51 protein-coding genes and 3 pseudogenes (2 of these 54 cut by a window edge) are annotated in these 56,849 nt (G+C 62.0%); 18 read left to right on the forward strand and 36 right to left on the reverse strand.

Translation table 11 applies throughout. The features are described 5' to 3' along the window. The 4 genes in view from AC07W0_RS07260 to AC07W0_RS07275 are tightly spaced (at most 15 nt apart) and all read left to right on the forward strand, a layout consistent with a single transcriptional unit that may run on beyond the window. Window positions 1-263: the 3' portion of a MarR family winged helix-turn-helix transcriptional regulator gene (locus AC07W0_RS07260; protein ID WP_017848101.1), read on the forward strand. It extends 211 nt beyond the left edge of the window; the window shows 263 of its 474 coding nt (coding positions 212-474); its start codon lies off the left edge, out of view; the stop codon is at window positions 261-263. Then, window positions 260-1,711, forward strand: a complete 1,452-nt coding sequence (locus AC07W0_RS07265) for an efflux transporter outer membrane subunit (RefSeq protein ID WP_046484984.1) — start codon at window positions 260-262, stop codon at window positions 1,709-1,711. Before AC07W0_RS07260 ends, AC07W0_RS07265 begins: the two co-directional genes overlap by 4 nt. Window positions 1,712-1,726: 15 nt before the next feature. Continuing rightward, the gene (locus AC07W0_RS07270; protein ID WP_046484987.1) at window positions 1,727-2,923 is read left to right on the forward strand and encodes an HlyD family secretion protein; all 1,197 of its coding nucleotides are present in this window, start codon (window positions 1,727-1,729) and stop codon (window positions 2,921-2,923) included. Beyond that, window positions 2,923-4,452, forward strand: a complete 1,530-nt coding sequence (locus AC07W0_RS07275) for a DHA2 family efflux MFS transporter permease subunit (protein ID WP_102617248.1) — start codon at window positions 2,923-2,925, stop codon at window positions 4,450-4,452. The genes AC07W0_RS07270 and AC07W0_RS07275 overlap by 1 nt, the downstream gene beginning before the upstream one ends. A gap of 267 nt (window positions 4,453-4,719) precedes the next feature. Here AC07W0_RS07275 and AC07W0_RS07280 read toward each other — a convergent pair whose 3' ends face one another. Together AC07W0_RS07280 and AC07W0_RS07285 are read right to left on the reverse strand one after the other, a co-directional pair. Continuing rightward, window positions 4,720-5,469 (reverse strand): UDP-2,3-diacylglucosamine diphosphatase, encoded by a 750-nt coding sequence (locus tag AC07W0_RS07280; RefSeq protein WP_046484993.1) that lies wholly within the window; start codon window positions 5,467-5,469, stop codon window positions 4,720-4,722. After that, window positions 5,466-5,969 (reverse strand): peptidylprolyl isomerase, encoded by a 504-nt coding sequence (locus AC07W0_RS07285; RefSeq protein ID WP_017848096.1) that lies wholly within the window; start codon window positions 5,967-5,969, stop codon window positions 5,466-5,468. The genes AC07W0_RS07280 and AC07W0_RS07285 overlap by 4 nt, the downstream gene beginning before the upstream one ends. Window positions 5,970-6,217: 248 nt before the next feature. Between AC07W0_RS07285 and AC07W0_RS07290 the strand changes: the two genes are divergently transcribed. Continuing rightward, the gene (locus AC07W0_RS07290; protein WP_017848095.1) at window positions 6,218-7,915 is read left to right on the forward strand and encodes a glutamine--tRNA ligase/YqeY domain fusion protein; all 1,698 of its coding nucleotides are present in this window, start codon (window positions 6,218-6,220) and stop codon (window positions 7,913-7,915) included. A 14-nt stretch (window positions 7,916-7,929) separates the two neighbouring features. Next, window positions 7,930-9,318, forward strand: coding sequence for a cysteine--tRNA ligase (gene cysS, locus AC07W0_RS07295; protein ID WP_017848094.1), 1,389 nt, complete (start codon window positions 7,930-7,932; stop codon window positions 9,316-9,318). A 58-nt stretch (window positions 9,319-9,376) separates the two neighbouring features. Here cysS and AC07W0_RS07300 read toward each other — a convergent pair whose 3' ends face one another. Further along, window positions 9,377-9,619: a hypothetical protein gene (locus tag AC07W0_RS07300; RefSeq protein WP_173678060.1), complete on the reverse strand. Its 243-nt coding sequence runs from the start codon at window positions 9,617-9,619 to the stop codon at window positions 9,377-9,379. Between AC07W0_RS07300 and AC07W0_RS07305 the strand changes: the two genes are divergently transcribed. Continuing rightward, on the forward strand, window positions 9,548-10,006 hold the full coding sequence (locus AC07W0_RS07305) for an HIT family protein (protein ID WP_046385231.1): 459 nt from the start codon (window positions 9,548-9,550) through the stop codon (window positions 10,004-10,006). The two genes, AC07W0_RS07300 and AC07W0_RS07305, sit on opposite strands and share 72 nt — an antisense overlap. 127 nt (window positions 10,007-10,133) lie before the next feature. On the opposite strand, the gene AC07W0_RS07310 is transcribed toward AC07W0_RS07305, so the two are convergent. From AC07W0_RS07310 to AC07W0_RS07340, 7 genes are all read right to left on the reverse strand, one after another. Beyond that, entirely contained in the window at window positions 10,134-10,472 is a 339-nt protein-coding gene (locus tag AC07W0_RS07310; RefSeq protein WP_017848092.1) for a Na+/H+ antiporter subunit G, read from the reverse strand. Beyond that, window positions 10,469-10,747: a K+/H+ antiporter subunit F gene (locus AC07W0_RS07315; RefSeq protein ID WP_017848091.1), complete on the reverse strand. Its 279-nt coding sequence runs from the start codon at window positions 10,745-10,747 to the stop codon at window positions 10,469-10,471. The genes AC07W0_RS07310 and AC07W0_RS07315 overlap by 4 nt, the downstream gene beginning before the upstream one ends. Then, window positions 10,744-11,232: a Na+/H+ antiporter subunit E gene (locus tag AC07W0_RS07320; protein ID WP_102617247.1), complete on the reverse strand. Its 489-nt coding sequence runs from the start codon at window positions 11,230-11,232 to the stop codon at window positions 10,744-10,746. Before AC07W0_RS07320 ends, AC07W0_RS07315 begins: the two co-directional genes overlap by 4 nt. Beyond that, window positions 11,229-12,911, reverse strand: coding sequence for a monovalent cation/H+ antiporter subunit D (locus AC07W0_RS07325; RefSeq protein ID WP_046382882.1), 1,683 nt, complete (start codon window positions 12,909-12,911; stop codon window positions 11,229-11,231). Before AC07W0_RS07325 ends, AC07W0_RS07320 begins: the two co-directional genes overlap by 4 nt. Then, window positions 12,908-13,252 carry a Na+/H+ antiporter subunit C gene (locus tag AC07W0_RS07330; RefSeq protein WP_007986256.1) on the reverse strand — a complete coding sequence of 115 codons (345 nt, stop codon included), beginning with the start codon at window positions 13,250-13,252 and terminating at the stop codon, window positions 12,908-12,910. Before AC07W0_RS07330 ends, AC07W0_RS07325 begins: the two co-directional genes overlap by 4 nt. Beyond that, window positions 13,252-16,173: a monovalent cation/H+ antiporter subunit A gene (locus tag AC07W0_RS07335; RefSeq protein ID WP_017848088.1), complete on the reverse strand. Its 2,922-nt coding sequence runs from the start codon at window positions 16,171-16,173 to the stop codon at window positions 13,252-13,254. Before AC07W0_RS07335 ends, AC07W0_RS07330 begins: the two co-directional genes overlap by 1 nt. A gap of 211 nt (window positions 16,174-16,384) precedes the next feature. After that, the gene (locus AC07W0_RS07340) at window positions 16,385-17,314 is read right to left on the reverse strand and encodes a DMT family transporter (RefSeq protein ID WP_046485013.1); all 930 of its coding nucleotides are present in this window, start codon (window positions 17,312-17,314) and stop codon (window positions 16,385-16,387) included. 92 nt (window positions 17,315-17,406) lie between these two features. Between AC07W0_RS07340 and AC07W0_RS07345 the strand changes: the two genes are divergently transcribed. Both AC07W0_RS07345 and AC07W0_RS07350 read left to right on the forward strand, forming a co-directional pair. Further along, window positions 17,407-17,970, forward strand: coding sequence for a helix-turn-helix domain-containing protein (locus AC07W0_RS07345; RefSeq protein WP_017848086.1), 564 nt, complete (start codon window positions 17,407-17,409; stop codon window positions 17,968-17,970). Between the two features lie 94 nt (window positions 17,971-18,064). Beyond that, window positions 18,065-18,769: pseudogene (locus AC07W0_RS07350) on the forward strand (LLM class flavin-dependent oxidoreductase); the annotation flags it as partial. A gap of 71 nt (window positions 18,770-18,840) precedes the next feature. On the opposite strand, the gene AC07W0_RS07355 reads toward AC07W0_RS07350, so the two are convergent. Further along, window positions 18,841-19,740, reverse strand: coding sequence for a hypothetical protein (locus tag AC07W0_RS07355; protein ID WP_102617246.1), 900 nt, complete (start codon window positions 19,738-19,740; stop codon window positions 18,841-18,843). A 407-nt stretch (window positions 19,741-20,147) separates the two neighbouring features. Between AC07W0_RS07355 and AC07W0_RS07360 the strand changes: the two are divergent. From AC07W0_RS07360 to AC07W0_RS07370, 3 genes and pseudogenes are all read left to right on the forward strand, one after another. After that, window positions 20,148-20,291 (forward strand): annotated as a pseudogene (locus tag AC07W0_RS07360) (AMP-binding protein); the annotation flags it as partial. Continuing rightward, a pseudogene (locus AC07W0_RS07365) lies at window positions 20,288-20,873 on the forward strand (ABC transporter ATP-binding protein). The pseudogenes AC07W0_RS07360 and AC07W0_RS07365, both read left to right, overlap by 4 nt. A gap of 12 nt (window positions 20,874-20,885) precedes the next feature. Continuing rightward, the gene (locus tag AC07W0_RS07370; RefSeq protein ID WP_102617245.1) at window positions 20,886-22,280 is read left to right on the forward strand and encodes an FAD/NAD(P)-binding protein; all 1,395 of its coding nucleotides are present in this window, start codon (window positions 20,886-20,888) and stop codon (window positions 22,278-22,280) included. Window positions 22,281-22,302: 22 nt separating this feature from the next. Here the strand turns inward: AC07W0_RS07370 and AC07W0_RS07375 are convergent, their stop codons facing one another. From AC07W0_RS07375 to AC07W0_RS07390, 4 genes are read right to left on the reverse strand one after another with little or no spacing between them, the layout of a single operon-like run. Next, window positions 22,303-23,556: an efflux RND transporter periplasmic adaptor subunit gene (locus tag AC07W0_RS07375; protein ID WP_017848080.1), complete on the reverse strand. Its 1,254-nt coding sequence runs from the start codon at window positions 23,554-23,556 to the stop codon at window positions 22,303-22,305. Then, window positions 23,546-25,027 (reverse strand): TolC family protein, encoded by a 1,482-nt coding sequence (locus tag AC07W0_RS07380; protein WP_102617244.1) that lies wholly within the window; start codon window positions 25,025-25,027, stop codon window positions 23,546-23,548. The genes AC07W0_RS07375 and AC07W0_RS07380 overlap by 11 nt, the downstream gene beginning before the upstream one ends. Further along, entirely contained in the window at window positions 25,020-26,219 is a 1,200-nt protein-coding gene (locus AC07W0_RS07385; protein WP_102617243.1) for an ABC transporter permease, read from the reverse strand. The genes AC07W0_RS07380 and AC07W0_RS07385 overlap by 8 nt, the downstream gene beginning before the upstream one ends. Beyond that, window positions 26,216-26,923, reverse strand: coding sequence for an ABC transporter ATP-binding protein (locus AC07W0_RS07390; protein ID WP_017848077.1), 708 nt, complete (start codon window positions 26,921-26,923; stop codon window positions 26,216-26,218). Before AC07W0_RS07390 ends, AC07W0_RS07385 begins: the two co-directional genes overlap by 4 nt. Before the next feature lie 356 nt (window positions 26,924-27,279). Between AC07W0_RS07390 and AC07W0_RS07395 the strand changes: the two genes are divergently transcribed. Further along, window positions 27,280-28,032: a TetR/AcrR family transcriptional regulator gene (locus AC07W0_RS07395; protein WP_017848076.1), complete on the forward strand. Its 753-nt coding sequence runs from the start codon at window positions 27,280-27,282 to the stop codon at window positions 28,030-28,032. Between the two features lie 168 nt (window positions 28,033-28,200). Here the strand turns inward: AC07W0_RS07395 and AC07W0_RS07400 are convergent, their stop codons facing one another. Both AC07W0_RS07400 and AC07W0_RS07405 read right to left on the reverse strand, forming a co-directional pair. Then, on the reverse strand, window positions 28,201-29,262 hold the full coding sequence (locus tag AC07W0_RS07400) for an FUSC family protein (RefSeq protein WP_026140166.1): 1,062 nt from the start codon (window positions 29,260-29,262) through the stop codon (window positions 28,201-28,203). A 23-nt stretch (window positions 29,263-29,285) separates the two neighbouring features. Then, window positions 29,286-30,902 (reverse strand): NADP-dependent glyceraldehyde-3-phosphate dehydrogenase, encoded by a 1,617-nt coding sequence (locus AC07W0_RS07405; protein WP_102617242.1) that lies wholly within the window; start codon window positions 30,900-30,902, stop codon window positions 29,286-29,288. Window positions 30,903-31,040: 138 nt separating this feature from the next. Here AC07W0_RS07405 and AC07W0_RS07410 point away from each other — a divergent pair, with 138 nt between their 5' ends. From AC07W0_RS07410 to AC07W0_RS07425, 4 genes are all read left to right on the forward strand, one after another. Beyond that, complete coding sequence (locus tag AC07W0_RS07410; protein WP_102651088.1) at window positions 31,041-31,904, forward strand: Dyp-type peroxidase; 864 nt, start codon at window positions 31,041-31,043, stop codon at window positions 31,902-31,904. A gap of 176 nt (window positions 31,905-32,080) precedes the next feature. Continuing rightward, a complete protein-coding gene (locus tag AC07W0_RS07415; RefSeq protein WP_046485032.1) occupies window positions 32,081-33,445 on the forward strand; it encodes an MFS transporter in 1,365 nt (454 codons plus the stop codon). A gap of 70 nt (window positions 33,446-33,515) precedes the next feature. Next, the gene (locus tag AC07W0_RS07420) at window positions 33,516-34,646 is read left to right on the forward strand and encodes an MFS transporter (protein ID WP_102617241.1); all 1,131 of its coding nucleotides are present in this window, start codon (window positions 33,516-33,518) and stop codon (window positions 34,644-34,646) included. Window positions 34,647-34,689: 43 nt separating this feature from the next. Beyond that, window positions 34,690-35,130: an MEKHLA domain-containing protein gene (locus AC07W0_RS07425; RefSeq protein WP_017848070.1), complete on the forward strand. Its 441-nt coding sequence runs from the start codon at window positions 34,690-34,692 to the stop codon at window positions 35,128-35,130. Here AC07W0_RS07425 and AC07W0_RS07430 read toward each other — a convergent pair. Together AC07W0_RS07430 and AC07W0_RS07435 are read right to left on the reverse strand one after the other, a co-directional pair. Continuing rightward, window positions 35,127-35,648, reverse strand: a complete 522-nt coding sequence (locus AC07W0_RS07430; RefSeq protein ID WP_046382904.1) for a DUF3087 domain-containing protein — start codon at window positions 35,646-35,648, stop codon at window positions 35,127-35,129. The genes AC07W0_RS07425 and AC07W0_RS07430 overlap by 4 nt on opposite strands. Window positions 35,649-35,872: 224 nt before the next feature. After that, entirely contained in the window at window positions 35,873-36,109 is a 237-nt protein-coding gene (locus tag AC07W0_RS07435; RefSeq protein WP_046382905.1) for a DUF6555 family protein, read from the reverse strand. Between the two features lie 120 nt (window positions 36,110-36,229). On the opposite strand from AC07W0_RS07435, the gene AC07W0_RS07440 reads away from it, so the two are divergent. Beyond that, window positions 36,230-37,054 (forward strand): arylamine N-acetyltransferase family protein, encoded by an 825-nt coding sequence (locus AC07W0_RS07440; RefSeq protein WP_102617240.1) that lies wholly within the window; start codon window positions 36,230-36,232, stop codon window positions 37,052-37,054. 88 nt (window positions 37,055-37,142) lie between these two features. Here AC07W0_RS07440 and nuoN read toward each other — a convergent pair whose 3' ends face one another. The 17 genes from nuoN to AC07W0_RS07525 all read right to left on the reverse strand — a co-directional run. Next, window positions 37,143-38,606, reverse strand: a complete 1,464-nt coding sequence (gene nuoN / locus AC07W0_RS07445; RefSeq protein ID WP_017848066.1) for an NADH-quinone oxidoreductase subunit NuoN — start codon at window positions 38,604-38,606, stop codon at window positions 37,143-37,145. 7 nt (window positions 38,607-38,613) lie between these two features. Next, complete coding sequence (gene nuoM / locus AC07W0_RS07450; RefSeq protein ID WP_010566880.1) at window positions 38,614-40,146, reverse strand: NADH-quinone oxidoreductase subunit M; 1,533 nt, start codon at window positions 40,144-40,146, stop codon at window positions 38,614-38,616. 55 nt (window positions 40,147-40,201) lie between these two features. After that, window positions 40,202-42,055, reverse strand: coding sequence for an NADH-quinone oxidoreductase subunit L (gene nuoL, locus AC07W0_RS07455; RefSeq protein ID WP_017848065.1), 1,854 nt, complete (start codon window positions 42,053-42,055; stop codon window positions 40,202-40,204). Beyond that, complete coding sequence (gene nuoK / locus AC07W0_RS07460) at window positions 42,052-42,360, reverse strand: NADH-quinone oxidoreductase subunit NuoK (protein ID WP_026140165.1); 309 nt, start codon at window positions 42,358-42,360, stop codon at window positions 42,052-42,054. Before nuoK ends, nuoL begins: the two co-directional genes overlap by 4 nt. 2 nt (window positions 42,361-42,362) lie before the next feature. Next, window positions 42,363-42,866: an NADH-quinone oxidoreductase subunit J gene (gene nuoJ, locus AC07W0_RS07465; RefSeq protein WP_017848063.1), complete on the reverse strand. Its 504-nt coding sequence runs from the start codon at window positions 42,864-42,866 to the stop codon at window positions 42,363-42,365. A 9-nt stretch (window positions 42,867-42,875) separates the two neighbouring features. Beyond that, window positions 42,876-43,424: an NADH-quinone oxidoreductase subunit NuoI gene (gene nuoI, locus AC07W0_RS07470; protein ID WP_003174725.1), complete on the reverse strand. Its 549-nt coding sequence runs from the start codon at window positions 43,422-43,424 to the stop codon at window positions 42,876-42,878. Window positions 43,425-43,435: 11 nt separating this feature from the next. Further along, window positions 43,436-44,443 (reverse strand): NADH-quinone oxidoreductase subunit NuoH, encoded by a 1,008-nt coding sequence (gene nuoH, locus AC07W0_RS07475; RefSeq protein WP_017848062.1) that lies wholly within the window; start codon window positions 44,441-44,443, stop codon window positions 43,436-43,438. Next, a complete protein-coding gene (gene nuoG, locus AC07W0_RS07480) occupies window positions 44,440-47,154 on the reverse strand; it encodes an NADH-quinone oxidoreductase subunit NuoG (protein ID WP_102617239.1) in 2,715 nt (904 codons plus the stop codon). The genes nuoH and nuoG overlap by 4 nt, the downstream gene beginning before the upstream one ends. 135 nt (window positions 47,155-47,289) lie before the next feature. Continuing rightward, window positions 47,290-48,645, reverse strand: a complete 1,356-nt coding sequence (gene nuoF / locus AC07W0_RS07485) for an NADH-quinone oxidoreductase subunit NuoF (protein ID WP_017848060.1) — start codon at window positions 48,643-48,645, stop codon at window positions 47,290-47,292. Beyond that, window positions 48,642-49,139: an NADH-quinone oxidoreductase subunit NuoE gene (gene nuoE / locus AC07W0_RS07490; RefSeq protein ID WP_017848059.1), complete on the reverse strand. Its 498-nt coding sequence runs from the start codon at window positions 49,137-49,139 to the stop codon at window positions 48,642-48,644. The genes nuoF and nuoE overlap by 4 nt, the downstream gene beginning before the upstream one ends. Window positions 49,140-49,141: 2 nt before the next feature. Continuing rightward, window positions 49,142-50,926 carry an NADH-quinone oxidoreductase subunit C/D gene (gene nuoC / locus AC07W0_RS07495; RefSeq protein ID WP_017848058.1) on the reverse strand — a complete coding sequence of 595 codons (1,785 nt, stop codon included), beginning with the start codon at window positions 50,924-50,926 and terminating at the stop codon, window positions 49,142-49,144. Between the two features lie 72 nt (window positions 50,927-50,998). Further along, window positions 50,999-51,673 carry a NuoB/complex I 20 kDa subunit family protein gene (locus AC07W0_RS07500; RefSeq protein WP_003219572.1) on the reverse strand — a complete coding sequence of 225 codons (675 nt, stop codon included), beginning with the start codon at window positions 51,671-51,673 and terminating at the stop codon, window positions 50,999-51,001. Between the two features lie 10 nt (window positions 51,674-51,683). Beyond that, window positions 51,684-52,097, reverse strand: a complete 414-nt coding sequence (locus AC07W0_RS07505; RefSeq protein ID WP_003219575.1) for an NADH-quinone oxidoreductase subunit A — start codon at window positions 52,095-52,097, stop codon at window positions 51,684-51,686. A 657-nt stretch (window positions 52,098-52,754) separates the two neighbouring features. Continuing rightward, window positions 52,755-54,080, reverse strand: coding sequence for an isocitrate lyase (gene aceA / locus AC07W0_RS07510; RefSeq protein ID WP_024076175.1), 1,326 nt, complete (start codon window positions 54,078-54,080; stop codon window positions 52,755-52,757). A 492-nt stretch (window positions 54,081-54,572) separates the two neighbouring features. Beyond that, window positions 54,573-55,310 (reverse strand): secretin N-terminal domain-containing protein, encoded by a 738-nt coding sequence (locus tag AC07W0_RS07515; protein ID WP_017848056.1) that lies wholly within the window; start codon window positions 55,308-55,310, stop codon window positions 54,573-54,575. Window positions 55,311-55,738: 428 nt separating this feature from the next. Beyond that, a complete protein-coding gene (locus AC07W0_RS07520) occupies window positions 55,739-56,161 on the reverse strand; it encodes a GNAT family N-acetyltransferase (protein ID WP_017848055.1) in 423 nt (140 codons plus the stop codon). Beyond that, on the reverse strand, window positions 56,154-56,849 hold the 3' portion of the coding sequence (locus AC07W0_RS07525; protein WP_102617237.1) for a ribosomal protein uL16 3-hydroxylase. 474 nt of this gene lie beyond the right edge of the window; the window shows 696 of its 1,170 coding nt (coding positions 475-1,170); its start codon lies off the right edge, out of view — the gene reads right to left on this strand; its stop codon occupies window positions 56,154-56,156. The genes AC07W0_RS07520 and AC07W0_RS07525 overlap by 8 nt, the downstream gene beginning before the upstream one ends.

Below are 56,849 nucleotides of genomic sequence, written 5' to 3' on the forward strand. Positions count from 1 at the left end.
TGACCCGCATGCTCGATCGCCTGGAGCAAAAAGGCCTGCTTGATCGCAAGCGTTCGGCGCTGGACCGTCGCCAAGTGCAACTGGTGTTGACCGACGACGGCCAGCGCCTGGCGGACAGGCTGCCATATATCGGCGCCGAGGCGTTGAACCAGTTGGCCGGCGCACTGGAGCCGGATGAATTGCAAACCCTGGAAAAGCTCCTCAAGAAAATGCTGATAGCTGCCGGTGATCCGATCACCCTGCAGCGGGTAGGTAAAGCATGAATACACGTGCCCTTTGCCTGGTGCTGGCGGCCATGAGCATGGCCGGTTGCGCCAATTTCAGCGGCCTCGACACCCAGGGCCAACGCCTCGACGCGAACACCCTGCAGACCGGTAAGTCGTTGACCGGCGTGACCCTGTCGAGCGCCGCCTGGCCCAGCGCCGACTGGTGGAAAAGCCTCGGCGATCCGCAGCTCGACGGTTTGATCCAGGAAGCCCTGCAAAACAGTCCCGACATGCAAGTGGCCAGCGCCCGCGCCCACCAGGCCGAAGCCGCCGCCTATGCCGCCAACGCCGCACGCCTGCCGACCCTGGACGCCAGCGCCGGTGTGAGCCGTTCGCGCCTGGCCAGGGACAAGGACCCGCTGGGGCAGGGCGATGCCTACTCGACGGTGCGAAACATCGGCGCCAGCTTCAACTACAACTTCGACCTCTGGGGCGGCCAGCGTGCTGCCTGGGAAGCCGCGTTGGGCCAGGCCCGCGCCGCCGAAGTCGACCAGCAGGCCGCGCGCCTGACCCTGGCGGCCGATGTGGCCAAGGCCTATAGCGACCTGGGCCAGGCGCATATCGTGCGGGACCTGGCCAATGACGACCTCAAGCGCACCCGGCAAATGCTCAGCCTGAGCCAGCGCCGCCTGAACTCGGGCATCGACAGCCGGTACCAGTACCAGCAGACCGAAAGCCTGGAAGCCAGCTCCCAGTCGCAACTGATCGATGCGGAAAAACAACTGCAGAGCGCGAAAATCGCCCTGGCGGTATTGCTCGGCAAAGGCCCGGACCGCGGCAACGAACTGGCGCGCCCGGCGGTGCTCAAGCCCAGCGCCGTCGCCGTGCCCTCGGTGCTGCCCGCCGAACTGCTGGGCCGGCGCCCGGACCTGATCGCCGCACGTTGGCGGGTGGAAGCGGCGAGCAAGAATATCGCCGCCGGCAAGGCCAGCTTCTACCCCAACCTCAACCTGAGCGCGAGCGCCGGGGCCGAGTCGTTGCTGGGGGATGCGATGTTCGGTTCGGCCAGCCGCTTCTTCAACATTGCGCCGACGATTTCGCTGCCGATTTTCGATGGCGGCCGCCTGCGCGCCAACCTCGATGCGCGCGATGCCGACTATGACCTGGCCGTGGCCCAGTACAACAAAACCCTGGTGCAAGCCCTCGGCGATATTGGCAACAGCCTTTCACAACTGCGCGAAACCGGTCGGCAGATCCAGGCCCAGCAACACGCCGCGGACATTGCCCAGCAGTCCTACGACACCGCGATGCAGCGTTACAGCTCCGGGATCGGCAACTACCTGGACGTGCTCAGCATCGAGCAGCAATTGCTGCAGGCCCAGCGTCAGCTGGCGACCTTGAACGCCGCGCAAATCGATCTGTCGATCCAATTGATGCAAGCCCTGGGTGGCGGCTACGACGCCGCAAATGTGGCATCGACCACCCCAGCTACACGCACGGAATAATTTGAGGTAACTGACATGGCCACTGCCGAAAGCAACAACGCAACGGGAACGCCCGATAACAACCCGCGCAAACGCAAAGTCATGCTGGTCGGCCTGGTGCTGATCGTCATCCTCGGCGTGGTCGGCGTGTGGGGTTGGTATGAACTCTACGGCCGCTTCAATGAAAGCACCGACGACGCCTACGTGAACGGCAACGTGGTGGAAATCACCCCGCTGGTCACCGGCACCGTGGTCAGCATCGGCGCCGACGATGGCGACCTGGTCCACGAAGGCCAGGTGTTGATCAACTTCGACCCTAACGACGCCGCGGTCGGCCTGCAAAGTGCGCAGGCCAACCTGGCCCGCACGGTGCGCCAGGTGCGGGGCTTGTACAGCAACGTCGACGGCATGAAAGCCCAGGTCAATGCGCAGAAAGCCGACGTGCAAACTGCCCAGGACAACTACAACCGGCGTAAGACCCTGGCCCAGGGCGGGGCGATTTCCCAGGAAGAACTGTCCCACGCCCGCGACAGCCTGACCGCGGCCAAGAATGCCCTGACCAACCTTGAGCAGCAGCTCAAAAGCAGCAACGCCCTGGTCGACGACACGGTGATCTCGTCCCATCCGGACGTGCAAGCCGCCGCCGCGCAACTGCGCCAGGCCTACCTGGCCAATGCGCGCAGCACCCTGATCGCCCCCGTCACTGGCTATGTGGCCAAGCGCACCGTGCAACTGGGCCAGCGCGTGCAGCCGGGGACGGCGTTGATGGCGGTGATCCCGCTGAACCAGCTGTGGATCGATGCCAACTTCAAGGAAACCCAACTGCGCAATATGCGTATCGGCCAACCGGTGGACATCGAAGCGGACATTTACGGCAGCGATGTGAAGTTCAGCGGCACCATCGACAGCCTCGGCGCCGGCACCGGCAGCGCGTTTGCCTTGCTGCCTGCGCAGAACGCCACCGGCAACTGGATCAAGATCGTGCAACGGGTGCCGGTACGCATCCACGTCAATGCCGAAGAACTGGCCAAACACCCCCTGCGGGTGGGCTTGAGCACGGTGGTCAGCGTCGACCTGCATGACCAGAGCGGCCCGGTACTGGCGCAACAGGCGCCGCAAAAGGCCTCGTTCACCACCAACGTGTATGACCGCCAGTTGGCCGAAGCCGATGCCATGATCACCCAGTTGATTCATGACAACAGCCTCGCCGCGCCCAAGGCTGTGCAACGCTGATGAGCCAGAACGCGTCCTTCTCGCCACCCAGCTTGGTGATGGCCACGATTGGCCTGTCGCTGGCGACCTTCATGCAGGTGCTCGATACCACGATCGCCAACGTGGCGTTGCCGACCATTTCCGGCAACCTTGGCGTGAGTTCGGAGCAGGGCACCTGGGTGATCACCTCGTTTGCGGTGAGCAACGCCATTGCCCTGCCGCTGACCGGCTGGTTGAGCCGGCGCTTCGGCGAGGTGAAGCTGTTTCTCTGGGCCACCGTGCTGTTTGTGCTGGCCTCGTTTCTCTGCGGTATTTCCACGTCGATGCCCGAGCTGATCGGCTTTCGGGTGTTGCAAGGCCTGGTGGCGGGGCCGTTGTACCCGATGACCCAAACGTTGCTGATCGCGGTCTACCCGCCGGCGAGGCGCGGCATGGCCCTGGCACTGCTGGCGATGGTCACGGTGGTGGCGCCGATCGCCGGCCCCATCCTCGGCGGCTGGATCACCGACAGCTACAGCTGGCCGTGGATCTTCTTCATCAACGTGCCCATCGGCATCTTTGCGGTGATGGTGGTGCGTTCGCAGTTGAAGAAACGCCCGGTGGTCACCAGCTACCAGCCGATGGACTATGTGGGGTTGTTGAGCTTGATCGTCGGGGTCGGCGCGTTGCAGATCATCCTCGACAAGGGCAACGACCTGGACTGGTTCGAATCCAACTTCATCATCGTGGGGGCGGCGATTTCGGTGATTGCCCTGGCGGTGTTCATCATCTGGGAGATGACCGACAAACACCCGGTGGTCAACCTGCGGCTGTTTGCCTACCGCAACTTCCGCATCGGCACCATCGTGCTGGTCCTCGGCTACGCGGGCTTCTTCGGCATCAACCTGATCCTGCCGCAGTGGCTGCAAACCCAGATGGGCTACACCGCGACCTGGGCCGGGCTGGCCGTGGCGCCGATCGGTATTCTGCCGGTGCTGATGTCGCCGTTTGTCGGTAAGTACGCGCACCGATTCGACCTGCGCGTCCTGGCGGGCCTGGCGTTCCTGGCGATTGGCTTGAGCTGCTTCATGCGCGCCAGTTTCACCAATGAGGTGGACTTCCAGCACATCGCCCTGGTGCAGTTGTTCATGGGCATCGGCGTGGCGCTGTTCTTCATGCCGACCTTGAGCATCCTGATGTCCGACCTGCCGCCGCACCAGATCGCCGACGGCGCCGGCCTGGCGACGTTCCTGCGGACCCTGGGCGGCAGCTTCGCGGCCTCGCTGACCACCTGGATCTGGATTCGCCGCGCCGACCAGCACCATGCGTACATGAGCGAGAACATGACCACCTACGACGCGGCGACCCGCGATGCGTTGAATGCGTTGGGCGGCGCGGGGCAAAAGGCCTACGCCCAACTCGAGCAGATCCTCACCAGCCAGGCGTACATGATGTCCACCGTGGATTACTTCACGTTGCTGGGGTGGATGTTCATGGGCTTGATGCTGCTGGTGTGGCTGGCCAAACCGCCGTTTACCGCGAAGGCGGGCCCGGCTGCATCAGGACACTGATCGGCCAAGGCTGAAATGCAATCAACCAGGGCTGGAATGCAATCAACCAGGGCTGAAATGCAATCAACCAAGGTTGGAATGCAATCAACCAGGGCTGAAATGCAATCAACCAAGGTTGGAATGCAATCAACCAGGGTTGGAATGCAATCAACCAAGGTTGGAATGCAATCAACTGTGGGAGGGGGCTTGCCCCCGATAGCGGTGTATCAGTCAACCTATTTGAAGCTGACCCACTGCCATCGGGGGCAAGCCCCCTCCCACAGTTGATCAGGCGCCGGGCAGTGCCAGTTGCGGATTGACGAAGTCAAACGCCGCCAGCTGAAACCCTTGCTCATCCACCTGCAATGCCCAGCCTTGCTTGTCCCAATCCCCCAGCACAATACGCTTGGCCGCCTGCTCGCCGATCTGCAACTTATGAATGGCGGGGCGGTGCGTATGGCCGTGGACCAGGGTACGCACACCGAACTGCTGCATCACCCGCGGCACTTCTTCGGGGGTGACGTCGACAATGTCGTTGGCTTTCATCCGCGTCTGCGCCCGGCTTTCGTTGCGCAGCTTGCGCGCCAGTTTGTGGCGGGTGCGCAAGGGCAGGTGACGCAGGATAAACAGCACAATCGGGTTGCGCAGGATGCGCCGCAGCTTCATATAGCCGACGTCGCGGGTGCAGAGGCTGTCGCCGTGCATCAGCAGCACGGGCTCGCCGGCGAGTTGCACGACGCTCGGGTCCTTGAGCAGCTTGGCGCCTGCGGCTTTGCAGAACGTCTTGCCGAGCAGGAAGTCGCGGTTGCCGTGCATGATGAAAATCGCGGTGCCGCTGTCGCTCAGTTCGCGCAGGGCCGCGCAAATCGAGCGCTGGAAAGGGGTGATCCCATCGTCGCCAACCCAGGCTTCAAAGAAGTCCCCGAGGATGTACAACGCCTGGGCGCCACGGGCGCGGCCGTGGAGTAAATCCAGAAACGCCCGGGTAATGTCCGGGCGTTCCTCTTCCAGATGCAAGTCTGAAATCAGCAATATCACTCAATGATCTCGGCTTTCTCGATGATCACGTCGTCTGCTGGCACGTCTTGGTGGCCGGCTTTGCTGGTGGTGGCAACGCCTTTGATCTTGTCGACGACGTCAGTGCCTTCGGTGACTTTACCGAACACCGCGTAGCCCCAGCCCTGCACGTTCTTGCCGCTGTGGTTGAGGAAGGCGTTGTCGGCGACGTTGATGAAGAACTGCGCGGAGGCCGAATGCGGCTCCATGGTACGGGCCATGGCGACGGTGTATTTGTCGTTGGAAAGGCCGTTGTCCGCTTCGTTCTGGATGCTTGGGCGCTTGTCTTTCTTTTCTTTCATGCCAGGCTCGAAACCGCCGCCCTGGACCATGAAGTTGCCGATGACACGGTGGAAAACGGTGTTTTCGTAGTGGCCGGCTTTCACGTATTCAATGAAGTTGGCGACGGTGATCGGCGCTTTCTCGGCGTTCAGCTCGATGACGATGTCACCGTGGTTGGTGGTCAGTTTGACTTGAGTCATGTGTACTACTCTTTTCAGGGAATTCGTGGGTTCGGGCGCTGTGCGCCTGACCTGTTTGGCTAAACGTTGGCCAAGACGCGCAGTTTAGCGTGCCCTGCGGGAATTTCGAGGTGGTTTTTTACCGCCCGGGCAATTAAAGCAGCAGTTTTTGGCCGCACCCTGTCAGGCGGTTGACCGCTTCGGCTATGATAAGCCCTTTGTTTTATCTGGCCTGCCCAAGGCCACGTACTCGTCTGTTCAAGGATAATATGAGCAAGCCCACTGTCGACCCTACCTCGAACGCCAAGGCCGGTCCTGCCGCCACGGTCAATTTCCTGCGCCCGATCATCCAGGCGGACCTGGATTCGGGCAAGCACACGCAGATCGTCACGCGCTTTCCGCCGGAGCCCAACGGCTACCTGCACATCGGTCACGCCAAGTCGATCTGTGTGAACTTCGGTCTGGCCCAGGAGTTCGGTGGCGTCACGCACCTGCGTTTCGACGATACCAACCCGGCCAAGGAAGACCAGGAATACATCGACGCCATCGAAAGCGACATCAAGTGGCTGGGCTTCGAATGGTCCGGTGAAGTGCGCTATGCGTCCAAGTATTTTGACCAGTTGTTCGACTGGGCCATCGTGCTGATCAAGGCCGGCAAGGCCTACGTCGACGACCTCACCCCTGAACAGGCCAAGGAATACCGTGGCACGCTGACCGAGCCGGGCAAGAACAGCCCGTTCCGCGACCGTTCGGTGGAAGAGAACCTGGACTGGTTCGCCCGCATGCGCGCCGGTGAGTTCGCAGACGGTGCCCGTGTACTGCGTGCCAAGATCGACATGGCCTCGCCGAACATGAACCTGCGCGACCCGATCATGTACCGCATCCGCCATGCCCATCACCACCAGACCGGTGACAAGTGGTGCATCTACCCGAACTACGACTTCACTCACGGCCAGTCGGACGCCATCGAAGGCATCACCCACTCCATCTGCACCCTGGAGTTCGAAAGCCACCGTCCGCTGTACGAATGGTTCCTGGAGCACCTGCCGGTTCCGGCACACCCGCGCCAGTACGAATTCAGCCGCCTGAACCTGAACTACACCATCACCAGCAAGCGCAAGCTCAAGCAACTGGTGGATGAACAGCACGTCAACGGCTGGGACGACCCGCGCATGTCGACGCTGTCGGGCTTCCGCCGTCGCGGTTACACGCCCAAGTCCATCCGCAACTTCTGCGAAATGGTCGGCACCAACCGTTCCGACGGCGTGGTCGATTTCGGCATGCTCGAATTCAGCATCCGTGACGACCTCGACCACAGCGCCCCGCGCGCCATGTGCGTGCTGCGCCCGCTGAAAGTCGTGATCACCAACTACCCGGAAGGCCAGGTCGAGAACCTCGAACTGCCACGCCACCCGAAAGAAGACATGGGCGTGCGCGCACTGCCGTTTGCCCGTGAAATCTACATCGACCGTGACGACTTCATGGAAGAGCCGCCAAAAGGCTACAAGCGCCTGGAACCTACCGGCGAAGTGCGCCTGCGCGGCAGCTACGTGATCCGCGCCGACGAAGCGATCAAGGACGCCGCGGGCAACATCGTCGAACTGCGCTGCTCGTATGATCCAGAAACCCTGGGCAAAAACCCTGAAGGCCGCAAGGTCAAGGGCGTGATCCACTGGGTGCCGGCCGCCGCCAGCGTCGAGTGCGAAGTGCGTCTGTACGACCGTCTGTTCCGTTCGCCGAACCCTGAGAAAGCCGAAGACAGCGCGAGCTTCCTCGACAACATCAATCCGAACTCCCTGCAAGTACTCACGGGTTGTCGTGCCGAGCCATCCCTTGGCAATGCACAGCCGGAAGACCGTTTCCAGTTCGAGCGCGAAGGCTACTTCTGCGCGGATATCAAGGACTCGAAACCTGGCCATCCGGTATTCAACCGTACCGTGACCTTGCGTGATTCGTGGGGCCAGTGATTTAAGGAACCGTCGTGCTAACGATCTACAACACGCTCAGCAAGAGCAAAGAAGTCTTCAAGCCGTTGGATGGCAACAAGGTACGCATGTACGTGTGCGGCATGACCGTGTACGACTACTGCCACATCGGCCACGGCCGCAGCATGGTCGCCTTTGACCTGGTGACCCGCTGGTTGCGTTTCAGCGGCTACGACTTGACCTATGTGCGCAACATCACCGACATCGACGACAAGATCATCAACCGCGCCAAGGAAAACGGCGAGCCGTTCGACGTCCTGACCGCGCGCATGATCGCCGCCATGCACGAGGACGAGGCGCGCCTCAACATCCTCAAGCCGGACATGGAACCGCGTGCCACGGACCATATCCCGGGCATGCACGCGATGATCCAGACCTTGATCGACAAGGGCTACGCCTACGCTCCAGGCAATGGCGACGTGTACTACCGCGTCGCCAAGTTCATGGGCTACGGCAAGCTGTCGCGCAAGAAAATCGAAGACCTGCGCATCGGCGCGCGCATCGAAGTCGACGAAGCCAAGCAAGACCCGCTCGACTTCGTGCTGTGGAAAGGCACCAAGCCCGGCGAGCCAAGCTGGGAATCGCCTTGGGGCGCCGGGCGTCCGGGCTGGCACATCGAATGCTCGGTGATGTCCACCTGCTGCCTGGGCGAGACCTTCGACATTCATGGCGGCGGCAGCGACCTCGAGTTCCCGCACCACGAAAACGAAATCGCCCAAAGCGAAGCCGCCACCGGCAAGACCTACGCCAACGCCTGGATGCACTGCGGCATGATCCGCATCAATGGCGAGAAGATGTCCAAGTCCTTGAACAACTTCTTCACCATCCGTGACGTGCTGGAAAAGTACCACCCGGAGGTGGTCCGCTACCTGCTGGTGTCCAGCCACTACCGCAGCGCGATCAACTACTCGGAAGACAACCTCAAGGACGCCAAAGGCGCCCTGGAGCGTTTCTACCACGCGTTGAAAGGCCTGCCCTCTGTGGCGCCGGCCGGCGGCGAAGCGTTCGTGGCCCGCTTCACCGAAGTGATGAACGACGACTTCGGCACACCGGAAGCCTGCGCGGTGCTGTTCGAGATGGTGCGCGAGATCAACCGCCTGCGTGAGAGCGATCTCGACGCAGCGGCCGGTCTGGCTGCACGCCTGAAAGAACTGGCCAGCGTGCTGGGCGTGTTGCAGATGGAAGCCGACGACTTCCTGCAAGCCGGCGCCGAAGGGCGTGTGGATGCGGCTGAAGTGGACGCGCTGATCCAGGCGCGCTTGACGGCGCGGGCCAACAAGGACTGGGCGGAGTCCGACCGGATCCGTGACCAACTGACCGCGATGGGTGTGGTGTTGGAAGACGGCAAGGGTGGGACGACGTGGCGCTTGGCTGATCAGGCTTGATCAGTAAACGCTGAATGAAAAACGCCCCGACTGGTTCGGGGCGTTTTTCATTTTGGGCTCAGCGAAACATGCGCGAAGGGCCGGTCTTCGCAACGCTGTCGGAACACGGCTTCGAGCCGTAGCCAACCTGCGACGTTCTGGAAAAAGCCCATTTGTTTTGACGCCCGCCCAATCCTGGCTTTAGATGGTCGACCAGACCAAGCCCATGATGAAACTGACGGTGATTCAAATGGATTGTATTTTCTGCAGCATTGTCCGAAAAACCTCCCCGGCCCATATTCTGTGGGAAGACCAACAGCATATGGCCTTCCTGTCTATTTTCCCCAACACGCCCGGTTTCAGCGTGGTGATCCCCAAGCAGCACTACGGAAGCTATGCCTTCGCCCAGTCGGATGAAGTGCTGGCAGGTCTGGTGGTGGCGGCGAAGAAAACCGCGCAGCAGATCGACCGGGCGTTTCCCGATGTGGCGCGCACGGGGATGATTCTGGAAGGCTACGGGGTGGATCACCTGCATGCGAAGCTGTTTCCCATGCATGGGACCGGGCAGGACAGTGACTTCAAGCCCATCAGTTCCAGGGTCGACAAGTTCTTTGATCGCTACGAGGGGTACATCTCGTCCCACGATTTTGTGCGGGCGGATGATGCCGAATTGGCGGAGTTGGCGGCGCACATCCGATCCTTCGCCTAGCCTCGATCCAAATGTGGGAGGGGGCTTGCCCCCGATAGCGGTGTGTCAGCGACAGCTGCATTCACTGACACCCTGCTATCGGGGGCAAGCCCCCTCCCACATTTTTTTGACCGTGTCGCATCAGAACTCAGCGACGGCTGCTGACCTCGGCGGGCACATCGTCACCGGCCATGCGCTTGCGGAACAGCGCGGTGCGCGCCAGCAGCAGCGTCGTCACCGGCACGGTGATCGACAACAAGATCGGGATCAACCAGCCATGCAACACCGGCCCGGACTTGAGCACCGAAAAATAGATGATCGACGCCAACGCCACGCTCCACGCGCCCAGCGTCGAGGCCAGTGCCGGCGGGTGCATGCGCTGGAAGAAATCCTTCATGCGCAGCAACCCGATTGCGCCAATCAGGGCAAACACGCTGCTCAGCACCAGCAACACGGCCACGCACACTTCAACCCATAACGGCATCATTCGATCACCTCGCCACGCAGCAGGAATTTGGCCAGGGCAAATGACCCAACAAAGCCAAACAGCGCAATCAACAGCGCCGCTTCGAAGTAGGTATCACTGGCATACCGAATGCCCAGCACCAGCATCATCAGCATCGCCAGGATGTACAGGTAGTCCAGCGCCAGGACCCGGTCCTGGGCCGATGGGCCTTTGAACAGGCGGACCAGTGTCAGCGCCATGGCCAGCGAGAACAGGAACAGGCTGAACAGGATCGCATTGGAGAGCAGGGCGCTCATTCGAAGATCTCCATCAAGGGCCGTTCGTAGTCGTGTTTGAAGTGCTGGATAAACTGCGCTTCATCGTCCAGGTCGAAGACGTGCAGCAGCAGGATGCTGCGGTCCAGGGCGAGTTCCGACCAGACGGTGCCGGGGGTCACGCTGGTGATCATCGACAACACGGCCAGGCCGTTGGCGTCGCGCAGGTCCAGGGGGATTTTGATAAAGCGCGAACGCGGTGGCCGCGAGCCGCACACCAGCACGCCCCAGGCGACTTGCAGGTTGGAGATGATCACGTCACGCCCCACCCGTAAGAACAGGCGGATGATCACCCCGGGGCGGCGGATGCGGATCGGCAGCGGGCGCAGCGGCGCCATCAGCAGCGGCGCGAGCAAACCCAGTAGCGCGCCCAGTAACAGGTTGCCGGGGCTGATCGACAGGTTCAGCAGCAGCCACAACACCCACAACGCCAGCGATAACCACGGGGCCGGGAACAGGCGCTTCATGGCTGCACCTCCAGCGCCGCGGTCTTGGCTTCAGGGCTGGGCACCGGGCGCGTGGCCATGACCGCCATCACATACTGTTCCGGGTTGTTCAGGCTCTTGGCGGTGTCCAGGGTGTAGCGCATCAGCGGCTCGGCCTTGAAGGTCAGCAGGATGCTCAGGCCGAGCAGGAAGAAGATCGGCACGCACTCATAACGGCGCAGCAGCGGTGACGGGCGTTCTTCCGGGGTCCAGAAGCGCTGGATGCCCAGGCGGGCGAAGGCGATCAGCGAGGCCAGGCCGGACAGGATCAGCAACGTCACCAGGCCCCACGCGGCAGGGCGGACAGGCTCATCCAGCGCATGGCCCAAGCCCGGCGGATTGACCAGCGCGCTCAACAGGCTGAGTTTGCCGATAAACCCCGACAGCGGCGGCATGCCGATGATCAGCAGGGCGCAGGCGACAAAGCTCAAGCCGAGGAAGGCCATGGTCCAGGGAATCACCTGGCCGACCACGGCTTTCTGTTCGTCATCGAGGTTGACGCCGGGGCGCGGATGCAGGGATTCCATGGCTTTGGGCAGCGCATCGATCTCTTCATCCAGCGGCAGGTCGTTGGCCGAGCGTGAGCGTTCGATCAATTCGGCCAGCAGGAACAGCGCACTCAACGCCAGCGTGGAACTGACCAGATAGAACAGTGCTCCGGCTGTCAGGCTCGGCTGGGCGAACCCCACCGACGAGAGCAGGATGCCGGCCGAGACCAGGATGCTCAAACTGGCCATGCGCTCCAGGCGCTGCGCCGCCAGCATCGCCAGCGCCGCGCAGATGATGGTCGCCATGCCGCCGTACACCAGCCAGTCGCCGCCGAACAGCGCCGACGCCCCGGCCTGGCCGGAGAACAGCAGGGTCCACAGGCGCAGCACGGTGTACACGCCGACCTTGGTCATGATCGCGAACATCGCTGCCACCGGCGCGCTGGCCGATGAGTACGCCGGCGCCAGCCAGAAGTTCAGCGGCCACATGCCGGCCTTGGCCAGGAATGCGGTGGCGAGGATCGCCGCACCCGCATGCAACAGGCCGCGATCGGCTTCTGGCACCAGCGGGATTTTCAGCGCCAGGTCCGCGAAGTTCAGTGTGCCGGTGACGCCATAGATCATTGCCGCGCCAATCAGGAACAGCGACGAGGCCAGCAGGTTGATCGCGATGTAATGCAGCCCCGACGACACCCGCGCCCGGCCGGAACCGTGCAGCATCAAGCCATAGGAGGCCGCCAGCAACACCTCGAAGAACACGAACAGGTTGAACAGGTCGGCGGTGAGAAAGGCGCCGTAGAGGCCCATCATCTGGATCTGGAACAACGCATGGAAACTGGTGCCCGCACGGTCCCAGCGCGCCATCGCGAACAGCAACGCACTCACGCCGATGATCCCGGTGAGCACCAGCATCAGCGCCGACAGTTGGTCCACCACCAGCACGATGCCGAACGGCACTTGCCAGTTGCCGGGCAAGTACACGCCGATCGAACCGGGGCCGCCTTGTTGCGTCCAGTACAACAGCAGGATGGCGATAGCGAGGCCGAGCATGCTCGAGAACAGGTTGATACGCGCCTTGAGCGGACGGTGCTTCTCGCCGAGCATCAGCATCAGCGCGGCGGTCAGCAACGGCAGCAGGATCGGCGCGACGATCAGTTGGTTGACCCAGGTCATTCCTTGGGCTCCCGGCCGTCCACATGGTCGGTGCCGGTCAGGCCCCGCGACGCCAGCAGTACCACGAGGAACAGCGCGGTCATGGCGAAGCTGATCACGATCGCCGTCAGCACCAGGGCCTGGGGCAGGGGATCGGTGTAGTGCAACAGGTCTTGCGGCACGCCGTCCTTGATGATCGGCTCTTTACCGATAAACAGGCTGCCCATGCTGAAAATGAACAGGTTGACCCCATACGACAACAGGCACAGACCCATCACCACCTGGAACGTCCGTGGCCGCAGGATCAACCAGACGCCGGAGGCCGCCAGGACCCCAATGGCAATTGCGATGACTTCTTCCATCAGGCGGCTCCTTCCGGTGTGGCAACGGTTTTCGGCTGGTTGCTCGGTTTATGGGCCCGCACCGATTGGTGACCGAGGGCGGTGAGCATCAGCAGCGTCGAGCCGACGACCATGGCGTACACGCCGACATCGAAGAACAGGGCGCTGGCGATATGGATGTCGCCCAACACCGGCAAGCTGAGATGCCAGGTGTGGGTGGTGAGGAACGGGTAGCCGGCGAACAATGCGCCGAGCCCGGTGAGAGTCGCCGAGAACAGGCCGAAGCCCATCCAGCGCATCGGCCGCAGACTCATCTGCGCCTCGACCCACTGGGTGCCGGCGACCATGTATTGCAGGATAAACGCCACCGACATCACCAGGCCCGCGACGAAACCACCGCCCGGTTGGTTGTGGCCGCGCATGAACAGATAGAACGACACCACCAGCGCAATCGGCAGCAGCAGGCGCACCAGCACCGCCGGCACCATCATGTAGCCCAGGGCGGTGTCGCTGGCCTGGCGCGGGTTGATCAGGTCGGTGGCTACGTCCGGCGCGAGTTGGCGCTGTTGCGCGGGCAGTTGCATGCTTTCCTTGGAGGGGCGGAAGCGTCGCAGCAGGGCATACACGGTCAGCGCCACGGCGCCGAGCACGGTGATTTCGCCGAGGGTGTCGAAGCCACGGAAGTCCACCAGCATCACGTTCACCACATTGCTGCCGCCGCCTTCGGGGAGGGCGCGGCTCAAGTAGAACGAGGAAATGTCGTTAGGCGTCTGGCGGGTCAGCATCGCGTAGGACAGCAGCGCCATGCCGCCACCGACCACGGTGGACAACAGGAAGTCGCGCAAGCGACGAATGCGTGCCTTGCGCAGCGTACTGGGCAGTGGCGACACTTCTTCGATCCGCCGTGGCAGCCAGCGCAGGCCCAGCAGGATCAGCACGGTGGTCACCACTTCCACGACCAGTTGCGTCAGCGCCAGGTCCGGCGCCGAGAACCACACGAAGGTGATGCAGGTCATCATGCCGCACACGCTGACCATGGTCAGGGCCGCCAGCCGGTGGTACTTGGCCTGCCAGGCGGCGCCGAGGGCGCAGGCAATCGCCAGCAGCCACAGGGTGACGAACACGATGGAACCCGGGATCTTCGGCCGGTCGCCCCAACTGAGGCCGCTGTTGAGCAGCGGGATCAGCCCGCCGATCACGGCGACCAGCACCAGCAGGAACAACTGCGTCTGCAGGCGCTTGGTACTGATGCGTTTCTCGATTTTGCGCGCACCGCGCATCATCAGCACCAGGCAGCGCTCGAAGCCGCGCTTGCCGTTGAAGTAGCTGATCACCGGCGGGTACTTGAAGCGCCCGCGCTTGAGTTGCTTGCGCAGCAGCAGGTAGAGCAGCACCCCGCCGCACATCGCCACCAGGCTCATGATCATCGGCGCGTTCCAGCCGTGCCAGATGGCCAGGCTGTATTGCGGCAACACGCCGCCGACGACCGGCAGCGCGGCGGCGGCGAGGATCGAGCCGACCACCTGGGCCGGGAAGATCCCCACCAGCAGGCAGGTGAACACCAACAGCTCCACCGGCGCGCGCATCCAGCGGGGAGGCTCGTGCGGGGTGTGGGGCAGGTCCGTCGCAGGCGGGCCGAAGAACACATCCACGGTGAAACGCAGCGCGTAGGCCACGCTGAACGTGCCGGCGATGGTCGCGATCACCGGCAGGGCGATTTCCACCCAGGCGGTCGACGAGATGAATACGGTTTCAGCGAAGAACATCTCTTTGGACAGGAAGCCATTGAGCAACGGCACGCCGGCCATGGACGCACTGGCCACCATCGCCAGGGTTGCGGTAAACGGGATCAGGCGCACCAGGCCGCTGAGCTTGCGGATATCGCGGGTGCCGCTTTCGTGGTCGATGATGCCCGCCGCCATGAACAGCGAGGCCTTGAAGGTGGCGTGGTTGAGGATGTGGAACACTGCGGCGACGGCGGCCAGTGGGCTGTTGAGGCCGAGCAGCAGGGTGATCAGGCCAAGGTGGCTGATGGTGGAGTAGGCCAGCAGGCCCTTGAGATCGTTCTGGAACATGGCGCAGTAAGCGCCGAGCAGGAGGGTCAGGGCGCCGGCGCCGCCGACGAGCCAGAACCATTCTTCGCTGCCGGACAGCGACGGCCACAGGCGGGCCAGCAGGAACACGCCGGCCTTCACCATCGTCGCCGAATGCAGGTAGGCCGACACCGGTGTCGGTGCCGCCATGGCGTGGGGCAGCCAGAAGTGGAACGGGAACTGCGCGCTTTTGCTCAACGCGCCGATCAGCACCAGGGCCAGCATGACCGGGTACAGCGAGTGCGCGCGAATCTGATCGCCCGCCGCCAGGACCAAGTCCAGGTCATAGCTGCCGACGATATGCCCCAGCAGCATCACGCCGGCCAGCAGGCACAAACCGCCCGCGCCGGTGACCATCAACGCCATGTAGGCACCGCGTCGCGCATCGGCGCGGTGGTGCCAGTAACCGATCAGCAGGAACGAGAACAGGCTGGTCAGTTCCCAGAAGAACACGATCTGGATCAGGTTGCCGGAGATCACCAGGCCGAGCATGGCCCCCATGAATGCCAGGAAAAACGCAAAGAAGCGCGGCACCGGATCGTCCGGCGACATGTAGTAACGCGCATACAGCGACACCAGCGTGCCGATGCCGAGCACCAGCATCGAGAACAGCCAGGCGAAGCCGTCCATGCGCAAGACGAAATTCACGCCCAGGCTGGGCAACCACATGAATTCTTCGCGGATCACCCCGCCGTGGGCGATTTGAGGGTAGAGCAGGGCGACTTGAACAGTACCGATCAGGGCGATGAGGCCGGCCAGCAAGGATTCGGTGTTACGTGCGTTGTGCGGCAGCAAGGCCGCCAGACAGCTGCCGATAAAAGGCAGAAGCAGTAGAACTATCAGGGACATAGGCTTCTAATCTGCGGGAGTTTGGGATGCATCATACGTGCCGCTTTCTTGATCACCAAACGGCAACGTGTGGCAGGATCCTACAAGGTAGGCTGAAAACGCCTATTTGGCATTGTTTCAGCTAACCCCCCACCACGCGCACCAGCGCCTGATTGTGGACGCTGGGCGTGCCCGGGATGGCGATTTGACAGCCACCGCCCGGGCTCGGACCTTACCCCTGCTGTTCCTGTTCCCGCGCATTTTGCAATTCGATGGCCTTCTGCCCGCGCGTCTTCAACTCACTCACCACCACCGCCGCCACGATCAACGCCGCCCCGACCATGGCAATCGGCGGGAACCGCTCCCCGGCAATCCGCCCAACCACGCCGGCCCACACCGGTTCCCCGGCATAAATCAATGTGGCCCGCGTCGGCGAAACGCTTTGCTGCGCCCAGTTCATCGCCACCTGGATCACCGCGCTGGTCAAGCCCAGGCCCACCGCGCTGAACAACAGCAACCAGGAGAACCCCGGCAACGCCTCGCCCATCGGCACCACCATCAGGAACGACAACAACGACGCCGTGGCCAGTTGCACCACGGTCACCCGGCGCACGTCCACTTGCCCGGCAAATGCGCTGATCAGGATGATCTCGGCGGCAATCGCCACCGCACCGACCAGCGTGGCGATCTCGCCGGGGCTGAAATTCAGCGAAGCACCGGCCGGGCCGGTCAACAGCATCAACCCGGCGAACGCCAGCATGATGCCAATGCTCGGCATCAACCCTGGCCGACGACCCAGCACCAGCCATTGCAACAACGGCACGAACGGGACATAGAGCGCGGTAATGAACGCCGACTGGCTGCTCAGAATCGTCTGCAGGCCGATGGTCTGCAGCCCGTAACCAAACATGATCGCCACGCCGATAAATACGCCGGCTTTCAACTCGAACAGGGTCAGGTCGCGCAGGGTGCGCAAAGAGAAAAAACCAACCGCGATCGTCGCCGCGGCAAACCGCAGGCCCACGAAAAACATCGGCCCGCTGACAGTCATGGCGTGCTGCACCAGCAAAAAGGTGCCGCCCCAGATCATGGTGATGAACACCAGGATGCATTCGGCTTTGCTGAAGCGGTTGAAACGCGAGGGAGCATTCGGGGTGGTCATGGCGGCTCAGTCTTGCAAGGGAAGGGCGCGGAACGCACAATGCGCCGCACGCTGGGCAGTATACTGCGCACACCCACCCATTGAGCAATATAGTGCACAAAGAAAATCCGCAACGGGCCTCGGTCCTGCAGCATGTCAGCCAGAATGTTCGTCGCCTGCGTCATGCCGCCGACTTGAGCCAGACCGCGCTCTCGGAAAAGTCCGGGGTCAGCCGACGCATGCTGGTGGCCATCGAGGCTGGCGAGAAAAACGTCAGCCTGTCCACCCTCGACCGCGTCGCCGAAGCGCTGGACGTGGCTTTCAGCGACCTGATCCAGGCCCCGGATGCACCTGACCATAGCCGTATCAACGAACTGGCCTGGGCCGGTGACATCCCCGGCAGCAAAGCTGTATTGCTTGCCAAGGCCACGGCGCGGCGTGAAGTCGAGCTGTGGGAGATGCGCCTGGAGCCGGGCGATTGCTACAGCCCCGAGCCGGACCCGGATGGCTGGAGCGTGCAGTTGTTCGTGTTCGAAGGCCGCCTGACATTGGTGCTGGATGGTCAGGAAAAACCGGTCGGCGCCGGTGAGTTCTTCATGTTCGCCAGCCGCCAGGCCCACGCCTATCGCAATGACGGCGACGTGGCGGTGCGCTTTGTGCGCAATGTGGTGATCTAACTGTTGACCCGCCAACAGCGGATGGACACTTTGCTCGATCGCAGGCGGGTTCCCCTGCATTGAAATGACGGCAACCTACTGATCTTATTGAAGTGGCAAGCAGTTCGCTGCCGAGCAGGCCGAGTGCGTGTTTGTCGCCGCACCGTCCAAGACGCTGCTGAAAAACACCGTCGCCGACATTCGTCGCCGCGCGGCCGAGGCCGGGCGTGATCCGCGCAAGATCCTGATCTTTAACCTGCAGACGGTGATCGTCGGCGAGACCGACGCGAAGGCCAAGGCCAAGTTCGACGAGTACAAATCCTACGTCAGCTACGAAGGCGCCATGGCGCTGATCTCCGGCTGGACTGGCATCGACTTCAGCCAGTTCAAGCCCGACGAACCGCTCAAGCATGTGCATACCAATGCGATTCAGTCGGCGGTGGAAGCCTTCTCCACGGCGGACCCGAGCAAGGTCTGGACGCCCAAGGAACTGGCCGACTGGGTCGGTATCGGCGGCTTTAGCCCGCTGTTTGTCGGCAGCCCGGAGACGGTCGCGGACTTGTTGCAGGAGTGGGTGGAAGACACCGATGTGGACGGCTTCAACCTGGCCTATGCGCTGACCCACGAAACCTTTATCGACGCGGTGGAACTGCTGGTGCCGGAGTTGCAGAAGCGTGGGGTGTACAAGAAGGAATACGCCCAGGGCACGTTGCGCGAGAAGTTGTTTGGTGAAGGTGCAAGGTTGCCCGAGTCCCACCCAGGCAGCGGTTATCGCGTATTGGCAAATGTGCAGAAAGATAGAACTGCTGCGCGTGCCTGATTCAACCGAGCGAAAGGGCCCTCGGGTGTTGCGCATGACACGCAACACCCGAGGGAAGATGACAAATACGTTTATTGTTCCAGGTTGAAGCTTCCATTGTCAGCTCTTAAAACGAGTTGGCTGCCATCACCAAGTTCGGCGGTGCCGACAAAGTTGAATGTTCCAGAAAGTTTGCCTTTAATCGCCTCGAAATCTGGAATTGAATTGAATGTGACCGTACCGCTTTCAGCGCTCCAAACGAAACCTTCAAGGATATGGAAGAAAAACAGACGGACCTGTTTGCTTTCAGGACTAAAGCTGTAGGTGCCGCGTGAAAGGCCTTCGGCTATGTTGATGGATAATACATAGTCCTTAAAGTCGGGTTTCGATGTGAACTGTCGTGACCAGGCCTGTAGATAGGCAGGGAAACTACCCGTCTCTCCTCTTTTATTAAACCCTGTCTCATTAGACTCATAACGCTCATTAATCGACTCGCTGAGGTTACACGCCACCAAACCGCTGGCTCTGGCTTTCTTGTCCTCGGTAAATCCTTGGAGTTTCATCTCGCCCTGGGTAAGAGAGACTGTTTTTGAACCGCTTTGTGCTGCAAACTCGAAGGTTGACTCCACTGTCTGCAGGGTGCTGTTCAGCGTGACCGTCACACTTCCGCTGATGGCGGTGTAAGGGCGAAATGACGAGGAAGTTGCTTTTGTCCATGACGCATTGGCTTTCCCCTGCGCACCATGGTCGTCAACGATTGCGTAGGTTTTTTTTACAACGTCACCCTCGTTAGGCAACCACAGCGAAATATATTGATATTGACCAAGATGGTCTTCATCGCTTGCGCCTGAGATATACCATCTGTTTGTTTTTTCATCCAGATAGAAATAGAAGCGTGTGCCCTCGAAACTGTTAAAGTCCTCGTCGTCATTCACTATTGCACTGGCTGTGCCTGAAGTGGCTTTTGGCTTGGTTTTATTCGAGCTGCTCATAAGCGGCTCTCCTTTGTTGTGATGTGGGTTCGGCTTGAGTCTATTAAGCGGGCAATACAATATCTACTGTCAAAAATGACAGGTATAACGTGATCGTTTCTAATAGCGAAAATGGTTATTCGGAACACATGTTTGAATGCCGCTCACTTGTCAATTCCGACCCCGCTTGGCAGGGTATTCGCTGTTGCTCCAGCAACAGCGAAGAAGCACTTTGTGCTGTGTCAGCTTCATAACTGTTGATGAACGCCTGGGTTATGCGGCGTTTTATATCGGCATGGTTCCTGCTTAGTCTTTATATCAACGCTATCGACTTTCCGTTCAATCCTCATTCAGCCAGCGGACCACCGCACGCTTACCCACCCAATAGGAGCATCACCCCTATGAGCGTGCATGTACTCAAACCTCCGCCGGCTCTGCGCCGTCTGCTGAAAAACCGCGTGCGCAAACTGCTGGGCTTTCAACGCCTGGCCTCTATCTGGCAGCCACCCAGCACGGGCAAGTCCGTTGTCGAGCCGGTGTGGCTGGCTGAATTCAAACGGGACATCGCATGAGCCAAGCCATTCTCCAGGTGCGGGATATCTCGCTGACGGTCAACGACATCGAAGTGATCTACGACGGCGCGATCCTCGCCGTGGCGGGGGTGTCGCTGAGCGTGCCCAAGGGCGCGATCGTCGCCCTGCTCGGCGCCAATGGCGCCGGCAAGAGCACCACGCTCAAGGCGATCTCCGGGCTGGTGCGCGCCGAGCGTGCCGAAGTCAGCCGTGGCGTGATCGAATACGCCGGCCACGACCTGGCCGGCGTCGACCCCAGCCAACGGGTGCGCCAGGGCATGGTGCATGTACTCGAAGGTCGCCATCGGCCGGGCGTTGATGACCCGTCCTACTTTGGTACTGCTCGACGAGCCGTCCATGGGTTTGGCGCCTATGATCGTGCAGGAGATATTCGAGATCGTCGCGCAGCTCAACCGCGAGCAGCAGGTGAGCTTCCTGATCGCCGAGCAGAACATCAACGTCGCGCTCAACTATGCGTCCCATGGCTACGTGCTGGATACTGGCCGCGTGGCCTTGAGCGGCAGCGCCGCCGAACTGTTGGCGCGGGGCGATTTGCATGACATCTATCTGGGTAAACAGTAAAGGCGAACAGGCATGACTGAATCCATCCGCAACGCCGATGTCCTGATCATCGGCGGCGGCCTGAGCGGTACGATGCTGGCCGTGCAACTGCTGCGCCTGCCCGGCTCGCGGCAGATCCTGGTGATCGAACCGCGCACCGAACTTGGTCGCGGCGAGGCCTACAGTGCGGTCGAGCTGGGCCATACCTTGAACGGCAATGCGGCGCGCATGAGTGTCGACCCGGACAACGCCGACGACCTGACCCAATGGCTCACCGATTACATCGGCGCCGGCTGCTGGCCGGAGTCGGACCAGCAGCATGTGCCGATCAGCGAGCTGTTCCCGCCGCGCGGGATGTTCGGGTTGTACGCGCAGCAACGCTTGGCCGAGGCCAAGGCGCTGTCGACGTCTACCGTCGAGCATGTCCGCGCCGAAGTGGTCGACCTGCAAGTGGACCCCGCCTCGACGCTGCTGACCCTGGATAACGGCCAGCAACTGCGCGGTGCCCAGGCGGTGTTGGCGACCGGCATGTTCCCGGCGGCGCGCACGCCGCAGACCGAATCCAGCGGCTTGAACGCCGCCGCAGTCGACCCGTGGGACGTGCAGGCCATGAGCCAACTCGACCCGCGCGCGACGGTGCTGATCATCGGTTCCGGGCTGACCATGGTCGACGCCGTGGTGTCCCTGGAACAGGCTGGGCACCGGGGCCCGATCGAGGTGTTCTCGCGCCACGGCCTGCTGCCCCATGTGCGTCGACAGCCACCGGGCTGGGACGATTTTCTCGCCGCCGACCACCGCCTGCGCAGCCCTCGGCAGTTGCTGCGCGAGGTGCGTCGGCAGTGTCGTATCGCGACGGCGCAGGGCATCGATTGGCAGGCGCCGCTGGACACCGTGCGCGCGCATATCGGCCGTTTGTGGAGCCAGGCCAGCGAGCGCGAGAAGCGCCAGTTCGTGCGGCATGTGCGGCCGTGGTGGGAAAGTCATCACCACCGTTCGCCGCCGCTGAGTGCGCAGTTGGTGGCGCGCCTGCATGAGGAAGGGCGCCTGCGCATTCGCGCGGCGTCGTTCAAGGGCTTGGCGCCTGCGGTCAACGGCGTCAGCATCCGCTTGCGTTACCGTGGCGAGCAAGCGATCACCCAGGTTGCGGGCGCGGCGCTGATCAATTCCAGCGGCATCGAATACGACTGGCGCCGCGTAGCCCGGCCGTTGCCCCAGCAGTTGCTCAAACGCGGGTTGATCCAGCCCGGGCCGCTGGCGTTGGGGATCGCAGCGGATGCCTCGGGGGCGGTGCTGGATGCCCAGGGCCAGGCCAGCCGGCGCCTGTTCGCCATGGGCCCGCCGCTGCGCGGGATGTGGTGGGAGAGCACGGCGGTGACCGATGTGGCGCTTCAGGCCAAGGCGCTGGCGTTGAAGCTGACAACGATCTAAAGGTGGGAGGGGGCAACTTCCTCTACCTAGGGGTCTTCACAAAACCGGGTTTTAGGCCAAATACCTCGACACCCTGCGGCGTCGATTGCCCGGTGGTCACGGTCACGCGTTCCACCGGCTGGTCCATCGTCGGCCGATATTCGACGGTCATGTCCGGCTGGATCGCCTGGCTCGGAATCACGATCGCCTGCGCGTTGTTGTAAGTGACGATGGTCAGTCGCGCACTCATCCCCAGCCGTACCCGCTGCAATTGCTGCGGGGTCAGCCTGGGGATCGACAGGGTTACCGGGAACTGCGCGCTGCCCTGTGTATCGCCGGCAATCGCCAAACCGCTGACCACACTCACCGAGCCGCTCAACCGTTCGCCGTCGAAGCCATCGCCCATCACTTCCACCGCCTGGCCCTGGTGCAGTTGGTTGATGTCCAGCTCGGAGACCCTGGCGACGATTTTCAGCCGTTCGATATTGGCCAGACCGAACAGCACCTGGCCCTGGCTGACCTTGCTGCCGGCCTGCACCGGGGCGTTGGTGTTGCCCGCGCCTGCTGCCGCGTTGCTGCTTCCGGGGGCGGGCACCACGATGCCGGAGAAGGGCGCCTTGACCTCCTTGTCTTCGAGCTGTCGGTAGAGCGCGTCGTACTTCACCGTGGCATTGGTCAGCTCCATCTCGGCGATCTGTCGGTATTCGCCCTTGCCTTGCTCCAGTGCCTGTTGCAGTTCATCGCGTGCGGCGATCAGGTCCAGTTGTTGCTGCTGGGTCTGTTGCTTGAGGTCGTCCAGTTCGTTGCGCGGGATGATGCCGCGCTGAAACAGGTTTTCGCTTTCGGTGAGTTTGCGCTGGGTGTTGTCGGCGCTCATTTGCGCGGTGCGCAGGCTGCGACGCGCACGGCTGACGGTGGGACTGCTGTCCCAGTCTTGCATTTCCTGCACGGTGCGCCGGGCCTTGAGTTGCGCGGAGAGTGCATCGCGCAGTTGCACTTCGAGCAGGGCCGGGTCCATGCGCAGCAACACTTGCCCGGCGTCGACGCGTTGGCCTTGCTCCACCAGGTTGGCCTGCACATTGCCGTCGAACGGCGCGGTGAGGGTGAGGGTGGTGTCGGGCTCGATCTTGCCCACCAGGCCGATCTGATGCACCAGCGCGCCAGGCGTCACCGCCAGCCACTGTTCGGTCGGGAGGATCGGGTCGGCGGTGCTGCGATGGCTTTGCACCGCAACGCCGGCGGCCGCCAGCAGCACGATCAATCCAGCCGCCAGCAGGCGTTTTTGGTTAGTAGTCATTGAGGGCGATTTCCCAGCTTTCCAGCGTCATGCCCAGGGTCAGATCGAGCTGGGTCTGGGCGTTCAAATAAGCGATCAGCGCATTGAGCTGCGTGTTTTCGGCGTTGCGCAGGTCGGTCTCGAAACTCAGCACCTGGAAGTTGGTGGAGCGCCCGGCGCTGAGTTTTTCGCGTTCGATCTCGATCTTGCGCCGCGACAATTCCACGGCGCGTTGGGAGATTTCGTACTGGCGCCAGCGCGTGCCGAGGTCGCGCACCACGTTGTTCACGCTGCGTTCCAGTTCCTGGCGGGCGTCGGTGATGCGGATGGCCTGATCCTCCACATTCACCCGCGCGCGCACTTCGGCCTGGCGCGTGCTGATGTTGCCGATGGGGATTTGCACCTGCACCCCGGCGTAGCTGTCCCAACTGCGGTTGTTGCCGCTGCCGGTGTCGCTGTCGTAGTTGTTGCGTATCTGGTTCGCCCCGGCCACCAGGTCCACTTGCCAGCGCCCGGAGTCTTTGGCGATCACCAGGTTGAGGTCGGCCTGCTGGCTGCCGAGCAGGGTGGCGAGGTATTCCGGTTGCTGGTTCTGCGCCAGGTTGAAGGCCTCGCGTTTGTCGATCTGCATGGGCTTGGCCTCCAGGGCTTCGGTGGCGCGGATCGGCGTCGACAGGTCGAGGGCCAGCAGGCGCAGCAAGGCCAGGCGGCTGGTGTCGAGTTGGTTCTGCGCTTCTTCCACGCCCAGTTGCTGGGTGGCGATATCGGCTTCGGTCTGCACGATCTCGAACTCGGCCATGCGCCCGGCGCTGATCAGCGCCTTGTTGACCTCCAGCAAGGTGTTGGCGCGCTTCAGCGCGTCCTGGACGATGCTCAGTTGCTCCTGGGCGCGCAGCAACTCGCGGTAGGTGGCGATGATCTGGCTGATGGTTTGTGCCACGGTGGCCTTGAGGTTCAGGCGGTTGGCCTGCTCCGACAGGCGCGACAGGCGCAACGGCGCGGTGGTCGCGTCCCAGCCGGCGCCGCGCATCAGCGGTTGGATGAGCGCCAGGTCGAGGCCGTCGCTGCGGTAGCGACCGGCCCGGTTGGCGTTATTCAGTTGCTGGGTCCAAGCCATGCTCAGGCGCGTGCCGTACTCGCCCAGCAGGCTGGTGGCAGGGGCCACGTTGGTATTGCGTGCATTGTCGGCGGAGCCGCGGGAGCTGCGGTAATAGCTGTTGAGGGTGAGCTTGGGGTTGAACACGTCTTCGGCCACGCGCAGGTCGAATTTCTGCGCGACCCGCTGCAGGTAGGCGCTGCGAATCGCCGGATTGTTGCGCAGGCCCAGGTACACCGCGTCGCCCAGGGTAACGGCGGTGACCTGGGCATTCAGCGAGACGCCGCGATCATAGCCGCTGCGCGTGGTGCTGGGCGCCGTGGGCCGGATCAGCATATCGGCGGCGACACTCGGCAGGCTGATCAGCGCCAGGAGCAGCAGCAGGCGTTTATTCATCGCGCAACGCCTCCACCGGCTGCAACCGTGAGGCCGAGACCGCCGGGTAAATGCCGAAGAACAACCCCACCAGCAAGGTGCTGCCCACCCCCAGGGGCAGGGCGGCGACCGCCAGGGCGAAGGCCCAGCCCGACAGCCAGGCATAGAGCCACGCGGCGGTCATGCCGAGCACCGCGCCGCACAGCGCGCCGACGGCGGTGAGGGTGATGGCTTCGAGCAGGAACAGGTTGCGGATATCCCGCTGGCGCGCGCCGAGCGCCATGCGAATGCCGATCTCGCGGCGGCGTTCGGAGACGTTCATCAGCATCACGTTCATCACCCCGACACCGCCGCCCACCAGCGAGATCGCGCCCAGGGCCAGCAGCAGGTAGGCGAAGGTGCGGCTCTGCCGGGTCATGCCGTCGATCATTTGCTGGGGCACCGTGATGTCGACGCTGTGCTCGGTCAATTGGCGTTGCAGCGCGGCGGCGGCGTCCCGGGCGATGCGTTCCATGTCCTGGCCCGGTGCGGCGCGGATGATCACGTTGCCGATTTGCGGGCTGGCGTAGATGCGGCGCATGCCATCGGCGGGAATGAACAGCGATTCGTTGGCCTGCACCGGCATCAGCATCGCCCGGGGCTGGTGGTGCAGGATGCCGACCACCTGGAACAGGTAATCGTTGATACGCACGCGGTCGCCCAGCTTTAACGGCGCGCCGGGGGCGCCAAGGGCCTGGGCGATCTGGTCGCCGATCACGCCGTAGGTTTCGTTGGCATCGAACGCCGACAGGAAGCGCCCCTCGCGCAGCGCCAGGCGCAGGGCCGCGGGGATATCCGCTGTGCTGCCGACGAAGTTGGCGTTGACGCTGCGGCCCTGGAACACGATGGGGCCGCTGAACAGGCTCAGCGCGCCGATGTGCGCGATCCCGGGCACTGCCTGGCGCACGGCGTCGAGGTCTAGGCGGGTACGCATTGGTACGCTGCTGTCGGCTTTGGGCGGAAACTGCGCGACCAGGGTGTCGGTGCCCATGTCCTTGAAAATCAGCGCGGCATCCACCGCCGCGTTATGCCCGATATTGATCAGCGCCACCACCGACGAACTGCCGATCACGATGCCCAGCAGCGCGAGGATCGAGCGCTTGCCCAGGGTGCGCAGGCTGACGAACGCTTCATGCAGTAATTGGCTCAGGCTCTGCTCGACCCGCAGGCTCATGGGCGCCCGGCCTCATGCACCACGCCGTTGCGCACCAGGATCTTGCGCTCCAGGCGTTCGGCGATGTGTGCGTCGTGGGTGACGATGATCAGCGTGACCTGCTGCTCGCGGTTCAGCGCCAGGAGCAGGTCCATGATGTCCTGGGCGGTGCTGCTGTCGAGGTTGCCGGTGGGTTCGTCGGCCAGGATGACCGAGGGCTTGCCCACCAGCGCCCGCGCAATCGCCACACGTTGGCGCTGGCCGCCGGAGAGGTCGGCGGGGCGATGGTGCGCGCGCTCGGCCAGGCCGACTTGTTCGAGCATGCGCAGGGCCTGCTCCACCGACTCGTGGCGCGACACGCCGCGATAACTCAGGGGCAGGGCGACATTGTCCAATGCGCTGAGGCGCGGCAGCAGGTTGAAACTCTGGAACACGAAGCCGATCTGCTGGTTGCGGATCGCCGCCAGTTCATCCGGGCTGGCGCTGAAAATGTCGTGGCCGGCAAAGCGGTACTGGCCGCAGTTGGGCAGATCCAGCAGGCCAAGGATGTTGAGCAGGGTACTTTTGCCGGAGCCGGAGGCGCCGAGGATGCCGCAGCTGTCACCGCGGGCGATGGACAGGCACACATCATTGAGGATGGACAGGTGCTGTCCGGCGAGCTGATAGCGTTTGCCGATGCCTTGCAGGGAGATCAAGCCTGGGTGCGCGGGGGTATCTGTCATCATGACTACGCCTGCAGTCTCGACGCTGCCGTGCTGCCCCGGTAAAAATTTGTAACAAGTTCGGGAGCTGCCTGGGACACGTCACGGACTGGTTTGATTTCTTGTTTTTAAAATATTCTTTGAATACTAACCGCGTTCAACCGGCTCCGCCAGCCATCGTTGTAGAGGGTTTTTACCCTTTGAAATAAATGCACCGGGGGCAAAACCCACCGCGCAAAAATCCTTTGGTCAGCCTCGACGGGCCCGTCTGCCAAGGCTTGCGCTGATATGGCGCAGTGTCACTACTTGCTTTCGAGCGGTGGCCCCGGTATAAAAAATCAAATTTATTTTTAAAACAATATTTCCCGCGTGGAACTTTTATGGTCGTGAAGAAAGTCAGTTCTCCAAACGTTACCAAGACTCGATTGCTGGATGCGACAGAGGCTCTCTTCATCAAATACGGGTATGACGCTGTTCTGTTACGGCAGATTACCGAGCGTGCCCAGGTGAATCTGGCTGCGGTGAACTATCACTTCGGGGACAAGGATGCCCTGATGAAAACCCTGCTGATGCAGCGCCTGGAGCCGCTCAACGAGCAGCGCCTGGAACTGCTGGCACGCTGCGAAGCCGAATCTGACGGCCCCCTCGATTGCGACACGCTGCTCGGTGTGCTGTTCGCCCCGGCCATGGGCCTGGAGCGCAGCGACCCGGCGAGTGGGGAAGGGCGTTCGTTCATTCGTTTCCTGGGGCGGGTCTACAGCGACACCTCGCCGTTTATCCAGGAATACCTCAAGGTCCATTACCAGCCGGTGTTCCAGCGCTTCTTCGAAGCCTTCGCCCTGGCCTTGCCGGACTTGCCGCGCAACGAACTGGGGGTACGCCTGCAATTTGCCCTCAAGGCGATTTCCGGTGTGATGGCCGGCACCGAACTGCGCCTGCTGATGAACTCCATGAGCCTGGGCCGCCCGGCCACGGATGCCGAAGTAATGGCCAAGTTGATCACGCTGGTCTCGGCGGCGATTCGCGTGCCGCAGCAAAGCCCCGAGGCGCAAGTGGCGTTGGCCAAGGTGCTCGATACCCAGCGCGCCATTCGCGAGCAAGCGTCCGCGCCCGCCGGCAAGGTGGCGCGCTAGCTCGAATCCGGGACAAAAAAAAGCCCGCTGGGGCGGCGGGCTTGATGTACAACGTTTGTAACGGATGAGGCTTCACCCTACGTCCCGCGATGTGAATAAGTCGTGAAAAATATGTAAGAAAAAGTGTGAAAGTGTTGGCGCAGGTAAACGCGCTAAATGCCCTCAGGTTCAGATCTTCCAGCGGCCAGCACTTTTGGCCAACTGCTGGCGCATCTCATCCACATTTGCCGCCAATTGCACGGTCAGCAACCGATACCCATCCAATGCGCTGTAGACCGGCGTATCCAATGTCGGCTCGGTAGCGGTGGCCTGGCTCGGCCGCTCCAACCGTGGTGTCACGCCCGACCTCAGCGCGCGCGCCATGCCCACCAATTGCACGCGAATCTGCCGATGCTCGCCCTTCAACATTACCTGCATCCGCGCCATCGCCTGCTCGTCGCGAGGGTCCGGCCGGGTGTTGCCCAGAATCTCCAGGGTGCTGATGCACATGCGCAAATGCCGCTGGATCGTGTCCAACTGGGTCATGGAGATCCGTACCTCCTTGGACACCGAGGGCATCAACGAACGCAGTTGCAGCATCGCCGTATTCACGTGGCTGAGCAGTTTAAGGTGTTCGTCGTCGGTGACCGATTGACCGCTGATGATGCGGTTATAGATCGCGGCACAGTCGCGCAAGGCACTGGCCAGGTTGTAGCGCCAGGAGTACACGGCATACAGCGGCAAGGCGAAGGAAAACGCCAGGGCCAACGCAATACCGATCAGGATATCGACCGTGCGCCACAGCCCGTCCGACAGCGGATTGTCGCCATGCCCGGCGACGATAAACACGGTGATCGCCGACAACAAGGCGGTGTATCCGCCCTTGCCGATGGCGTGATACGAGAAGAACCCGCACACCACCGACATCAACAAGTAGGTCAGCAGCGGCTGCCCCACATACGTCTCCTGCACCACCAGCAGCAAACCGACGCTGGCGCCGATCAGTGTGCCGTAGGCGCGTTCCATGGCTTTCTTGCCGATATTGCCGTGGTGCTGCAGGCCGCCGATCACCACCAGCATGGTCACCGACGCCCACTCGCCGTGGGGCAGGTTGATGCCGGTGGTCAGCAGGATCGTCGCCAGCAAGCCGATGGACACGCGCACGGCGTGGATCAGCTTGGCATGGCGATAGCGGCGGTAAGGGTCGAGCAGCGGGCGCAGCAGGCGCCGGGCAAATACAGGCAAGTGCAGGTTAATCAACGGCGAGGCGTCCTCTAGAAAATGTAGTCAGTGGTCAAGAAGCTCGAGTTGCGGTTGTGCAGGATCTCGCTGAGCAGTGCCTTGTTACTGTCCTGGAACTTGGTCGCCACCAGGGTGCGGATCGAGAACACACGCAAGGCGTCATGTACCGACAGCGTGCCTTCGGCCGAGTTCTTGCGGCCGTTGAAGGGGAAGGTGTCCGGGCCGCGCTGGCACTGGGCGTTGATATTGATGCGGCCGACCTGATTGGCGAAGGTGTCCACCAGCCGTCCGATTTCGGCCGGGTCGGTGCCGAACAGGCTCAGTTGCTGGCCGAAATCCGATTCCAGTACGTAATCGATCACGGTCTCCAGGTCACGGTAGGGCACGATCGGCACCACCGGGCCGAACTGTTCCTCGTGGTACACGCGCATCTGCGGGTTGACCGGGTACAGCACCGCCGGGTAGAAGAACGAACCGCGACTGACGCCGCCATCGGCATTCATCACGCGGGCGCCGTGTTGGGCTGCATCGGCCACCAGTGCCTTGAGGTAATCGACCTTGCCCACTTCCGGCAGCGGCGTCAGCGACACGCCGTCGTCCCACGGCATGCCGGGCTTCAAGGTCGCCAACTTGGCGTTGAATTTCTGGATGAAACTGTCGACCACGTCTTCATGCACAAACAGGATTTTCAACGCGGTGCAGCGCTGGCCGTTGAACGACAGCGAGCCGGTGACCGCTTCGCTGACGGCATTGTCCAGGTCGACCTGGGGCAGCACGATGCCTGGGTTTTTCGCGTCCAGGCCCAGGGCTGCGCGCAGGCGGTGCGGGCGCGGGTGCAGTTTTTTCAGGTCGCTGGCGGCCTTGTTGGTGCCGATGAACGCGAAAATATCGATCTTGCCGCTGGCCATCAGCGCGCTGACGGTTTCGCGGCCGCTGCCATAGATCACGTTGATCACCCCGGCCGGGAAGCTGTCGCGGAATGCCTCCAGCAGCGGGCGGATCAACAGCACGCCGAGCTTGGCCGGCTTGAACACCACGGTGTTGCCCATGATCAGCGCCGGGATCAGTGTGGTAAACGTCTCGTTCAACGGGTAGTTGTACGGCCCCATGCACAGCGCCACGCCCATCGGTACGCGGCGGATCTGGCCGAGCGTGTCCTGTTCCAGCTCGAAGCGGCTGCTGCGGCGGTCGAGCTCCTTGAGGGCATTGATGGTGTCGGTGATGTAGTCGCAGGTGCGGTCGAACTCTTTCTGCGAGTCCTTGAGGTTCTTGCCGATTTCCCACATCAGCAGCTTGACCACCGCATCACGCTGTTCGCGCATGCGCCGCAAAAACGCTTCGACGTGGCGGATGCGGTCGACCACGCGCATCGTCGGCCATTCCCCCTGGCCGCGGTCATAGGCGCGCACGGCGGCGTCGAGGGCGCTGAGGGCGGTGTCGGCATCCAGCAGCGGCGTGCTGCCGATTTGTACGCGCTCGTCACCCAGTTGCACCGGGCTGAGGACTTGGGCCAAGGGGCCGTTCCATACCTGCAACTGGCCGTCGACCAGGTAATCGCGCTGTTCGATGGGCGCTCCCAGGCGGAATTGCTCGGGAATATCGGCGGCGCAGGAAGGAAACAGCTGGGCGAGCAGGTTATCGGTGGTCATGTCGCTACCCCTGAAATAGTTGCAAAACATGACTAGAGAGTCACCCAACAACGGGTTCTGTGGCAAGGCTTGCGCGCTTTCTTGTACGCACGGCTGCACATGGCGGGTAAACTGCGAGGCTTTCTTGAAGGAGTTCACATGAGTCAGTACCAGCCGGGCATTCTTGCCGCACCGGTGCCTTTACAGGCACGCCATCTGTTTTTTGCCGTGGACTCCCTGGCCGCTGTACCTGCTGCGTTGAACGCATTGGTGCAGTGGACGGATTCGGCCGCAGTGGTCGGTCTGGGTGAGCCGCTGGTCAACGCACTGGGCGCGCGGATCGAAGGGCTGCGCGCATTCCCCGCCGTCAGCGCGCCGGGCGCGCACAACCCCTCCACGCAGCAAGCATTGTGGGTGTGGCTGCATGGCGTGGATCGCGGCGAATTGCTCTTGCGCAGCCGTGCGCTGGAGAAAGCCCTGGCCCCGGCGTTCCGCCTGGTGCAGTCGACTGAAGGCTTCCGCTACAAGAGCGGTTTTGACCTGACCGATTACGAAGACGGCACCGAAAACCCCCACGACGATGCCGCCGTCGAAGCCGCGCTGACCGACAGCGGCGCCAGCTTCGCCGCGATCCAGCAATGGCAGCACGACCTCGATGGTTTTGCCGCGTTGCCTGCCCAGGAACGTGACCACATCATCGGTCGCCGCCACGGCGACAACGAAGAACTGGAAGACGCGCCCGAGTCCGCCCACACCAAACGCACCGCCCAGGAAAGCTTCACCCCGGAAGCGTTCGTGGTGCGCCGCTCGATGCCTTGGGCAGAAAACGGCCAGGCTGGCTTGATGTTCCTCGCGTTCGGGCATTCCTTCGATGCGTTTGAAGCGCAACTGCACCGCATGAGCGGGTTGGAAGACGGCATCGTCGACGGCCTGTACCGCATCAGCACACCGTTGACCGGCGGCTATTACTGGTGCCCGCCGCTCAAGGACGGGCGCCTGGACCTGAGTGCCGTGTTGATCTGACCAGGCGTTTGCCTGGGTCATTGCGTCAGCCCACGCGCCATCACCGATACGGAGTTGGCGCGTTTTTTTTACGGGTGCAGGCAACATGAAGATGTTGACAGCCAACGCATTGGCGACTGGAAAAAATCGTCGCAGCCCGTAATCTGGAGGCCTTTTGTCACCTGTGCGGATTGTGCATGTCTTCTGTTGCCGATGGGCTGCCCCTGAACAAACGCCTGCCGGCGGTGATCGCCATTTCCCTGGGCATCGGCATGGCGACCCTGGACACGGCCATCGTCAACACGGCGCTGCCGACCCTGGCCGACGGCATTGGCACCGACTCCGCGTCGGTGATCTGGGTGGTCAACGCCTACCAGTTGGCGATCATTGCCACGGTGTTGCCCTTCGCTTCGCTGAGCGATGTGCTCGGGCACCGTCGGGTGTACCTCGGTGGCTTGTTGCTGTTTATCGTATCGTCGCTGTTTTGCGGGATCGCCGGGTCGCTGGTGACGCTCACGGCGGCGCGGGTGGTGCAGGGGCTCGGTGCGGCCGCGATCATGAGCGTCAACACGGCGTTGCTGCGGCATATCTATCCGTCGCGCATGCTCGGGCGCGGCCTGGGCTATAACTCGCTGGTGGTGGGGCTGGCGTTCACGCTCGGGCCGACGGCGGCGTCGGCGATCCTGTCGGTGGCGAGTTGGCACTGGCTGTACCTGATCAACGTGCCGCTGGGCTTGCTGGCGCTGATGTTGGGCCTGCGCTCATTGCCGGTCATTCCCATGGCCGGGCATGCCTTCGATCGCCTCGCCGCGCTGTTGTGTGCCGGGCTGTTCGCCTTGCTGGTGCTTGGCCTGGGGACGGCGGTGCATGGCGCCCAAGGTGCGTTGACCCTGGGCCTGATCGCGCTGGCGCTGGTCTGCGGCGCGCTGCTGCTGCGCCGCCAGGCCGGGCACCCGGCGCCGATGCTGGCAGTGGACTTGTTCAAGCGCCCGGTGTTTGCGCTGTCTTCGCTCACGGCGATCTGCGCCTTCAGTGCCCAGGGCCTGGCCTTTGTGTCGCTGCCGTTTCTGCTGCAGGCAGTGCTCGGGCACAGCCAGGTGGAGACCGGCTTTCTGATGACGCCCTGGCCTGCGGTGGTGGCGGTGATGGCGTTGGTCGCCGGGCGCCTGGCCGACCGCGTGTCCCTCGGCCTGTTGTGTGGGATCGGCCTGTTGATGCTGAGCGTGGGCATGGCGGCCCTGGCGACGTTGCACAATGATGCGTCGGCGTTCGAGATCGGCTGGCGCATGGCCTTGTGCGGAGCCGGTTTCGGGTTCTTCCAGTCGCCCAACCTCAAGGCATTGATGACCAGCGCACCCTTGGCCCGCAGCGGCGGGGCCAGTGGCATTGTGGCGATCTCGCGGTTGTTGGGGCAGACGCTGGGAGCGTCGTTGGTGGCGTTGTGTTTTCACTGGTCCCTGGGCAGCGGCCCGCACTACGCGTTGTGGCTGGGCTGTGCGTTTGCGTTGGTGGGCAGTGTGGCCAGCGGCCTGCGGTTGTTGCCGTATGACAAAAAGGTTTAATCGAGCGTTGTAAAAAGCCGTTCGAGAAGGCTACGGTGGCGACCTGAATATTTCGGGATGTTTCAGATTTATGGCAAGCCAGGCCCAACGCACTGCCGACAGCACCTCCCGCCGCGCCGCGCTGACCTTGGCTTTATGCCTGCCCAGTGACGTGTTGCTTTATCTGCTGCTGCCCATGGAATCCCAGGCGTTCGGCATCACGCTGGCCCAGGCCGGGGTGCTGCTGGCGGCCAACCGACTGGTGCGGATTTTCGGTTACCGCCATGTGCTCAATTTCTATGCCCGCCACGGCGATCGTCTGACCTGCATGATCGCCGCCGGTGCCGCGACGCTGTGTGCCTTGGGTAACTCGATGCTGTCGGGCTTCGCTGCATTGCTGGGCTTGCGGCTGGTCTGGGGCTTGTGTTTTGCCGCGTTGAACTTGTCGACCCAAGTGCTGGCGACCGCCGAGCCGACGGGGGCCGCACGCCGGGCAGGGCGGTCGCGGGCCTTGATCGCCCTCGGACCGATGCTCGCATTGCCGCTCGGCGGCTGGCTGACCTTATGGGCCGGACCGCGTCCGATCTTTCTGATTCTCGCCGGATGCTGCCTGCTGGGCTTGTGGATGGCGCGGAGGTTGCCTACTGTCGGCCATGATTTGCACAGCAGTCCGGGGCGCCGTTTCAAGTGGCCCGACAGCGTGGCGCTGTGGTCGTTTATCGAAGGCGTGGCGCTGGATGGGCTGTTTATCTTTGGCCTGTCGATCCAGGCACAGAAGCTTCTCGGGGGCGACGCGGTGTTGATCGCCGGTGCCTTGATGGCCTTGCGTTATGTCTCGGAAATGCTCCTGAGCCCGCTGGGCGGTCGCGCCGCGCAACGCTTCGGCGCCACGTCGATGCTGTTGTTGTTTTCGTTCCTGAGCGCTTTGGCCCTGGCAGCATTCGGCAGTTATTGGGTGATCGTCGGCGCGGCGGCAGTGCTGGTGTTGCGGGCGTTGCAGTTGCCCCTGGTGACGACCTTGGTGGCCGAACGCAACCCCGGTTCGATGCGCGTGTCGGCATTGGCCTCCAACGCGGTATGGCGCGATATCGGCGCCGGCCTCGGGCCGCTGCTGGCGGGGTTGTTGCTGCCGGTCGCCGCGGCCCCTTGGGTGTTTGGCCTGGCGGGCGCCGCGATAGCCATCAGCGCCGTGTTCTGCTGGCGGGCAAAGCGTTCCAACTGACAATGTGAGGTAGTGTGTGACCCGACAAGAAGACTGTGTACGCGTGCTGGATGACGCCTATCGACACTGGACCGGCCAGGGCTTGCCGGCGCCCGAGCATCTGGACGCAGAGCAACGCCTGACCTGGCTGCATGCCCATGCGCCCTACAGCCTGCTGGCCCACGATGGCGCGGCGGACCCGCGGTTTAACTACGCCAATGCGTGCGCCTTGGCGTGCTTCAAATACCCGCGGGAGACCTTCATCGGCATGCCGTCACGCTTCAGCGCCTCGGAACTCGACCGCGCCGCGCGCCAGGTGTTATTGGAGCACGTCAGCGCCAACGGCATCGCCCATGGCTACAGCGGCTGGCGGGTGGATGCACATCAGCAGCCGTTCATGATCCATGCCGGTGTGGTGTGGACGTTGCTCGATGCCGCCGGCCTGCCGTGTGGGCAGGCGGCGCTGTTCTGGCCGGATGCGCAGCGTATCGGGGTGTTGGCTTAAGCGCCTTTGAAACTGTCCAGCCAGGACGGGTCGAAACGGGTTTGCTCGGTATCGAGCCCCAACGCTTGCATCTTCGCCCTATGTGCCTCGATCTCGCCGACCAACTGCACCTGGGCGCTGGAGTTGGCGTCCAGCTCATGCATCTGCGTCAGCCCCAGGTGATAGAACCGCAGCACCTTGAGCGCCGTCGGGTCATTGGCTTGCACGCGGTCGGTGACCTTGTGCATCACGTTGGTCACGCGCATCAGGTTGCGCTTGAGCTGCCAGCCATACACCGCCGGCGCCAGCCATGGCTGGGTCCAGAACGGGCCGCGCACCAGGGCGAGGGTGATCAACACCCCGGCAAACACCCCACCCACGTTGTAGCGAAAGTTGTCGCCGCCGGCTTCGCCAAACAGCATCACCGCCAGGCTCGACAACAGCATCGCCAGGGCCACGAACAACACGGCCACGATCAACGTACTGCGACGGGTCTGCTGGCGGTAGGTGATGGGGTCGCAGGGTTTGAGTTCGAACATCCGGGAAAAATCTCCTTGGCGTTTGTAGGGGATAGGGCAGGGCGGCATCTTCTCATGCTTGGCGATGGGGTGTGCGGTTAACACGTTGGGCGAAGGCGTGTGGGGCGTTCTCTATGATCGATTGCAAGCAGCCCCGGCCCGGATCGCACACGCAATGCCCCGAAAGAGCGTGAGCAACCAAATGCTGTCGAAAAAAAAGCCCCGTCGTTGAACGGGGCGTTTGTTTATTTGGGCGGTACCCAGTTGACGTCGGTGATGCCGTACTTCTCGGCCCAGGGCCGGGTGGTTTTTTTCACCTGTTCGTGGCCGACCCGACCGATGCGGCTGACATGCGCAATATCGGCATCAACGGCCGCCCAGTGCCAGGCCTCGGCGTTATTCATCACTTCGGCACGCACCACGAAAGACTTCGGTTGACCGTGCAGTTGATAGGTAATGGTGTAGATTTTTGCGCTACTCATGTTGCCTCCCTGTCTTGTTATAGATGGATAGGAAAGCATTTAAAAAGGTTCATTCGAAATGACAAATTGCCGGTCCGGGCGGCATAGTGGGGCCTTCGCCACGCGCCCAAGGATCGCGTCATGTCCCGCCTGACCCAAAGCCACCTGTACCTGCAACGCCTGGGCTACGCTGCGCCGCCACCGCCGACTCTGCAAACCTTGCGGGACCTGCAATTGCGGCATGTGTGTACGTTCGCCTTTGAAAGCCTGTCGACCCTGCTGCGCTTGCCGGTGCCGATCGACCTGCCCAGCGTCGAACAAAAAGTATTGCTCGATGGACGCGGCGGGTATTGCTATGAACTGAACCAACTGTTTCTGGAACTGCTGCAGGAGTTGGGCTTCGACGCACGCGGCATCACCGGACGGGTCGTGATGGGCGGGCCACCGGACGCACACACCGCGCGTACCCATCGCCTGAGCCTGGTGACGGTGGACGGTGTGCGCTATATCTGCGACGTCGGCTTTGGCGGCATGGTGCCGAGCAGCCCGTTACGCCTGGACAGCGAAGCGATCCAGGCCACCGCCCACGAACCCTTTCGGCTGACCGTTAAGCACGGCAGCTACACCCTGTGGGCCGAGGTCGGCGGGGAGTGGCGTGGCTTGTATGTGTTCGACCTGCAGGTGCAGGCAGACATCGATTATGAAATCGGCAACTGGTACGTCTCCACCCACGCGGACTCGCCGTTTCTCGGTCAGTTGAAAGTGGCACTGCTCGCGCCGGGTAAGCGTCACACCTTGAACAACGGCCACTACGCGATGCACTCCCTGGACGGTCCCAGCGAAAAACGCGCGATAGCCAGTGCCGATGAATTGCTTGATGTGCTGCGCGGCACCTTTGGCCTTCGTTTGCCGGTGCATCAGCGGCTTCGCGAAACGCTCGATGGTTTAGTGTCGGCCAATCTTTAGACGCATTGAGGCCGCATCTTCTCTGGCCCATAAACGCAAAAACGGCACCCGAAGGTGCCGTTTCTGTTTACTGCATACCGCTAAGCGATCAAACGCCCAGTACCGCGTGCTGCACCAAAGTGAGCAACGGTTGTGGGTACACGCCGAGGAAGAAGGCGAGCACGGCGATGGCCAGCAGCATCACGCCACCGGCTTTCTGTTCCCAGTGCAGCTCGGCATCCACACGACGCAGGTTTGGCTCGATCAGGTACAGGGTGACCATCACGCGCAGGTAGTAGAACACGCCGATGGCGCTACCCAGGATGAGCGAGGCAACCAGCCACCATTGATGCGCTTCAACGCCGGTCGCGATGATGTAGAACTTGCCGATAAAGCCCGCAGTCAGCGGGATACCGGCCAGGGACAGCATCATCAGGGTCAACACGGCGGTCAGGTACGGACGGCGCCAGAACAGGCCGCGGTATTCGTACAGGGCGTCGGCGTCACGGCCTTTGTAAGGCGAGGACATCAGGGTGATGACACCGAAGGCGCCGAGGCTGGTGATCACGTAGGTGACCAGATACACGCCGATCGCTTCCAGGGCCAGGCCTTTGCTCGCCACCAGGGCGATCAGCAGGTAGCCGAAGTGGGCGATGGACGAGTAACCCAGCAGACGCTTGAGGTTGTTCTGGGTCAGCGCCAGCAGGTTACCGAACAGGATCGAGGCAACGGCGATCACGCTCAGTACGTCGCTCAACACGCCGGTGTTGGCCGCCGGGGAGATCTGGAACAGACGCACTACCACCGCAAACACCGCAACTTTCGTCGCCGTGGCCAGGAACGCGGCCACCGGCGCCGGAGCGCCTTCGTACACGTCCGGTGTCCACAGGTGGAAGGGCACCAGCGACAGTTTGAAAGCCAGGCCGATCAGCATCATCGCCAGGCCCAGTTGGGCGATCGGCGCAGGCATGCTGGTGGCCGCCAGGGCGTGGCCGATACCGGTGAAGCTCAGGCTGCCGGCTTCGGCGTAGAGCAGGGCCATACCGAACAACAGGAACGCGGAACCGGCGGCCGACAGCACCATGTATTTGATGCCGGCTTCCAGGGAGCGCTTGTTGAAGAAGGCGTAGGCCACCAGGCCGTAGGTCGGGATCGACAGCAGTTCCAGACCGATGAACAAACCGGCCAGGTGCTGCGCGCTGACCAGCACGATACCGCCGGCCGCAGCCAGCAGGATCAGCAGGTACAGCTCTTCGCGGTTGCCCGGGTAGCCGGTGCCGCCTTCGCCGAGGTAGGCGTGGGCGAGGGTGACGCAGGCCAGGGTGGCGACGAGGATCAACGCGATATACAGCAGCGCGAAGTCATCGATCATCATCAGCGGGGTCACCGCCAGGGGCGCGACCTTGAGTGCCGGGATGATCGACAGCAAGGCCAGGTTCAAACCCGCACAGGACAGCAGGAAGGTTTGCGCATGATTGCGACGCCAGGCGATCGACAGCATCACCACCACAATGGTGAGGCTGGTGATCAGCAGCGGCGCAAGCGCGATAAAGTGTTGGATCGTGAATTCCATAGCGCTCTTACCGGGCCGAAGCGAGTTGAGAGAAGGCGGTGCCGAACCACTGCTGCACGCCATGCATCGTTGCGGCAGAAGTGTCCAGGAACGGTTGTGGGTACACGCCGATGTAGATCAGCAGGACCGCCATACCGAGCACCATGATCAGTTCGCGAGCATCCATCCCGCGCAGGACGGTGTCGGACTTGGCCGGACCGAAGTACGCACGGTGGATCATGATCAGCGAGTAGACCGAACCGAATACCAGGCCGGAAGTGGCGATGGCGCTGATCCACGGTGTCTGCACGAAGGTCCCCATCAGGATCAGGAACTCGCCGATGAAGTTACCGGTGCCCGGCAAGCCCAGGGACGCGGCGGCAAAGAACAGGCTGATCGCCGGCAGGTAGGCGATGCGCGACCACACGCCACCCATCTCACGCATGTCACGGGTGTGCAGGCGCTCGTACAACTGACCACTGAGGATAAACAGTGCGGCAGCTGAAACACCGTGCGCCAACATCTGGATCACGGCGCCTTGCAACGCCACCTGGCTGCCGGAGTAGATACCGATCAGTACGAAACCCATGTGGGAAACGGACGAGAAGGCAACCAGACGCTTGATGTCGGTTTGCGCGAAGGCCAGGAACGCACCGTAGAAGATCCCGATCAGACCCAGGGTCATGGCGATCGGCGCGAACTCGGCCGAGGCATTCGGGAACAGCGGCAGGGCGAAACGCAGCAGGCCGTAGGCCGCCGTCTTCAGCAGGATACCGGCCAAGTCCACGGAACCGGCGGTCGGCGCCTGGGCGTGGGCATCCGGCAGCCAGGAGTGGAACGGCACCACCGGCAGCTTCACCGCGAAGGCGATGAAGAAGCCCAGCATCAGGATGTACTCGGTGGTCAGGGACATCTTGGTTTTCAACAGATCGGCGTAGTTGAAGGTAATCACGCCCGTGCTGTTGAAGTTGACCAAGACCAGACCGAGGATCGCCACCAACATGATCAGGCCGGAAGCCTGGGTGAAGATGAAGAACTTGGTCGCCGCGTAGATCCGGGTTTTCTTGCCGTCCGAAGAACTATGACCCCAGAGCGCGATGAGGAAGTACATCGGCACCAGCATCATTTCCCAGAAGAAGAAGAACATGAACAGGTCGAGGGCGAGGAACACGCCGACCACGCCGCCCAGGATCCACATCAGGTTCAGGTGGAAGAAGCCCACGTGACGCTGGATCTCTTTCCAGGAGCAGAGTACCGAGAGGACACCCAGCAGGCCGGTCAGCAGGATCATCAGCAACGACAGGCCGTCGAGGGCCAGGTGTACGTTGATGCCGAAGCGCTGGATCCAGACGTGCTTGAACTCAAGCGCCCAGGTCGGATCGGCGCCAGGCGCCGGAGCAAATGAATAGTCGCCATGGGCCCACAGCCAGAGGCCGAGCGCGAGTTCCAGGGACATGGTCAGCAACGCAATCCAGCGGGGGAGGGTGGCGCCGAAGCGTTCACCCATCCAGCAGAGCAGGCCGCCGATAAAGGGGATCAGGATTAGCCAGGGCAGAATCATGACGGGCTCGTTTCCTTTCGCAAGTTCGCAAAGTTCGCAATGTACTTAGACATGGTCAGACCGCTACCACAACGATGGCGCCGATCACCAGAACGGCACCGGCCGCCATGGAAGCTGCATACCAACGTAATTGGCCAGTCTCGCTGCGGCTCAGGGCGGTGTGGCTAGCCTTGGCGGCACGCGGGATCAAACCGATGGTCTGGTCGAGCGGGTCTTTGCGCAGTACGTGGCTGATCGCAAGGTAAGGCTTGACGAACAGTTTGTCGTAGATCCAGTCGAAGCCCCAGGCGGCGAACCACCAGGCCGAAAGGAAACGGCCGATGCCACTGTTGGCGACGGCAGTGACGAAGCGACGCTTGCCGAGGAACAGCAGGGCCGCCAGCAGGATACCCGCGATGGCAATGGCGCCCGAGGCGATTTCCAGGCTGTGCTGGGCTTCGCCGCCGGCATGGCCGACGCTTTCCGGCAGTACGCCGGCCAGTGGCGGGGTGATCATGGCGCCGATGAAGGTCGACAGGATGATCAGCACCGACAGTGGCAGCCAATGGGAGATGCCGTGGCCTGCGTGTGCTTCGGTCTTGGCTTCACCGTGGAAGGTGATGAAGATCAGGCGGAAGGTGTACAGCGAGGTCATGAACGCACCCACCAGGCCTGCGTAGAGCAGGTTCTGGTTACCGCTGGCAAAGGCTTCCCAGAGGATTTCGTCTTTCGAGTAGAAACCGGCGGTCACCAATGGCAGGGCTGCGAGTGCGGCACCACCGACGATGAAGCTGGCGTAGGCCAGTGGCAGTTTCTTCCACAGGCCGCCCATCTTGAAGATGTTCTGCTCGTGGTGGCAGGCGACGATCACCGCACCGGAGGCGAGGAACAGCAGGGCCTTGAAGAACGCGTGGGTCATCAGGTGGAAGATCGCCGCGTCCCAGGCGCCGACGCCCAGGGCCAGGAACATGTAGCCGATCTGGCTCATGGTCGAGTAGGCGAGGATACGCTTGATGTCGGTCTGCACCAGCGCGGCGAAGCCGGCCAGTACCAGGGTCACGCCGCCGACCACGCCCACCAGGTGCAGGACGTCCGGCGCCAGGGTGAACAGGCCGTGGGTACGGGCGATCAGGTAGACACCCGCGGTCACCATCGTTGCGGCGTGGATCAGTGCCGAAACAGGCGTCGGGCCGGCCATCGCATCCGCCAGCCAGGTTTGCAGCGGCAGTTGCGCGGATTTACCCACGGCGCCGCCCAACAGCATCAGGGTCGCCAGGGTGATCCAGAAGTCGCCGACCTGGAATTTCTGCGGTGCCAGCACCAGCAGTTCCTGGATGTTCAGCGTGCCCACCTGTTGGAACAGGATGAACAGGCCGATGGCCATGAACACGTCGCCGATCCGGGTCACGATAAAGGCTTTGAGTGCCGCGTTACCGTTGTTGCGGTTGCTGTAGTAGAAACCGATCAACAGGTACGAGCACAGGCCCACGCCTTCCCAGCCGAAGTACAGGAACAACAGGTTATCGCCCAGCACCAGGAACAGCATGCTGGCGATAAACAGGTTGGTGTACGCGAAGAAGCGCGAGTAACCGGCTTCACCGCGCATGTACCAGGACGCGAACAGGTGGATCAGGAAACCTACACCCACCACCACGCCGAGCATGGTGATCGACAGGCCGTCGACGTAGAGGGCGAAGTTGGGCTTGAAGCCCTCCACCGACATCCACTGCCACAACACCAGGGTGTAGTGGCCGCCTTCCGGCGGCGCGACGTTGAATTGCCAGATGACGTAGGCGGCGACAATCGCCGACAGGCCGATGGAGCCCACGCCGACCAGGGCCGAGAGGTTTTCCGACCAGCGTCCGCGAGAGAACGACAGCAGCAGGAAACCGATCAGGGGAAATACGAAAGTCAGAAAGATCATGTTCATCCGCGCATCTCACTGGCAGCGTCGATATCAAGCGTGTGGAAGCGACGATACAGTTGCAGCAGGATCGCCAGGCCAATACTGGCCTCGGCGGCTGCCAGGCTGATCACCAGGATGAACATGACTTGTCCATCCGGCTGGCCCCAACGGCTACCTGCCACGATGAACGCCAGTGCCGCAGCGTTCATCATGACTTCCAGGCTCATCAACACGAACAAAATGTTACGGCGAACCATCAGGCCGACCAGGCCAAGGCAGAACAGGATGCCGGCGACCGCCAGACCATGCTCCAAAGGGATAGCAGGCATCATCATTGCTCCTTGGCTTCGTTACGGCCCAAGTGGAAGGCGGTGATGACTGCGGCGAGCAGCAGCATCGAAGCCAGTTCGACCACCAGCAGATACGGGCCGAACAGGCTGACGCCCACGGCCTTCGCGCCAACGGTGGTGTGGCCGATGGCCTGGCCGCTCTGGTGAGCGAACAGGACATACAGCAGTTCAGCCAGCAGCAGCGCGGCGAGGACCACCGGGCCGAGCCAGATGCCCGGCTTGAGCCAGACGCGTTCCTGGGCGACCGAGGCCGGCCCGAGGTTGAGCATCATCACCACAAACACGAACAGCACCATGATGGCGCCAGCGTAGGCGATCACTTCCAGTACACCGGCGAACGGTGCGCCGAGGCTGAAAAAGGTCATGGCCACGGCGATCAGCGAAATGATCAGGTAGAGCAGGGCGTGCACGGGGTTGGTGTTGGTGACCACGCGAAGCGTGGACACCACTGCAATACCCGATGCGAAATAGAAAGCGAATTCCATCTTTCTTCCTTAAGGCAGCAAGCTCTTCACGTTGATCGGCTCGGCTTCGTTTTGTGCGGCGCCTTTCGGCTTACCGGCAACGGCCATACCTGCAACACGATAGAAGTTGTAATCAGGGTTTTTACCGGGACCAGAGATCAGCAGATCTTCTTTCTCGTACACCAGGTCCTGACGTTTGAACTCGGCCATCTCGAAATCCGGTGTGAGCTGGATCGCGGTGGTCGGGCAAGCTTCCTCGCAGAGGCCGCAAAAAATGCAGCGCGAGAAGTTGATGCGGAAGAAGTCCGGGTACCAGCGACCGTCTTCGGTTTCAGCTTTCTGCAGGGAGATGCAACCCACCGGGCACGCCACGGCGCACAGGTTGCAGGCTACGCAACGCTCTTCGCCATCGGGGTCGCGGGTCAGTACGATGCGGCCGCGATAGCGCGGCGGCAGGTACACCGCTTCTTCCGGGTATTGCAGGGTGTCGCGTTTGCGAAAGCCGTGACCGAACACCATCACCAGGCTTCGCAACTGGGTACCGGTACCCTTAACGATGTCGCCAATATATTTGAACATGGGTCAAATCCTCACTGAACCGCGCCCGCGGGCGTGTTCAACAACACAACGGCAGCAGTCACCAGCAAATTGATCAGGGTCAGCGGCAGGCAGAAGCGCCAGCTGAAATCCATCACCTGGTCATACCGTGGACGCGGAATGGAAGCGCGCAGCAGGATAAACAGCATGATGAAGAACGCGGTCTTCAGTAAGAACCAGAAGATCGCCAGCTGCGGCAGGATGCCGAACGGACCGTGCCAGCCGCCGAAGAACAGCGTGACCAGCAGGGCCGAGATCAAGATGATGCCGATGTACTCACCGACGAAGAACATGCCCCATTTCATGCCGGCATATTCAATGTGGTAACCGTCGGCCAGTTCCTGTTCCGCTTCCGGTTGGTCGAACGGGTGACGGTGAGTCACGGCGACGCCAGCGATGAAGAACGTACAGAAGCCAAAGAACTGCGGAATGATGAACCACAGGTTCTGCGCCTGGTACTCGACGATGTCGCGCATGTTGAACGAGCCGACCTGCACCACGATGCCCATCAGCGCGAGGCCCATGAACACTTCGTAGGACACGGTCTGGGCCGAGGCCCGCAAGCTGCCCAGCAGGGCGAACTTGTTGTTACTGGCCCAACCGGCGAACAGTACCGCGTAGACCGACAAGCCGGCCATGGCGAAGAAGAACAGCAAGCCGATGTTCAGGTCCGCCACGCCCCAGGTCGGGGTGATCGGGATGATCGAGAAGGCGATCAGCAAGGCGCTCATGGCCACGACCGGTGCCAGGGTGAAGATCACCTTGTCGGCAAACGGCGGGGTCCAGTCTTCCTTGAAGAACATTTTCAGCATGTCGGCAGCGATCTGGAACATGCCGAACGGGCCAACGCGGTTCGGACCGTAACGGTCCTGCCACCAGCCCAGCAGGCGACGTTCGACGAAGCTGAGCAGGGCGCCCGCCACGACCACGGCCAACAGGATCACGATGGCCTTGACGACCGCAATGATCACATCGATGACTTCAGGGGTGAACCAGGTCATTGCGCTGCCTCCTGCAGACCGTCAACGGTTTGGCCAAAGATCGACGGTGGAATACCGGCGATGCCTTTTGGCAGTGCAACCAGGCCGGCACCCAACTCGTCGTTGATGCGCAGCGGCAGACGCAGGGTCTTGCCCGCGACGTTCAGACTGAGCAGGGCACCATCGTTGACGCCGAGACGGTCGGCTTCGGACTTGGCCAGGGACACGTAGGCAGCCGGGATGCGTTCTTGAACCGGTGCGGCTTTGGACGAGGTCTCGTCGCTGCCGAACAGGTGGAAGAACGGCACAACCTGCCAGGTGCCCTGGGCCGGGTTGAACGGACGCGGTACGGCGGCGAACCAGTTCAACGCATCGCCCTGGGGTTCGATCAGGCGGGTGCCCGGGTCGCCAGCGCGGATGTGACCACCGACTTCGTCCTGGAACTTGTTCCAGGCCTGCGGCGAGTTCCAGCCCGGCGACCAGGCAAATGGCACCTGCTGACGCGGCTCGACCGAACCCGAGTAACCTTCCATGGAGAAGGCGAACGCGGTGTCGTTGTCTTGCGGAGTACGCGGTTCATGCACGCTGATGTCGGCCCGCATGGCGGTACGACCGGAGTAGCGCAGCGGCTCACGGGCGAGTTTCATGCCCTTGATGCGGAACGCGGCGGACGGTGCAGCGTCGACGATACGCGCCAGTTGCGGGGCGCTCGCCGCGACGGCTGCAGTGACGTGGTCGAGTTGGGTCCAGTCGATCGGCTGATTGAGCAGAGTCGAGCGCAGGGCATGCAGCCAGCGCCAGCCTTCGTGAACCAGGATGCTGGCGTCCATGTACTTCGGATCGAACACCTGGAAGAAGCGCTGGGCGCGGCCTTCCTGGCTGACCAGGGTACCGTCGCCTTCGGCGAAGGTCGCGGCCGGCAATACCAGGTCGGCACGCTCGCTGGTGGCGGTCTTCTGGTGGTCGGCGACGATCAGCACTTTGGCAGCGTTCAGCGCGGCGTCGACCTTGGCCGAATCCGTGCGGGTGTACAGGTCGTTTTCCAGCACTACCAGGGTGTCGGCTTTGCCGTCGATCACGGCTTGCAGGGCGCTGTCGACGGACTCGCCACCGAGCATGGCCAGGCCGAGGCTGTTGGCTTCCGGCACGATCAGGCTGATGGAACCGTTCTTCTCGCGCAGCTTCAAGGCCTTGGCGATGTTGGCCGCCGCTTCGATCAGCGCTTTGGAACCCAGCGAGGTGCCGGCGATGATCAGTGGGCGCTTGGCCGCCAGCAGGGCGTCGGCGATGCGTTGGGCAAGTGCCATTGCTTCAGCGTCCAGGCCTTCGACGGCCGGCGCACTGGCGTCAAGGGCGTGGGCCACGGCGAAACCGAGGCGGGCCAGGTCATCTGGCGCTGCGTGTACGCATTCTTCGGCGATGTCGTCGAGCTTGGTTTCGGCCAGGCTGGCGATAAACAGCGGGTTCAGCGCGTGCTGGCCGATGTTTTTCACCGCGGCGTCGAGCCAAGGCTGTACGCGCATGGCGTCGGCCATGGCTTCGGCCTTGCCTTTGACCGACTGGCGCAGCGACAGGGCCATACGTGCGGCGGTCTGGGTGAGGTCTTCACCGAGCACGAAGATCGCATCGTGGTCTTCGATGTCGCGCATGTTCGGCACTGGCAGCGGGCTGTCGTTCAGCACTTGCAGGACCAGGCGGATGCGCTCCAGTTCAGCGGCTTCGATACCGCAGTAGAAGTGCTCGGCGCCGACCAGTTCGCGCAACGCGTAGTTGCTTTCGAGGCTGGCACGCGGCGAACCGATGCCGACGATGTTGCGACCGCGCAGCAGGTCGGCGGCTTTATCCAGCGCTTCGTCGGTGTTCAGCTTCGCGCCGCCGGCCAGCAGTGGCTGGCGTGGGCGGTCTTCGCGGTTGACGTAGCCATAGCCGAAACGGCCACGGTCGCACAGGAAGTACTGGTTGACCGAACCGTTGAAGCGGTTTTCGATGCGACGCAGTTCGCCGTAGCGCTCGCCCGGGGAGATGTTGCAACCGCTGGAGCAGCCATGGCAGATGCTCGGGGCGAACTGCATGTCCCACTTGCGGTTGTAGCGCTCGGAGTGCGTCTTGTCGGTGAACACACCGGTCGGGCAGACCTCGGTGAGGTTGCCGGAGAATTCGCTTTCCAGTACGCCGTCTTCAACGCGACCGAAGTACACGTTGTCGTGGGCGCCGAAGACGCCGAGGTCGGTGCCGCCCGCGTAGTCTTTATAGAAGCGCACGCAGCGGTAGCAGGCGATGCAGCGGTTCATTTCGTGGGAAATGAACGGGCCCAGTTCCTGGTTCTGGTGGGTGCGCTTGGTGAAGCGATAGCGGCGCTCGTTGTGGCCGGTCATCACCGTCATGTCTTGCAGGTGGCAGTGGCCGCCTTCCTCACAGACCGGGCAGTCGTGAGGGTGGTTGGTCATCAGCCATTCGACGACACTGGCGCGGAACGCCTTGGATTCTTCATCGTCGATGGAGATCCAGGTGTTGTCGGTGGCTGGGGTCATGCAGGACATGACGATGCGACCACGGGTGTCGTTCTCGTCGGTGTACTGCTTGACCGCACACTGGCGACAGGCACCGACGCTACCAAGAGCGGGGTGCCAGCAGAAATAAGGGATGTCGAGGCCTAGTGACAGACACGCCTGTAACAGGTTGTCTGCCCCATCGACTTCGAGCGCTTTGCCGTCTACGTGGATAGTGGCCATGGTTCAAAGATCTTCGTTGGCCCGTTGTCAGCGGGCGTGGCTAATGGAATCTTGTTATTCATGTGCATCAACACAGCCTTGACGGCGTCAGCACATGACGAGGCGAAGGGCACGGACCCTTCGCCTGTTTAAGCGTTACGCGCCGACTACGATCGGCCTCGCCAGAGGCGGGACGGCGGCGCTGGTAGGCGCGATGCCGGCTTCGAACTCCGAGCGGAAATATTTGATTGCGCTGCCCAATGGCTCCACGGCGCCCGGTGCGTGAGCACAGAAGGTCTTGCCTGGGCCGAGGAAACCGACCAGCCCCAGCAGGGTTTCGATGTCACCCTCGCGGCCTTCGCCTTTTTCCAGCGCCATCAGCAGCTTGACGCTCCACGGCAGACCGTCGCGGCACGGAGTGCAGAAACCGCAGGATTCGCGGGCGAAGAACTGCTCCATGTTGCGCAGCAGCGAGACCATGTTCACGGTGTTGTCCACCGCCATCGCCAGGCCAGTACCCATCCGGGTGCCCACCTTGCCGATGCCGCCGGCATACATCTGTGCGTCGAGGTGCTCGGGGAGCAGGAAGCCGGTACCGGCGCCGCCTGGCTGCCAGGCCTTGAGGGTGTAGCCGTCGCGCATGCCGCCGGCGTAGTCCTCGAACAGTTCGCGCGCGGTCACGCCGAACGGCAGTTCCCACAAGCCAGGGTTCTTGACCTTGCCGGAGAAGCCCATGAGCTTGGTGCCCATGTCTTCACTGCCTTCGCGGGCCAACGATTTGTACCAGTCCACGCCGTCGGCAATGATCGCCGGCACGTTGCACAGGGTTTCGACGTTGTTCACGCAGGTCGGCTTGCCCCACACGCCGACGGCGGCAGGGAAGGGCGGCTTGGAGCGCGGGTTGGCGCGGCGGCCTTCGAGGGAGTTGATCAGTGCGGTTTCTTCACCGCAGATATAACGCCCGGCGCCGGTGTGTACGAACAGTTCGAAGTCGAAACCCGAACCGAGGATGTTCTTGCCCAGCAGGCCCGCAGCCTTGGCTTCTTGCACGGCACGGTTGAGGTGCTTGGCGGCGGTGGTGTATTCGCCACGCAGGAAGATGTAGCCGCGGTAGGTTTTCAGCGCGCGGGCGCTGATCAGCATGCCTTCGATCAGCAGATGGGGCAGTTGCTCCATCAGCATGCGGTCTTTCCAGGTGTTTGGCTCCATTTCATCCGCGTTGCACAGCAGGTAGCGGATGTTGATGGATTCGTCTTTGGGCATCAGGCCCCACTTCACGCCAGTGGGGAAGCCTGCGCCGCCGCGGCCCTTGAGGCCGGCGTCCTTCACGGTCTGGACGATATCGTCCTGGGCCATGTCGGCGAAGGCTTTGCGCGCAGCGGCGTAACCGTTCTTGGCCTGGTACTCCTCGAGCCATACCGGCTCGGCATCGTCACGCAGGCGCCAGGTCAGCGGGTGAGTCTCGGGCGACCGCTTGATGCGGTTGGCCGGGCCGAAGGAAGTCAGGGTCATGGGTAGCCCTCGAGCAATTGGGTCACGCCAGCAGGCTGCACGTCACCGAATGTGTCGTCGTCGATCATCAACGCCGGCGCCTTGTCGCAGTTGCCCAGGCAGCACACCGGCAGCAGCGTGAAGCGGCCGTCCGGGGTGGTCTGGCCGAGGCCGATGCCAAGCTTGTTCTGGATCTCGCTGACCACCGACTCGTGACCACCGATGTAGCAGACCATGCTGTCGCATACGCGAATGATGTGGCGGCCCACCGGCTGGCGGAAGATCTGGCTGTAGAACGTGGCCACGCCTTCAACGTCGCTGGCGGGGATGCCGAGGATCTCGCCGATGGCGTAGAGAGCGCCGTCCGGCACCCAGCCACGTTCCTTCTGGACGATCTTCAAGGCTTCGATCGACGCCGCGCGCGGGTCTTCGTAGTGATGCAGCTCGTGCTCGATGGCCGAGCGCTCGGTTTCACTCAAGGTGAAACGGTCTGTCTGGATAAGCGTGTTATTCATGCTTAGCGGTCCACGTCGGCCATAACGAAATCGATACTACCCAGGTACGCAATCAAGTCCGCGACCATCTCGCCTTTGATCACCGAAGGGATCTGCTGCAAGTGCGGGAAGCTTGGAGTACGAATCCGGGTGCGGTAGCTCATGGTGCCGCCATCGCTCGTCAGGTAATAACTGTTGATACCCTTGGTCGCTTCGATCATCTGGAAGGATTCGTTGGCCGGCATCACCGGGCCCCACGAAACTTGCAGGAAGTGCGTGATCAGGGTTTCGATGTGCTGCAGCGTGCGCTCTTTCGGCGGCGGCGTGGTCAGCGGGTGATCCGCCTTGTACGGGCCGGCCGGCATGTTGCGCAGGCACTGGTCGATGATCTTGATGCTCTGGCGCATCTCTTCGACGCGGACCATGCAGCGGTCATAGGCATCGCCGTTCGCAGCCAGCGGTACTTCGAATTCGAAGTTCTCATAGCCGGAGTACGGACGGGCCTTGCGCAGGTCGAAATCGCAACCGGTGGAACGCAGGCCGGCACCGGTGACGCCCCATTCCAGGGCCTCTTTGGTGTTGTAGGCGGCGACGCCGATGGTCCGACCCTTGAGGATGCTGTTGTCCAGGGCGGCCTTGGTGTATTCGTCGAGACGCTTGGGCAGCCAGTCGACGAATTCCTTGACCAGCTTTTCCCAGCCGCGCGGCAGGTCGTGGGCCACACCGCCGATGCGGTACCAGGCCGGGTGCAGGCGGAAACCGGTGATGGCTTCGATGACTTTGTAGGCGCGCTGACGGTCGGTGAAGGTGAAGAACACCGGAGTCATGGCGCCGACGTCCTGGATGTAGGTCCCCAGGAACAGCAGGTGGCTGGTGATCCGGAAGAACTCGGCCATCATGACGCGGATGGTGTCGACGCGGTCGGGCACCTTGATGCCGGCCAGCTTCTCGACCGAGAGCACGTAAGGCAGGTTGTTCATCACGCCGCCGAGGTAGTCGATACGGTCGGTGTACGGGATGAAGCTGTGCCAGGACTGGCGCTCGGCCATCTTCTCGGCACCACGGTGGTGGTAGCCGATGTCCGGCACGCAGTCGACGATTTCTTCGCCGTCCAGCTGCAGGATGATACGGAAGGCACCGTGCGCCGAAGGGTGGTTCGGGCCCAGGTTGAGGAACATGTAGTCCTCGTTGGTGCCGGAACGCTTCATGCCCCAGTCTTCCGGACGGAAGCGTGCGGCTTCTTCTTCCAGTTGCTGTTTGGCCAGGGTCAGGCTGAACGGGTCGAATTCGGTGGCGCGGGCAGGGTAGTCCTTGCGCAGCGGGTGACCTTCCCAGGTCGGCGGCATCATGATGCGCGACAGGTGCGGGTGGCCCGGGAAGTCGATACCGAACATGTCCCAGACTTCACGCTCGTACCAGCTGGCGTTGGGCCAGATGCCGGTGACGGTCGGCACGCTCAGGTCGCTTTCGGAGAGGGCGACCTTGATCATCACGTCGCTGTTACGTTCGATCGACAGCAGGTGATAGAACACGGTGAAGTCGACGCCGCTCGGCAGCCCCTGGCGCTTGGTGCGCAGACGCTCGTCCACGCCATGCAGGTCATAGAGCATGACGTACGGCTTGGGCAGGTTGCGCAGGAAGGTCAGGACTTCGACGAGCTTGGCGCGCGCCACCCACAGCACCGGCATGCCGGTACGTGTGGCCTGGGCGGTGAAGGCGTCAGGGCCAAAACGGTTATTGAGTTCGACGACCACATCCTGGTCGTCTGCCTTATAAGGCGGGATGTACAGAGCACTGCCTGTAGTCATGGTTTTTTATCGCTTTCGGTCAACGTAAAGAATGAAGCCAGGTTTTCGTTCTATAAAAGAAGCGGCTCTGGATCAGACTTCGTCGGGGCTGCGCAGGTTGGTGACCTGAATACGCTGTTCGCGGCGCTGTTCCTTTTGTGACGGCATCTCGGCGCGGTAAACGCCTTGATCTCCGACAACCCAGGAAAGTGGGCGACGCTCCTTGCCAATCGATTCCTGCAACAGCATCAAGCCTTGCAGAAATGCTTCGGGGCGGGGCGGGCAGCCAGGCACGTAGACGTCCACGGGCAGGAACTTGTCCACCCCCTGAACAACGGAGTAGATGTCGTACATGCCACCGGAGTTGGCGCACGAACCCATGGAGATAACCCACTTCGGCTCGAGCATTTGCTCGTAGAGACGCTGAATGATCGGCGCCATCTTGATAAAGCAGGTACCGGCGATAACCATGAAATCCGCCTGACGCGGCGAGGCCCGGATCACTTCGGCGCCGAAGCGCGCGATGTCGTGGGGCGCCGTGAAGGCGGTGGTCATTTCCACGTAGCAGCAGGACAGACCGAAGTTGTACGGCCACAGGGAGTTTTTACGCCCCCAGTTGACCGCGCCGCTCAGCACGTCTTCCAGCTTGCCCATGTAGATGTTTTTGTGGACTTGGTCTTCTAACGGATCGGAAACGGTTTCCCGTTCGCCGATGGGGTACTGCTCGTTAGGAGCATCCGGGTCGATCCTGGTGAGATTGTATTGCATCGCCAAAGCCTCATTGTTTCAGCTTCGCTTGCCGCTTGCGACGAGCTTCCGGAGCCCAATCAAGGGCGCCCACTCGAAATAGGTAGACAAGGCCTGCCAACAGAATTGCTATGAAAACGAGGGCTTCGACGAATCCGGTCCAGCCGCTTTCGCGGACGGACACAGACCAGGCAAAGAGAAAGAGGGCTTCGATATCGAAGATCACGAAGAGCATCGCGACCAGATAGAATTTGGCTGAGAGCCGCAAGCGGGCGCCACCTGTGGGCAGCATGCCGGACTCGAACGGTTCGTTTTTGCTGCGGCCCCAGGCTTTTGACCCGAGTAGGCTGGAGACGCCGAGCATGAAGGCACAGAGGCCGACAACACCGAGGAGGAAAATGGCAAAGCCCCAGTTGTGGGCCATGAGTCCTGTCGCTTCGGTCATGCTGGTAATCCTTAGCAGAGAGCAAAGGTCTCTGAGCTCGAAAAAGTAACAATGCAGTGACGATATGTCGCAGCGCAATCAATCGCGGTGATTTTATGGCTAAACACCGGGCAAGTAAAATTCATATAGCGAAATTATTCGGTGGAATAAGCACATAGTACGCCTCCGTAGGGCTACAGCCCTTGAGTTACGGGCATTAGCCGGCTTTTTATCAAATATGTTTTGTTTAACCTGTAACGACGCTTTCATGGTCCAAATGATAATGAATGTTATTTGGGTGGGCGTTAAGCGGGTGGTTGCGGTGTGGTGCAGGAAGTTGTCGTTACTTGCTTGATTACCGCTAGTTGCCGGAGCGCATCTTTTAACTGATTTATCTGAACCAAATACCGCTTTGGATCAATGTTTCACACAAATTCTTCTGGTTGGCCCATTCCTCGATGTGGGAGGGGGCTTGCCCCCGATGGCGGTGGATCAGCAGCAGAGGTATTGACTGGCACACCGTAATCGGGGGCAAGCCCCCTCCCACATTTTTGAGCTTTGTGGTGTCAGGGGGATTTTCTTTGGGCAAAAAAACGCCCCGAACCAGTCGGGGCGTCAGGTCGTGCGGCATTGCGGTTAGCTGTTTACCGGGGCCGCAATGGCCGTTTGCTCAGTCACTCAGTGGAACTGTTCTTCTTCGGTCGAACCGGTCAGCGCGGTCACGGACGAGGTGCCGCCCTGGATCACGGTGGTCATGTCGTCGAAGTAGCCGGTGCCCACTTCCTGCTGGTGAGCCACGAAGGTGTAACCCTTGGCGGCGTCAGCGAATTCCTGCTCCTGCAGTTTCACGTAGGCGGTCATGTCGTTGCGGGCGTAGTCGTGCGCCAGGTTGAACATGCTGTGCCACATGTTGTGAATGCCGGCCAGGGTGATGAACTGGTGCTTGTAGCCCATGGCGGACAGTTCGCGCTGGAACTTGGCGATGGTCGCGTCGTCCAGGTTTTTCTTCCAGTTGAAGGAAGGCGAGCAGTTGTAGGACAGCAGTTGGTCCGGGTATTCCTTTTTGATCGCTTCGGCGAAGCGACGGGCTTCTGCCAGGTCCGGCTTGGCGGTTTCGCACCAGATCAGGTCGGCGTAAGGCGCATAGGCCAGGCCGCGAGCGATGGCCTGGTCGAGACCGGCGCGCACTTTGTAGAAGCCTTCCTGGGTACGTTCGCCAGTGACGAACGGTTGGTCATACGGGTCGCAGTCCGAAGTCAGCAAGTCGGCAGCGTTGGCGTCGGTACGGGCCAGGATGATGGTCGGTGTGCCGGCAACGTCAGCCGCCAGACGGGCAGCGGTCAGCTTCTGTACAGCTTCCTGGGTCGGTACCAGTACCTTGCCGCCCATGTGGCCGCATTTTTTCACCGAGGCCAGTTGGTCTTCGAAGTGAACGCCGGCGGCGCCTGCTTCGATCATGCTCTTCATCAGCTCGTAGGCGTTCAACACGCCGCCGAAACCGGCTTCGGCGTCAGCCACGATCGGTGCGAAGTAGTCGATGTAGCCTTCGTCGCCTGGGCCTTTACCGGCTTTCCACTGGATCTGGTCGGCGCGACGGAACGAGTTGTTGATGCGCTTGACCACGGTCGGTACGGAGTCCACCGGGTACAGCGATTGGTCGGGGTACATGGATTCAGCGGAGTTGTTGTCCGCTGCCACTTGCCAGCCGGACAGGTAGATCGCCTGGATACCGGCTTTTACCTGTTGGACTGCCTGGCCACCGGTCAGGGCGCCCATGCAGTTGACGAAATCTTTGTCGGGACGGAAGGATGGCTTGGCGCCCTGGGTGACCAGGTTCCACAGCTTCTCGGCGCCGAGTTTTGCAAAAGTGTGCTCAGGTTGAACCGAGCCACGCAGGCGGACGACGTCAGCAGCGGAATAAGCGCGGGTCACGCCTTTCCAGCGTGGGTTTTCAGCCCAGTCTTTTTCAAGGGCTGCAATTTGCTGTTCGCGTGTCAGTGCCATGGAGATAAACCTCGTCGCATAGGTCTGGGTGGAAAATTCCGTTTGCCAGCCACGTATACAGTGCGTGGGCTTGGCTGCTCGCTGACCAGAAGCACAGGTGTTCAAGTCAAGTCTGGCGGGGAAGCGACGGGATGAACGAATAACGAGGGGGGAGTGGGGCAGGTAGGGGCAAACTGCGAACGGTCTTCGGGCGTCGTGGGCCTTGGGGCGATTCATCAGTGTGTAGCCGGGTTACCTGGTTAGCTTCCGTCCCTCGGGACAACTTCGTTCCAGTCGCAACCTCGTCAAACACACCTTGTGGGCGGTACAGACACGAATCGGCTCAGTTGGGTAGCTTAGAGCGACGATCCGAAGGCCCTTGCCAGGGCCTCTGATTAGCGGGAGCGAGGCCATCATGCCCATGCTTTTTTGGATCGTCAAATGTTTTGTAGTGCTTTTTTTCAGGCACTACATCTTTAGTCTTATACGACTCATCAGTCAGTTATCGGTGCTTCAGTTCAAGGTGTCGACTTTAACCCGTAAAGTCAGGTCGTCGCGGCCCTGGGTAGCGTAAGTGCGGGTCGTAGAGGATTTGTCGGCCTGGGTTTCGCGATTGATGCCGGCCAGCGGAATCCACTCGCCCAGGCGGCCGCTGACGGTTGTGTCGGTACTTTGCACGTTCACTACATCGGGACGCTCCTGGCTCATGCGGTCACGGTTGGTACTGATCGCCAGGTGTACGGTGTCGCCGGTCACGCTGGCGGTCACGTAGAAACCCTGGGTGACGTTGCGGTATTGGGTCTGGTTCTGCGGGCGTCCGTAGGCATCGGGCTGGGTGGTGGTCAGTGGCACGCTCTGGCCTACCTGGATCAGTGCGGGCACGCCTTCACTGGCCTGGATCTGCTGGATGCCGCCGTCGCGGCTGGCGGTGCCGTAGCTGATGATGCGGGTCTGGCTGTCGCCGCTGCTTTGCTGGTTGTTTTCGTTGGTGTCGACGGTGATCAGCAGGCGCTTGGCCGGTATGTCCAGTTGCGAGAGCAGGGTGCGCAGGTCCTGGATCCTGACAGGGTCGGCATTGACGATCAGTTGATTGCCGTAGGCGCTGACGGTGCCGTCCTTGCCGAGGAAGTTCTGCGCCACGGGCAGCAGGTCGGCGCTGGTACGGTGGCTCAAATTGACGACTTCGGTGTCGGCCGCCGCTGTGAAGCTGGCGGTCAGGAGGAGGGCGGTGAGCAGGGTGCGTAGGGACATGTCCGTTATCTCTGCGAGTCATAAGGCTTGATAGTGCCAGTTTGTCGGCCTGGCGGGTCGCAAGTTGAATCGTAGACGGCAAAACACCCTGGCATCGGTGGATGGCAGGGTGTTTTGGGGTGCTGCTGGTAATGCTATCGGGGGCAAGCCCCCTCCCACACTTGACGGCATTCCAAGGGACGCTCTCGGTCAAAATGTGGGAGGGGCAAGCCCCCCTCCCACACTTGACGGCATTCCAAGGGACGCTCTCGGTCAAAATGTGGGAGGGGCAAGCCCCCTTCCACACTTGACGGCATTCCAAGGGATGCTCTCGGTCAAAATGTGGGAGGGGCAAGCCCCCCCTCCCACACTTGACGGCATTCCAAGGGATGCTCTCGGTCAAAATGTGGGAGGGGGCTTGCCCCCGATAGCAGCGACGCGGTCCCGGATCAGCCCTCGCGCACCATATCGACGTGCGGAATCCCGACTTCAAGGAATTCCTCGCTGACGATCTTGAAGCCCAGTCGCTCATAGAACGGCGCGGCATAGACCTGCGCACTGAGGAACTGTTTGTTCTGGCCGCGCTTCTCGGCTTCGCCAATCACGGCTTCCATCAGCTTGTCGCCGACTTTAAGCCCGCGCCAATCCTTGAGGACCGACACGCGGCCGATCTCGCCGCTGGGCAGCAGGCGAGCGGTGCCAATCGGAAAGTCGCCCTCGAACGCGAGGAAATGCACGGCGTCCGCGTCGTCTGCGTCCCATTCCAGTTCGGGTGGGACCGATTGTTCGGCGATAAATACCGCTTCACGAATGCGCCGAATCTCGGCGATATCCTTATGCCAGTTCGCGACATTGACGTGAATCTTATTCATCGGCAAACCCCAGGCTTCCCTGCTTGACCAGCTCGCACATCAGGTCGCGGGCATCGTCGTCCGCCAGCCATTCGCTCAGGTTGTCGATGTGCAGGGCGTCGGCTGCGCAGATCATTTTCAGCAGTTCGCGCAGCTTGCCCGGCAGGTAACGGCTCTGGCCGCTGGCGAACAGCAGCAGGTCGTCGTCGACTTCGGACCAGGCCATGCGCGCGCTTGGGTTGCGGATCAATACGCCGCCATCTTCCAGGCTGCCGACCACGTCTTCTTCCAGCAGTTCTTCCGGGCCGGCGACCAGTTCCGGGTAGCGCGGCTCGGTCATGAACTGGCCGAACCAGGTCAGCAGCATGCGCTCGTCGCTCATGTGCTCGGCCAGCAGGCTCTTGAGGCGGTCGAGGGCATCGCTCTGGATTTGGTGTGGGTCGCTGGTCGGCTGGATGTCGGCGTCGGTGTAACGCTCTTCGTCGGTCAGGTACTGGCTGAGGAAGTCGGTGAAGTGGGTCAGCACTTCGGCGGCGCTTGGCGCGCGGAAGCCGACCGAGTAGGTCATGCAGTCATCTTCGGCAATGCCATAGTGGGCCAGGCGTGGCGGCAGATAGAGCATGTCGCCCGGTTCCAGCACCCATTCGGCGATCTCTTCGAATTCGGCGAGGATGCGCAGGTCGGCGTGTTGCAGCATCGGGCTGTCAGA

Source organism: Pseudomonas sp. GW704-F2, assembly GCF_059423025.1.

Coding starts and splice junctions, on each gene's coding strand:
- AC07W0_RS07265 (WP_046484984.1), top strand. CDS start 260: ATGAATACACGTGCCCTTTGCCTGGTGCTGGCGGCCATGAGCATGGCC.
- AC07W0_RS07270 (WP_046484987.1), top strand. CDS start 1,727: ATGGCCACTGCCGAAAGCAACAACGCAACGGGAACGCCCGATAACAAC.
- AC07W0_RS07275 (WP_102617248.1), top strand. CDS start 2,923: ATGAGCCAGAACGCGTCCTTCTCGCCACCCAGCTTGGTGATGGCCACG.
- AC07W0_RS07285 (WP_017848096.1), bottom strand. CDS start 5,969: ATGACTCAAGTCAAACTGACCACCAACCACGGTGACATCGTCATCGAG.
- AC07W0_RS07290 (WP_017848095.1), top strand. CDS start 6,218: ATGAGCAAGCCCACTGTCGACCCTACCTCGAACGCCAAGGCCGGTCCT.
- AC07W0_RS07305 (WP_046385231.1), top strand. CDS start 9,548: ATGGATTGTATTTTCTGCAGCATTGTCCGAAAAACCTCCCCGGCCCAT.
- AC07W0_RS07300 (WP_173678060.1), bottom strand. CDS start 9,619: ATGCTGTTGGTCTTCCCACAGAATATGGGCCGGGGAGGTTTTTCGGAC.
- AC07W0_RS07310 (WP_017848092.1), bottom strand. CDS start 10,472: ATGATGCCGTTATGGGTTGAAGTGTGCGTGGCCGTGTTGCTGGTGCTG.
- AC07W0_RS07315 (WP_017848091.1), bottom strand. CDS start 10,747: ATGAGCGCCCTGCTCTCCAATGCGATCCTGTTCAGCCTGTTCCTGTTC.
- AC07W0_RS07320 (WP_102617247.1), bottom strand. CDS start 11,232: ATGAAGCGCCTGTTCCCGGCCCCGTGGTTATCGCTGGCGTTGTGGGTG.
- AC07W0_RS07325 (WP_046382882.1), bottom strand. CDS start 12,911: ATGACCTGGGTCAACCAACTGATCGTCGCGCCGATCCTGCTGCCGTTG.
- AC07W0_RS07330 (WP_007986256.1), bottom strand. CDS start 13,252: ATGGAAGAAGTCATCGCAATTGCCATTGGGGTCCTGGCGGCCTCCGGC.
- AC07W0_RS07335 (WP_017848088.1), bottom strand. CDS start 16,173: ATGTCCCTGATAGTTCTACTGCTTCTGCCTTTTATCGGCAGCTGTCTG.
- AC07W0_RS07340 (WP_046485013.1), bottom strand. CDS start 17,314: ATGACCACCCCGAATGCTCCCTCGCGTTTCAACCGCTTCAGCAAAGCC.
- AC07W0_RS07355 (WP_102617246.1), bottom strand. CDS start 19,740: ATGAGCAGCTCGAATAAAACCAAGCCAAAAGCCACTTCAGGCACAGCC.
- AC07W0_RS07370 (WP_102617245.1), top strand. CDS start 20,886: ATGACTGAATCCATCCGCAACGCCGATGTCCTGATCATCGGCGGCGGC.
- AC07W0_RS07375 (WP_017848080.1), bottom strand. CDS start 23,556: ATGACTACTAACCAAAAACGCCTGCTGGCGGCTGGATTGATCGTGCTG.
- AC07W0_RS07380 (WP_102617244.1), bottom strand. CDS start 25,027: ATGAATAAACGCCTGCTGCTGCTCCTGGCGCTGATCAGCCTGCCGAGT.
- AC07W0_RS07385 (WP_102617243.1), bottom strand. CDS start 26,219: ATGAGCCTGCGGGTCGAGCAGAGCCTGAGCCAATTACTGCATGAAGCG.
- AC07W0_RS07390 (WP_017848077.1), bottom strand. CDS start 26,923: ATGATGACAGATACCCCCGCGCACCCAGGCTTGATCTCCCTGCAAGGC.
- AC07W0_RS07395 (WP_017848076.1), top strand. CDS start 27,280: ATGGTCGTGAAGAAAGTCAGTTCTCCAAACGTTACCAAGACTCGATTG.
- AC07W0_RS07405 (WP_102617242.1), bottom strand. CDS start 30,902: ATGACCACCGATAACCTGCTCGCCCAGCTGTTTCCTTCCTGCGCCGCC.
- AC07W0_RS07410 (WP_102651088.1), top strand. CDS start 31,041: ATGAGTCAGTACCAGCCGGGCATTCTTGCCGCACCGGTGCCTTTACAG.
- AC07W0_RS07415 (WP_046485032.1), top strand. CDS start 32,081: ATGTCTTCTGTTGCCGATGGGCTGCCCCTGAACAAACGCCTGCCGGCG.
- AC07W0_RS07420 (WP_102617241.1), top strand. CDS start 33,516: ATGGCAAGCCAGGCCCAACGCACTGCCGACAGCACCTCCCGCCGCGCC.
- AC07W0_RS07430 (WP_046382904.1), bottom strand. CDS start 35,648: ATGTTCGAACTCAAACCCTGCGACCCCATCACCTACCGCCAGCAGACC.
- AC07W0_RS07435 (WP_046382905.1), bottom strand. CDS start 36,109: ATGAGTAGCGCAAAAATCTACACCATTACCTATCAACTGCACGGTCAA.
- AC07W0_RS07440 (WP_102617240.1), top strand. CDS start 36,230: ATGTCCCGCCTGACCCAAAGCCACCTGTACCTGCAACGCCTGGGCTAC.
- nuoN (WP_017848066.1), bottom strand. CDS start 38,606: ATGGAATTCACGATCCAACACTTTATCGCGCTTGCGCCGCTGCTGATC.
- nuoM (WP_010566880.1), bottom strand. CDS start 40,146: ATGATTCTGCCCTGGCTAATCCTGATCCCCTTTATCGGCGGCCTGCTC.
- nuoL (WP_017848065.1), bottom strand. CDS start 42,055: ATGAACATGATCTTTCTGACTTTCGTATTTCCCCTGATCGGTTTCCTG.
- nuoK (WP_026140165.1), bottom strand. CDS start 42,360: ATGCCTGCTATCCCTTTGGAGCATGGTCTGGCGGTCGCCGGCATCCTG.
- nuoJ (WP_017848063.1), bottom strand. CDS start 42,866: ATGGAATTCGCTTTCTATTTCGCATCGGGTATTGCAGTGGTGTCCACG.
- nuoI (WP_003174725.1), bottom strand. CDS start 43,424: ATGTTCAAATATATTGGCGACATCGTTAAGGGTACCGGTACCCAGTTG.
- nuoH (WP_017848062.1), bottom strand. CDS start 44,443: ATGACCTGGTTCACCCCTGAAGTCATCGATGTGATCATTGCGGTCGTC.
- nuoG (WP_102617239.1), bottom strand. CDS start 47,154: ATGGCCACTATCCACGTAGACGGCAAAGCGCTCGAAGTCGATGGGGCA.
- nuoF (WP_017848060.1), bottom strand. CDS start 48,645: ATGACCCTGACTTCCTTCGGCCCGGCCAACCGCATCAAGCGGTCGCCC.
- nuoE (WP_017848059.1), bottom strand. CDS start 49,139: ATGAATAACACGCTTATCCAGACAGACCGTTTCACCTTGAGTGAAACC.
- nuoC (WP_017848058.1), bottom strand. CDS start 50,926: ATGACTACAGGCAGTGCTCTGTACATCCCGCCTTATAAGGCAGACGAC.
- AC07W0_RS07500 (WP_003219572.1), bottom strand. CDS start 51,673: ATGCAATACAATCTCACCAGGATCGACCCGGATGCTCCTAACGAGCAG.
- AC07W0_RS07505 (WP_003219575.1), bottom strand. CDS start 52,097: ATGACCGAAGCGACAGGACTCATGGCCCACAACTGGGGCTTTGCCATT.
- aceA (WP_024076175.1), bottom strand. CDS start 54,080: ATGGCACTGACACGCGAACAGCAAATTGCAGCCCTTGAAAAAGACTGG.
- AC07W0_RS07515 (WP_017848056.1), bottom strand. CDS start 55,310: ATGTCCCTACGCACCCTGCTCACCGCCCTCCTCCTGACCGCCAGCTTC.
- AC07W0_RS07520 (WP_017848055.1), bottom strand. CDS start 56,161: ATGAATAAGATTCACGTCAATGTCGCGAACTGGCATAAGGATATCGCC.